This is a genomic window from Desulfovibrio sp. GTC20076 (genome assembly GCF_055385905.1).
This window is the reverse complement of the sequence record NZ_AP039366.1, coordinates 2,997,101-3,054,771: the sequence shown is the minus strand read 5'-3', so window position 1 is coordinate 3,054,771 and position 57,671 is coordinate 2,997,101. Positions and strand designations below refer to the sequence as shown.

Sequence of the window (57,671 nt, the reverse complement as noted above, 5' to 3'; positions counted from 1 at the left end):
GGTGTAGCCCTTGGTCCCAAGGCCGCGGCCCGTTGCAAGCGTCTCATGCCCGATGCGGAAATCACCCTGGTGGATGAAAACGTTTTCATTTCTTACGGCGGCTGCGGCATACCCTACTACGTCTCCGGCGAAATCCAGAATCTGGACGACCTGCGCTCCACTCCCTATCATACGGTGCGCGATGCCGATTTTTTCCGCGACATGAAGGGCATCACTGTCCGCACCCAGACCCGCGCCACTGCCATTGACCGGACGGCCAAAACCCTTGCCGTCAAAAACGTGGTTACCGGGCAGGAAGAAAAGCTGCCCTATGACAAGCTGGTACTCGCCACGGGTGCGACCCCGCGCGTGCCGCCCGTGGAAGGCAAGGACCTTGAAAATGTCCTCTCCCTCACCCGGCTGGAAGCCGCCGGAGCCATCCGCACAGCCTGCCAGGAAGGCAAAATCACCGAGGCCGTCATTGTGGGCGGCGGCTTTATCGGCCTTGAGGCCGCCGTGGCCCTGGCCGACATGTGGGGCGTCAAGTGCAGCGTGGTGGAAATGGTCGACCAGATACTGCCCGGCGTACTTTCGCATCCCGTGGCCCGCATGGCCGCCCACGACTGCGTGACCCATAACGTGAATGTCTACACCGGAGAAAAAGTCCTGCGCCTTGAAGGCAAGGACGGCAAGGTCTGCAAGGTCGTCACCGACAAACGCGAACTGGAAGCCCAGCTGGTGGTCTTTGCGGCGGGCTTCATCCCCAACGGGCAGCTTGCCGGGGATGCCGGGCTTGACGTGGCCCCCTTCGGCGCCATTGTGGTGGACCGGCACATGCGTACTTCTGACCCTGCCATCTATGCGGGCGGCGACTGCGTTGCCATCAAGAACATCATTACCGGCAAGCTGGGCTACCTGCCGCTGGGCAGCATGGCCAACCGCCAGGGGCGCGTCATCGGCACCAACCTTGCGGGCGGCGATGCCACATTCCCCGGCTATGTCGGCTCCTGGGCCGTGAAGCTCTTTGATCTTTCCTTCTGCGGCGTGGGCCTCACCGTTGAACGCGCCCGCGCAGAAGGTTTTGACGCCTTCAGCGTAAGTGTGGAGCAGTTTGACCACGCCCATTTTTATCCCGAAAAGGCCATGATGACGCTGGAACTTGTGGTAGACAAAGCCACAAGCCGCGTGCTCGGCATGCAGGGCGCCTGCGCTGACGGCGACTCCCTCAAGGCCCGCGTGGATGCCGTGGCTGCCGCGCTGCAGTACTCGCAACCCACGGTGGAAGATATTTCCAACCTTGAGGTGGCCTACGCCCCGCCCTTTGCCTCGGCTATGGATGTGGTCAACGTGGTGGGCAACGTGGCCGACAACGTGCTGGCCGGACGCTTTACCCCGGTGACCGCCGACCAGTTTATGGACATGTGGAAAAACCGCGAAAAAAATAACATGTTTTTCATTGATGCGCGCCCCGCTGCCGCCGGACGCGCCGTGCAGGAAAAACACCCGGACTGGCACGCCATACCGCTTGAAGAAGTGGCTGCCCGCATCAGCGAGGTTCCCAGGGACCGCCCCGTTGCCATCATCTGCAATACGGGCCTGCGCGCATACGACGGCCTGCTTGTGCTGGCCCGCCACGGCATCACCGATGTGGTCAATTCCACCGGCGGCATGCAGGCGGCCATCAAGATGGGCCTGTCGGTCTAGGGCAACTCAAGCTTGAAACTGCCCTGACGGCTGCGCGGGCAGGAGCAAGCGCAATCTGTTTGCGCGGTCAAACGCCGTAACGGGCGTGTACTACACGTTGAAAATATCTGTTCTCAAAATCGAAATACCCTGAAAAACAGATACACAAAAACCGCCGCCGGGTAACCCGGCGGCGGTTTTTCTTGGCTTTCACAATGCAGGGCGGGCAGACCGCGGCGTTTATTCCTGCGTAAAGCGGTGCAGGCGAACGGCCAGCGGCTGCATGCTGCTTCTGTTCATGGCTGCAACCACAAAGGCATAGTCCCTGGCCTGTCCGACAGGCGGGCAGGGACCGCGATAGTGGCGCGTCAGGCCACCTTCAGGTATAACGCCCGAACTGTCATTATCCCACAGGCCGCCGCCAAGGAAAAGCTCCTGGGCGTCGCCGGTGTATTCCACCAGGCGCACATCAAAATAATCCGTACCGTTGGGAGCCTGGAGCACCGTTATTTCAGGCGAAATACGCGAGCAGCGGTGAACGTCGCGCAGGTTTACCGTAAGGGTCATGCCGCTGGGTGCGGCTTCCGGCTCCTTGGTGGAGCAGGCGGGCAACAGCAGGGCCGCGCACAGCGCGGGCATCAGGACGCGCACGGCTTTGCCGAGAATATCAAAACGCATCAGAGCCTCCAAATGACAATTGCTTTATGCGGCTTTTGGAAGCATAACCAATAGTCATGGCGAATACAACAACCACTGGGAGTCGTTTTATGTCTATTCTTGCCGACAGTGTTACCGGCTACCTCGAACACGCATCGTGGATACGCCGCATGTTTGAAGCCGGAGGACATCTCAAGGCGCGTTACGGCGCGGACAAGGTGTATGATTTCAGCCTGGGCAACCCCGACCTGCCCGCCCCGCCCGCTGTGGCCGAAGGTTTGCGCGCCTTTGCCGCGCACGCTCACGAACCGTTTGCTTTCGGCTACATGCCCAACGGCGGCTTTGCCTGGGCCCGGGAAAAACTGGCTGACTACCTGAGCCGCGAGCAGGGCGTAGCCCTGACGGCTGAAGACGTGATTCTGGGCTGCGGCGCGGCTGGCGTACTCAACGCCTTTTTGCGCGCCGTGCTCAATCCCGGCGAAGAAATGCTGGCTTTTGCTCCCTATTTTGTGGAGTACGGCTTTTACGTGTCCAACCACGGTGGCGTCTTCAAGGCCGTGCAAAGCAAAAAAGACACCTTTGCGCCCGATCTGGACGCGCTGGAAGCCGCCATCAACGAAAAAACCCGCGTAGTGCTCATCAACTCGCCCCACAACCCCACGGGCGTAGTCTACAGGCGCAAGGAAATATCGGCCATTGCCGACCTGCTGCTCAACAAGAGCCAGGAATACGGCAAACCGATCTGGCTGGTGGCTGACGAGCCTTACCGCTTTCTGGCCTATGACGGCGTGGAAGTTCCCTCGGTGCTGCCTCTCTATCCTTATGCCATTGCCATCAGCTCTTTTTCAAAAAGCCTTTCCCTGCCGGGTGAACGCCTGGGCTATGCCGCTGTTTCGCCCAAGCTGCCCGCAGAAGAGAAAAAGCTGCTCATGGCCGCCCTTACCCTCACCACCCGAATTCTGGGCTTTGTCAATCCACCCGTGGTTGGTCAGCACATCATGGCCGCGGCCCTGGGCAGCCAGGTGGACCTTGAGGTCTACGCGGCCCGCCGCAAGGCCATGGCCGAGGTGCTTGAGCAGGCAGGCTACGAATTCCAGATGCCTTCGGGAGCCTTTTACTTCTTCCCCAAGGCTCCCGGCGGCGACGACGTGGCCTTTGTAAACGCCCTGCTTGAAGAGCGTGTGCTCGCCGTACCCGGCACCGGCTTCGGCTGCCCGGGCCATTTCCGCCTGGCCTTCTGCGTGGACGAAAGCGTTATCCGCAATGCGGCCGAAGGCTTTGCCAAAGCCCGCGCCACAGTAAAATAATATTGGCGCAAACACCTGTTCCGGCGACAGTGCCGCGCCCTGCTCGGCAAAGGCGTGGCACTGCCTGCCCGACCCGCATACCGGCCGGCACGCGCATACGCACCGCAAGTGCGTGAACCGTCCGCCCCTCACTGAAAGACCAATGAAAACGCCGTGCCAGACGCGCCGGGGCCGGATACAGCAACCGAACCGATGGAGCCTTTATGCCACACAGCATGCAAAACAGCGTATCCCGCCGTTTTCTCTGCGCCTTTGCCCTGCTCACCCTCGTCATGCTTGCGGCATTGCCCGCAGCCGCCCGGGATATAAGCGTGCAGGACGCGGCCGACCTGCTACAGAATCCGCCGCAGGGCCTGATTATTGTAGACGTGCGCACACCCGCCGAATTCCGTGAGGGACATCTGCCCGGCGCGGTGAACATAGATTACTTTGGCGGGCCGTTTGAAGCGCAGATTGCCAACCTGCCCAAGGATGCCCCGGTGCTGCTTTACTGCCGCACCGGCAATCGCTCCGCCGGAGCTTACAAAAGCATGCAAAAGGCGGGGATCGGGAATATTCTGCACATGAACGAAGGCATCAGCATCTGGCAACAGCGCGGACTGCCAGTAGAAAAATAGCTTTCACCAATCTGGCACGCTCTCTGCATTATTGGGGCGGGGAGGAATGTTTTTCCTCCACCGCCCCTATTTTTATGGAGGCCAGCGTGAATTCGTCACTTTATATAGGCGCTACGGGCATGAAGGGCTTGGCGGAGGGCATGAATGTCACCACCAACAACCTCGCCAACGTCAGCACCATCGGCTACAAGCAGCAAGGCATTCTCTTTTCCGATATTTTTTATGCCGAACAGGGCGGTATGGGAAACTGGTGGAATGCGCAGGATAACTCGCGCGTGGCGCTCGGCCAGGTGGGCATGGGCCTTCAGGTCGAATCTGTCCGCACGCTTTTCGGCCAGGGTGCGCTTGAATCCAGCAATACCGTCACAGACATGGCCATCAGTGGTAAAGGCTTTTTTCAGGTGACGGACGGCGTGGACCTCTACTATACCCGCGCCGGAGACTTTCGCCCCGACCGGGAAGGGGTTTTGCGTACGCCCTCGGGCCTGGCCCTCAACGGCTACAAATACAATGCCGACGGAAGCAAGGGCGGCCTGCAGCAGATCACCATAGACAAGTTTGCCACCATGCCCTCAAAAAGCACCACGTCTGTGGATATGCGCTTCAATCTAGGCCTGGAAACGCCGAACAGCACCGATGCGGCCAATCCCTACTTCAGCCTGCTGAACACCTACGACGCCAATGCTTCTCCGCCCCTTTCCAATCTGGCATACGGCTATGCCCAGAGCATCACCCTGTATGGCGAAAACGGCAACCAGCAACAGGCGACCATATACTTTGACGCCGCCCCCAGCGACCGCCCCGGCAGTGTGGTGCAATACCTCATATCCACAGGCAACACGCCGAGGGATGAAAACGGGCTTGCGCCCGGCACAGGCGCGCTGATGACCGGAACCCTCACTTTTGACGCCAAGGGGCAGCTGACCGACATGACGGCCTTTACCCCGTCTGCAGAAGGCAGCAAAGACCTGGCAGACTGGGCCCCCTCTGCCCTGTCGGATGGCGGCCTGCCGCAGATGACGGTCAACGGCGTAGCCACAACGGTGAACCTTGGCATCAGCGCCGCCGGGGGCTGGCAGAACGCACCGGCCAATGCGGCTGCCGTAGGCGCCAGCCAGAATGCCCTGGGCGGCATGGGGCAGGACGCCACCGTGGCCGTTGACGCCACAACCAACTACAAGGGATCGTCGCCCGTCACGCGGCGCAATAACCAGAACGGCTATCCCGAAGGTTTTTTGAGCAATATCAGCATTTCTGCCAACGGAGATGTGGTGGGGCTTTTTTCCAACAACCAGAGCATGGACCTGTGGCAGATCCCCGTATGCCGCTTTACAAGCGAAGACGGCCTGCGGCGCGAAGGGCACAACATGTTCAGCGCCACCGCGGATGCCGGACAGATGGACATGGGTGAGGCCGGAACCGAAAACTACGGCACCATACGCGCGTACAACATTGAAAATTCCAATGTGGATGTAGCCACGGAAATGGCCAACATGATCATTACCCAGCGCGGCTTCCAGTCCAACAGCAAAGTGGTCACCACTGCCGACCAGATGCTGCAGAAGGCCGTGGAACTGAAGCGCTAGGCCGCGCCGCCGGCATAACAGCACACTGTGCCGCCCGTGCCCTGAAAAACAGGATATTCCTTTATCTGAAGCCCAAAGGGGCGCGCAGCCGTGCTACGGCAGCGCGCCCCTTTCCGTGTACCGGACGTGCATTATGCAGAAGCCAGCCTAAAAAACTCCTCGGGCTGCAAAATCACCACCGCATTGCCCTCAAAGGGACCAAAAAGCCCTTCCTCTTCCTGCTGCTTCAGTACCTTGTACAAAGAAACGCGGTGTACCCCAAGCAGGCTTGCCATCTCCTGCCGCGAAATACCCAGGTTCGCCGTAAGGGGGTGACTGTCCGGCTCAAGATGCTGCGCCATAAACTTGCAGACCCGCACGAGCAGGTTATCCACGTACAGGGAAGAAGCCTGGTTGGACAGTATCCGCAGCTTGCGCGACATGGAGAGCAGCAGGTTGGACACAAGGTCAGGCCGCTCCCGGCTGATCACATCAAAGCTCTCTTTTGAAAAACCGTAAACCACGCAATCCGTGGCACACGTGAAAAAACTCTCCAAAGGCATGGGATCCAGAAAGGGCGTTTCGCCGAAAATGCAGCCCTCGTGAATGTACCAGAGAATTTTCTCCATACCTTCAAGGCTTTGATGCGTCAGCCTGACGCGACCTTTCTCTAAAAAATAAAGACGGTTGCGAAACTGCACTTCATGTCCCTTTGCCCAGGCAAAACGTCTGGCAAGATACAGTACCGACCGCCAGGGGGCGTTCATGCCCTTCATTTCTTTAAAGGCCCAGTTGCGACTGCCCTTGACGCCCTCGGCAACCATCTGTTTTTCCACGAAGTTACCTCCCAAAAGCAGCGGCCTTCATACAGCCCGCGCCATCCCGAAAAATTTATTGTGAAAAATGTTGCATACGGAACACGCCCCCAGACACCCTGCCGCTACCCTGATTCTGCAACACACAAAATTTTTATCCACATGGAGAAAAGGCGAACTGCCATTTCGCCTTTTGAAACATCAAGGAGGATACATCATGGGTCATCCGACAATTTACCCCACAGGAGTCACCCTGTTCAAGCCAGAAAAGTGCTGGGGAGGATTCACCATTTTTCAGGCTCAGGAAGTCGGTGCTGTTCTTATGGACATGAATGGCCGCGAGGTCAACGTCTGGAAAGGTGTTCACGGCATGCCAAACAAGATGCTTCCCGGCGGATATCTTGTTACCAGTCGTGGCCGCCGCAGTGGCAAATACAGTGTGCAGGACGGTCTTGACATTGTCCAGACCGACTGGGACGGCAATATTGTCTGGAAATTCGACCGCAACGAATTTATCGAAGATCCCGGCACCGAAGGCCGCTGGATGGCGCGCTATCATCACGACTTTCAGCGCGAAGGCAACCCTGTGGGTTATTTCACGCCCGGCATGGAGCCAAAGGCGCTGGAAGGCAATACCCTGGTGCTCTGCCACCGCAACGTCCGCAATACTGCCATCAGCGACAAGCTCCTGCTGGACGACCTTATTCTTGAAGTCGACTGGAACGGCGAAATCCTCTGGGAGTGGTGCTGCAACGAACACTTTGAAGAAATGGGCTTCAGGGAAGGCCCAAAAAACACCCTTGTGCGCAACCCCAACTACCGGCCCACGCAACCCGAAGGTATGGGCGACTGGATACATATCAACTCAATGTCCGCCCTTGGTCCCAACAAGTGGTACGATGCGGGTGACGAGCGCTTTCACCCCGACAACATCATTGTGGACGGGCGCGAGGCCAACATCATCTTCATCATCAGCAAAAAGACCGGCAAGATCACCTGGAAACTCGGACCGGACTACGACAGCTCGCCGGAACTCAGGGCCATCGGCTGGATCATCGGCCAGCACCATGCCCACATGATCCCCCGCGGACTGCCCGGCGAAGGCAACATCCTTATTTTTGACAACGGCGGATGGGGCGGCTACGACGTGCCCAATCCCGGCGCTCCCACTGGTGTCAAGGCAGCCCTGCGCGACCATTCGCGCGTGCTGGAAATAGACCCCGTGAGCCTCAAGATTGTCTGGCAGTATACGCCCAAAGAGGCGGGCTTTCTTGAGCCGATGGACAGCAACCGTTTCTACAGCCCCTTTATCAGTGGCATGCAGCGCCTGCCCAACGGCAATACCCTCATCACGGAGGGTTCGGACGGTCGCGTTTTCGAGGTCACGCCCGACCATGAAATCGTGTGGGAATTTATCTCGCCGTACTGGGGCAAGCATGTGCCTATGAACATGACCTACCGCGCCTACCGCGTGCCGTATGAATGGGTCCCCCAGGTGGAAAAACCCGTGGAGAGCGCCATTGCGCCCCTGGACGTGGCCACCTTCCGCGTACCCGGCGCAGCCGCGGCCGGAGACCGCGACAAAGAGGTCACCGTGGAAGGCTGCCAGCCCTATGAGGGCAGCAATGCCCTGTGTGTGGCCTCGGTGGAAGACCCCTCCGGCAACTGACCCTCCCTCCACATCCCGCCCCGGTTTGCCGGCCGGGGCGGGGCAAAGTCCGGATACCCCACGAGGACGCCATGCTTGTTAAAACTTCCGACCTTACACCGGCCATGCTGGCAAAATGGGCATTCAGCCTCATACTGCCGCTTGCCGTCTACTTCGTCATGCCCCGCAGCGAAGCCTTCACCGATCCCATGGCGGCATTTCTGGCCGTCACCCTGTGGGCTGTCATCGCCTGGGCTGTGGACAGCATGAACGAAGTGGCCGTAGGCATTGCCCTGCCCATACTGTACACCCTTTTTTGCGGCGTAAGCCAGAAGGTCGTTTACGGCCCGTGGCTTTCCGAAGTACCCATCATTGTCATAGGCGGATTCACGCTCGGCAAGATCATTCAGGAAACAGGCCTCGGCAAGCGCATCGCCCTCACCTGCGTCAAGCTGACAGGCGGCAGCTTTGCCGGAGCCTTGGCAGGCATGACACTGGCGGCAGCCATCATCTCTCCACTGGTTCCTTCCATCATGGGCAAGGCAGCCATCATCTGCGCGGTGGCCCTGTCCCTTTGCGATGCGCTGGACTTCAAGCCCAAAAGCCGCGAGGCCACGGCCGTGGTGCTGGCTGCCTGCCTGGCTGTCGGTTCCACAAAGCTTGCCTACCTCACGGGCGCGGGGGACCTTGTCATGGGCATGGGTCTTGTGGACAAGGTGATGGGAACCCAGACCACATGGATGGAATACGCCAGGTTCAACTTTATTCCGGCCATGCTGTACACGCTCATGTCTCTGAGCCTGGTGCTGCTCGTGCTGCGTACCAACGTCGACAAGGAAAGCCTCTGCCGGGCCGTGCGTGAAAAACATGCGGAACTTGGTGTAATGAGCGATGAGCAGCGCCGCGCCCTGGTGTTGCTGTGCGGCACGCTGGTGCTGCTTTCCACCGACACCCTGCACCATCTGAGCGCCGGAACCGTGCTTGTGCTCGTGACGGCCATATCTTTTTTGCCGGGCGTAAGCCTCATGAACGGCAAGCGCATAAGTGCCATCAATTTCGCGCCGCTCTTCTTCATCATGGGTTGCATGGCCATCGGCAGCACCGGGGGCTTCCTCAAGGTCACCCAATGGCTGGCGGGCCTTGTTCTGCCCCTGTTCAGCGAAACAGGAACAACCCTCGCCACCATCTGCTCGTATGTGGTGGGCGTGGCCATGAACTTTCTGCTTACGCCCCTGGCGGCTACCTCTACCCTTTCGGCCCCCATTACCGAGCTTGGCGTGCAGATGGGCATTGATCCCCGGCTGCTCTATTTCTCCTTCCAGTACGGCCTGGACAACCTGCTCTTCCCCTATGAATACGCGCTGTACCTCTATTTTTACAGCAGCGGCTATATCCGGTTCAAGGACATGCTTGTGGTCATGGCCCTGCGCATGATCCTGGCAGGCATTTTTGTGGCCGTCATCGCCATGCCCTACTGGCGCATGCTCGGCTAGACGGCGGGCAACACATTCTGTCAACAGACATATGGGGATTCTTCCGATGAAAAAACTGACAGGTTTTCTGCTGGCCGCCACTATACTGATGGGTGCGGCCACTCCGGGGCAGGCTGTGGAATTCAAGGTCAGAGGCAGCTGGCAATATGCCTTTGACTACATCCAGGGCGGCAGCTTTATGGGCAAAAACCGGCAGGGACAGCGCGAAATCGGGCAGCAGTGGGCTGCCGTACACCAAAAGAGAGACAATTTCGAGGCCATCCAGCGCCTACACCTGCAATTGCACGCTGTGGCATCTGAAAATCTTTCCGGCACGGTATTTTTTGAAATCGGCGAGCAGCGCTGGGGCATGGCCGCCCAGGGCGGCGCCCTCGGGGCTGACGGCGGCAACATGGTCAAGATCAAGCAGTCCTATCTTGACTGGCGCGTACCCGGCACCGGACTGAAGCTGCGCATGGGCCTGCAAGGCATGAAACTGCCCGGCTTCGCCATGGACAGCCCGGTGCTGCATGACGACCTCGCCGCGCTCAGCGCCGCATGGACCTTCAGCCCCAAGGTGACGGCAAGCGCTGCATGGATGCGCCTGCTTAACGACAACTGGCAGGGCGACGCCAGCCGGCCGGCAAACTTTATTGACAACTTCGACCTTGTTGCCCTTACCGTGCCGGTCACCCTTGACGGCCTGAAATTCACACCCTGGGCCATGGCCGGAGGCATGGGACCCAACAGCCTTATGCCCGCCACCGTTACGGGCATGCCCGGCGGCAGCAAAAAATTCACGCTCAACAATCCCATGGCAAGCACCCAGGGCATTGACGGCCTGCAACTGCGCGACGGCCTGTACCCGGCCGCATTCAGCACAAGGCGCACCGGCCCGTCCATCTGGGATGACGAGTACAGCACCCTCTACTGGGGAGGCATCACCGGAGACTGGACCGCCCTTGACCCCTTCCGCGTGCGCGCCGACTTTGTTTACGGCGGCGTCAAACGGCAGCATGAATACCTCAACCGCCAGGGCTGGTACGGCATGCTTGTTATGGAATACGCCACGGACTGGGGCCTGCCCGGCATCTACGGCTGGTATTTCAGCGGCGATGACGATAACCCCCATAACGGCTCGGAACGCCTGCCCTATATTGCCACCACCAACAATCTGCACAACTCCCTTTCCACCTTCGGCTACAGGGGCAATCCGTCCATGGGCGGAGCCAAGGGGGTGCTCGGCACCAACCCGAGCGGCACCTGGGGCATTGGCGCACGCGTCAAGGATCTGAGCTTTCTTGAAAACCTCCGTCATACCCTGCGCCTGAACTATTTCGGCGGAACAAACAGCCCGGAAATGGCAAAATACATCACCGGCCGCAAGGCAGAGGACGGGGCCGGCCGTCAGATCTACCGCAACAATACGGATTTCAACTCCTTCGGCACCTATCTGACCACCGAAGACAAAGGCATGGAAATCAACCTGGACAGCACGTTCAAGGTTACGGAAAATCTAAATTTCTTTGTCAATCTTGGCTACATACACCTTTGGCTCGATAAAGACGTGTGGGGCCGGTATCAGAACACCTCCGGCGACAGCCTCAATGTTGCCGATGCCTGGAAAGCGTCACTCACGGTCGTTTACTCCTTTTAGACAAACCGCCGGTTGCCGCGGGCAGCCGCGGGGCACCACCCGAAGCTCACACGGGTCGCCTGCTTGTGCAGCAGGCGACCCGTATTTCTTGCAGCCCGGCGGCTTCTTTTCCGCCCATGCACGTGCTCTGTTACAACGTCCGCGGAATAAAAATATCTCATAATAAATGCCATACGCAATTACATATACATTCCATTGCTGAAAGCCATGAAACCTTTTCTCCGGCACAGGTGGCCCATGTGCTGTCAAAATTAACCTTCACATGCTGTACAGGGCATGCGGAGCGCCATGCAGCCCGTGTGGCGGCTTCACATCAGCATTGCTCTTGGCTCTGTCATGCGTTATGCTGCGCCATATTTTTATCCGCAAAGATACCGTCTGCCGCGCCTCCCGCAGGCAGGCAATACGGAAACCGCAGGAACGGAGAGCCGGACAATGAATGCCGTAACAGCAGAAGCCAGCATTCCCGCAGCCACGCACGCTCCCGCCCCGGGCATCGGTCGGGACGGGGCAGACGCGCTCCTGTACGGTGTTGTGGGCTGGCCGCTGACGCAGAGCCTTTCTCCCCTGCTGCACAATACCGGCTTCAAGACTCTCGGCCTGCCCGATCTTTATCTGCGGTGGGAAGTACCGCCGCAGCGGCTGGCCGCATTTGTGGACAGCGTGCGCCTGCTCAACATCCGCGGCTGCTCCGTTACCATTCCGCACAAAGTTGCCCTGCTGCCCCTGCTGGATGAGGTCAGCCCTCTGGCCCGGCGTGTGGGCGCGGTCAACACCATCTACTGGCGTGGCGGTCTGCTTTACGGCGACAATACTGATGTCGCGGGGTTTATGGCCCCGCTGGCGCAGGAAGCGCTTGGCGGCGCGAATGTGCTTGTTCTGGGCGCAGGCGGCGCGGCCCGGGCCGTGGCGGCCGGCCTGACTGCCCTTGAGCCGGGCAGCAGGCCCGAAAATATTTATGTGGCTACACCCTCCGACCGTTCGCACCTGCCCCTGGCCGAAGAATTCGGCCTGAAGCCGCTGGACTGGAGCCGCCGCCACGATGTGCCGGCGCTTCTGGTCGTCAATACCACTCCCCTGGGCATGCGGGGCAAGGCCGAAGGCGAAAGCCCCTATTCATTTGAGACCACAGGTAAAAACCTGGGGCCACATGCTGCCGGGGCAACGGCCATTGCCTATGATATTGTATATAACCCGTTGAAAACACGCTTCTTGCAGGAGGCCGCCCGGGCGGGCAGACGCTGCCTGACGGGGCTGGACATGTTTTTCGGTCAGGGAGATGCCCAGTTCCGCCTGTGGACGGGCCAGCCCCTGCCCCTGAACGCGCGGCACGCGCTGGAGACCGCGCTGGCCGCAAGCTAGGGCATGGCGCCTCTAAGAGTACGGGGTCTCAACAGATTGCAGACGCCGCCACAGCGCTGAGCAGTACAAGTGCACTACGGTGCGCCGTTACCGCAATGCCTGCGGGCAACGGCCGAAGCTGCGCCACTCCTTCATGGCGGGCACCTGCGCACGCGACGCAACCGGGCCTGGGCGCAATGCAGCCTGGTTACGCCGCCGTTTCGCACAAAAGCCCTCTTGCGGCAACCCTCGCCGTTGCAACAACTGTCCGCCCGAACTCCCGGTGGACGCAAACGAGGTTCATATGCGCATACTGGTCCTGCATGGGGTCAACCTGAACATGTTCGGCAGGCGAGACCCGGCCCACTACGGCAGCGCCACCCTGGCCCAGATAGATGACGCCCTGGCGACTCTGGGCAAGGAACTTGGCGCTACGGTGGAAAGTTTTCAGACCAATCACGAAGGCGTCATGGTGGAGCGCATCCACAAGGCTGCGGATGAGGACGTACAGGCCGTCGTCGTCAATGCCGGAGCCTGGACGCATTACAGCCATGCCATTGCCGATGCCCTCGCCATACTGGAAATCCCCGTGGTCGAGGTGCACATGTCCAACGTGCATGCGCGAGAAAATTTCAGGCACCATTCCGTGCTGTCGTCCGTCTGCACAGGCAGCATCTGCGGCTTCGGGCCGTCGAGCTATCTTCTCGGGCTGCGTGCCGCGCTTGATGCGGCGGAGGCCTGCGCAGCCGGAAAGGTGCGAATCTGAAAGGTTCCACTGCCCTGGAACTAGCTTTTTGCGGTGTTCTGCGTTACTCCCTGAGACATTCTTGACTTGTCCAGGGTTCCCCCCAACAGCCTCTAACCAGAGAGTTCACATGAACGACGCCATCAATCTGAGCCGGATGCGCGACGCCGCCTTTACGGCGGAAGTGGAGGCGCTAAGCGGCCAAAATGTTTCAACCTGCTACCAGTGCGGCAACTGTACAGCCGGCTGCCCGGCAGGCTTAGTCTATGACCGGCAGGTCAGCCAGATCATGCGCGCCGTACAGCTTGGCCTCAGGGATGAAGTGCTGAATTCGCGCTCTATCTGGATGTGCCTTTCCTGCTCTACCTGTAGCCTTCGCTGTCCCAACAACATCGACGTTGCGGGCATAATGGAAACACTGCGCCACATGGCCCGCAAAGAAGGCCGCGTGACCGTGCCCAAGGTGGAAAAGTTCTGGTTTTCCTTCCTTGATACGGTGCGGGCCTTTGGCCGCACCTATGAAATCGGCACCATGGCCCTGTATATGATGCGCTCCATGCGCGTGTTCACTGACGTGGACCTCGCCCCGGAAGCTCTCAAAAAAGGCAAGCTGGGCCTCAAACCCCACGTTCTGCCCCAGGGAGCAGCCCCGGTTTCGCGCATTTTCCAGCGCTATAAAGAACGCGCCAAGCGCGAGGGGGTACGCCCATGAATTTTGCCTACTACCCCGGCTGCTCGGCCCGAGGCTCTTCCAAGGACTACGAAATGTCCACCCAGGCCGTGTGCAAGGCGCTGGACATGAACCTTGTGGATATTCCGGACTGGAACTGCTGTGGCTCCACCCCGGCCCACGCCGTGGATACCGAGCTTTCCGCGGCCCTGTGCGTGCGCAACCTCGACATTGCCGCCCAGCAGCAGGCCGAACTGCTGCTCACGCCCTGCCCGAGCTGCCTTTCCAATCTCAAGCTGGCCGCCAGACGTATGGAAGACCCCGCGTTTCGCCAACGTGTGGACGAACTGCTCGACGGCCCCTCGGCCAAGACCTTTCCGCCCGTGACCTCGGTCATGCAGGGCATTGCCGAAGCCTATGATATGGAAACCATCGCCGCCCGGGTGCGCAAAAACCTCAAGGGTCTCAGGCTGGCCGCCTATTACGGCTGCCTCATGAGCCGCCCCGCAGAGATCATGAACTTCGGCGATCCGGAAAATCCCACACTTATGGAAAGCATGCTCGCCGCCTGCGGCGCTGAAATGGTGGACTTTCCCCTCAAAACAGCCTGCTGTGGCGCGTCGTTCGGCATTCCCGAACGCGTGATGACGGCCCGCAATTCCGGGCGCATCCTCGACCTTGCCACGCAGCTTGGCGTGGATGCCGTCATCGTGGCCTGCCCGCTCTGCCAGATGAACCTTGATCTGCGCCAGCAGCAGGCATCCAAAGAAATGGGCACGGCCTTCCACCTGCCGGTGCTCTACTTCACCCAGATGATGGGCATAGCCTTTGGCCTTGACCACAAGGAACTGGGGCTTAACAAACTGCGCGTCAGCCCTGACGGCCTCATCCGCAAGCTGGACGAACTCCGGCGCAATTCCGCCGCCGCAGACAAGGCCGCTGAAGGAGGCAGGTCATGAGAATAGGCGTTTTCGTCTGCCATTGCGGCAGCAATATCGGCGGCACCGTTGACTGCGCCAAGGTGGCTGAGATTGCCCGCACCTACCCCGACGTGGTGTACGCCGACGACCCCATGTACACCTGTGCCGAACCCGGCCAGGCAGCCATTGAGGCAGCCATTCACGAGCACAAGCTTGACGGCGTTGTGGTGGCTTCCTGTTCGCCCCGCATGCACGAGCCGACCTTCCGCCGCACGGTGGAACGCGCGGGGCTCAACCGCTACATGCTCGAAATGGCGAATATTCGCGAGCATGTCTCGTGGATTGGCCGCGACAAGGAAGCCAATACCAACAAATCCGCCGAACTGGTCCTGCTGGCGGTTGAAAAGCTGCGCAACAACAAGCCGCTGCTCGCCAAAAGCTTTGACGTCAACAAGCGCGTGCTCGTCATCGGCGGCGGCGTGGCGGGCATTCAGGCCGCCCTTGACTGCGCCGACGGCGGCGTGCCCGTGGTGCTTGTGGAGCGTGATGCCACCATCGGCGGCAAAATGGCCAAGCTGGACAAGACCTTTCCCACGGTGGACTGCTCGGCCTGCATTCTCGGCCCCAAGATGGTCGACGTGGCCCAGCACTCCAACATCACGCTGTATGCTTATTCCGAGGTGGAAGACATCTCGGGCTATGTGGGCAACTTTACGGTGAAAATCCGCAAAAGGGCCACCTATGTGGACTGGAGCCTCTGCACCGGCTGCGGAGCCTGCACAGAAAAATGCCCCAGCAAAAAAACGCCTGACGCCTTTAACGAAGAGATCAGCAACACCACGGCCATCACCATTGCCTTTCCGCAGGCCATCCCCAAAAAGGCCGTCATCAACGCCGGGCACTGCCGCCAGTTCATCAAGGGCAAGTGCGGCGTATGCGCCAAAATATGCCCCACCGGGGCCATCAAGTATGACATGGAAGACGAGATCATAACCGAAGAGGTTGGCAGCATCGTGGCCGCCACCGGCTATGACCTCATGGACTGGACCGTGTACCAGGAATATGGCGGCGGCGCTTACCCCGACGTTATCACGTCCCTGCAGTACGAGCGGCTGCTCAATGCCTCCGGTCCCACTGCCGGGCATATCAAACGCCCCTCGGACGGCAAGGAACCAAAAAACATCGTTTTCGTGCAGTGTGTCGGCTCGCGCGACAAATCCATCGGGCGGCCCTACTGCTCCGGCTTCTGCTGCATGTATACGGCCAAGCAGGCCATCCTGACCAAGGACCACATCCCCGACTCCCAGTCCTATGTCTTCTATATGGACATCCGCGCCGCAGGCAAGATGTACGACGAGTTTACCCGCCGCACCATGGAAGAATACGGTACGGAATACATCCGCGGGCGCGTCTCGCAGATATACCCCGACGGTCAGGGCCAGCTCGTGGTTATGGGCGTAGACACGCTTATGGGGCAGGCCATTGAAATCAAGGCCGACCTTGTGGTTCTGGCTGTAGGCATCGAGGCCAGCAAGGGCGCACCTCAGCTGGCTGAAAAGCTGCGTATTTCATACGACAGCTACGGCTTTTTTATGGAAAGCCACGTCAAGCTCAAGCCTGTAGAAACCAATACCGCCGGTGTGTATCTGGCGGGCGTGTGCCAGGGGACCAAGGATATTCCCGCTTCCGTGGCCCAGGGTTCGGCTGCGGCCGCCAAGGTGCTGGCCCTCTTTGCCAAGGACAAGCTGGAAAGCGACCCGCAGATCGCCCAGGTGGACATGCGCCGCTGCGTCAACTGCGGCAAGTGCATCCAGTGCTGCCCCTTCGGAGCCATCAAGGAAGTGGAAGTCCGGGGCGAAGGTAAGGCCCAGGTTATTGAAACCGTGTGCCAGGGCTGCGGGCTTTGCACGGCCACCTGCCCCCAGGGGGCCATCCAGCTTTCACACGCCACAGACAACCAGATTCTTGCGGAGGTTAACGCGCTATGCCAGCTTTAGAAGGCAAAGAACTGCGGATTGTGGGTTTTCTCTGCAACTGGTGCTCCTATGGCGGCGCCGACACAGCCGGTGTGGCCCGCGCCACCCAGCCCACAGATCTGCGTATCATCCGCGTGCCCTGCTCGGGCCGCATAGACCCGCTGTTTATCGTCAAGGCCCTGCTGAACGGGGCGGACGGCGTGCTGGTTTCCGGCTGCCACCCCCGCGACTGCCACTATGCGGCAGGCAACTTCTATGCCCGCCGCCGTCTTGAAGTGCTCAAGCAGTTTCTGCCCGTGCTTGGCATTGACGACCGCCGCTTTGAATACACCTGGGTTTCGGCATCCGAAGGCCAGCGCTGGCAGCAGGTGGTCACGGTCTTCACCGACCGCATCCACAAGCTCGGCCCCGCGCCCCGCCTGGAAGATCCCGAGCCGCTGCTCAAGATCGCCGACATGGCGCTTACCTCCCTGCGGCCCTTGGGCACAGGGCAAAACGCCGCCCTTGGCGAACTCAAGGAAGCCATCAAGGCCAAACTGCCCGAGCTGGACTTTGTCATCGGCTGGGGCGAAGGCTACGATGCCGCCCATACCGTGCCCATCTTCATGAAAACTCCCGAAGATGTGGACAAGCTCGTGTGGGGTCCGCTCAACGTCAACAACCCGGCCGTCTACCTGCCATCATTCAAGGGCAAAAAAGTGGGCATTGTGGTCAAGGGCTGTGACTCGCGCTCTGTGGTGGAGCTGCTGCAGGAAAAGCTTATCCGCCGTGAAGACGTGACCATTTTCGCCATGCCCTGTGAGGGCACGCTGGATATGGCCCGCGTTACCCAGGAGCTTGGGCGCTACACCAGTATCGACAAGGTGGAATATGACGAGGCCGGGGTTACCATTACGGCCGACGGCAAGCCCCACCGCTTCTGCATGACCGACTACGCCCAGGGCAAGTGCTACGGCTGCACCACCCCCTCGGCCGTTCTTGCAGATACACGACTGGGTACACCTGCAAAGGTGGAAGCCGGCCCCCACACCCCGCCCGAACTGGCCCTGCTCGATTCCATGACGCTTGAAGAGCGCATGGCCTTCTGGCGCGGCCAGATGGAGCGCTGCCTGCGCTGCTACGCCTGCCGCAATGCCTGCCCCATGTGCGTCTGCCGCGACTTCTGCGTTTCAGACAGCCGCGACCCGCACTGGATGACGCAGGAAGACAGCGTGAAGGAAAAACTGTTCTTCCAGACCATACACGCCATGCACCTTGCCGGGCGCTGCACGGGCTGCGGCGAATGCCAGCGGGCCTGCCCCGTGGGCATTCCCATTCTGGCCCTGCGCCAGCAGATCGGCCGTGCTGTGGGCCAGCTCTTTGACGGCTACAAGGCGGGCCTCAATGCCGAAGCTGTGCCGCCGCTGCTGGGCTATGAAGTGGAAGAAAAGAACATCCATGAGAGGGACTGGAAATGAGCATGACCCGCTTTGTAACCCCCGACGGCCTGCCTGCCTTTCTGGCCTTTCTCTCGCAACAGGGTAACCGCGTGCTTGTTCCCGTGGAAAAGCCCGCGGCCAAACACTCCGTGGTCTTTGAAGCCTGGGAAGACGGCAAGCCCTTTACCCTTGCAAAAGCCACCGTGCCTGCCAAGGAGGCCGTGCTGCCCCAGTGTGAAACCCTGGTAAGCTACAAAAAAAGCAAAGACCCGGAAAATCCGGCCCGCATCTCCATACAGGTGGACGACACGCCGCAGGCCGAAGCCACCGTGGTTTTTGCCACCCGCCCCTGCGATGCGCGCGGCTACGCCATCCTTGACCGGCCCTACCTTAACGGTCCCTTTGCCGACCCCTATTACAGGGCCAGACGCGATGCTCTTACGGTCATCAGCCTTACCTGCAATTCGGGCTGCAATACCTGCTTCTGCCACTGGGTTGGCGGCGGCCCCACCTCGCCCGAAGGTTCGGACATTCTCATGACCGAAATCGAGGGCGGCTATGTGCTCCAGGCCATCACGCCCAAGGGCGAAGCGCTGCTTTCCGCCTCTTCGCTTGAAGACGGCGGCGACCGCTTCGGCAAGGTGGAGGAAGTACGCAAGGCGGCCTGGGCCAGCCTTGTGCCTGCCCCCAACATCAAAGAGGCCCCGCAAAAGCTGGCGGCCATGTTCACGGATGTGGAGTTCTGGCAAAACCAGACTGACCGCTGCCTGTCTTGCGGCGCCTGCACCTACTTCTGCCCCACCTGCTATTGCTTCAATATCACGGATGAAGGCGAAGGGCTGAGCGAAAAAGGCGGACGCCGCCTGCGCAGCTGGGACAACTGCATGTCATCCCTGTTCACGCGCGAGGCCAGCGGGCATAACCCCCGCACCACCAAGGCCCTGCGCATGCGCAACCGTGTTTCGCACAAGTACTCCACCTATCCTGAAAACTGGGGTTCGTTCTCCTGCAGCGGCTGTGGCCGGTGCATCAGCAACTGCCCCGTCTGTCTGGACATCCGCGCCATTGTGCTGGCAGCGCTGGAAGCCAAGCAAGACAAAGCCGAGTAGGAGCAGACATGGCAACCAAAAAAAATACCGCCCAGGCCAAGGGCGGCTCCAAGGCGGCCGCCCCCGCAGCCGCAGCCAAGGCCGCTGAAGTCCGGACCGAACAAAACGCTCCGGCTGCAGCCGCTGCCAAAACCGCACCCAAGGCTCCGGCCAAGGGCGGCATGCTGCGTGAAATAACGGCCCGTCCGCAACCCACGGGCAACCCCTATCTGCCTATGACCGCCACCGTGGCTGAAGTTATTCAGGAAACCGGCAATATCCGCACCCTGCGCGTGGTGCTGGACGATACCGAAACCATGAAGAATTTCGTTCACGAACCGGGGCAGGTGGGGCAACTTTCTGTTTTCGGCGCGGGCGAATCCACCTTTGTTATCAACTCGCCGCCGTCACAGAAAGACTATCTGCAATTCTCGGTCATGCAGGCCGGAGAAGTGACCGCAGCCATCCACCGCCTGTCGCCCGGCGACAAGGTCGGTGTACGTGCACCGCTGGGTAACTTCTTTCCCTACAACGACTGGAAGGGCAAAGACGTCTTCTTTGTGGGTGGCGGCATCGGCATGGCCCCCATCCGCACCATCATGCTGCACGTGCTGGAAAACAGGAAAGACTACGGCAAGGTGAGCCTGCTTTACGGCGCGCGCACCCCACGCGACATGGCCTTCAGCTACGAAGCAGAAGAATGGCTGCGCCGCGATGACCTGGACTGCACACTCTGCATCGATGCGCCCTTTGAGGGTTGGGAACACAAAGTGGGCCTCATCCCTAACGTGCTCACCGAACTGAACCCCGACCCCAAAAACTGCGTGGCCGTGCTCTGCGGGCCGCCCATCATGATCAAGTTTACCGTGCAGGCGCTGGAAAAGCTGAACTTCGCCCCGGAAAACATCGTGACCACACTGGAAAAGCGCATGAAATGCGGCATCGGCATCTGCGGACGCTGCAATATCGGCGGGCGCTACGTCTGTGTGGACGGCCCGGTGTTTACCTGGAAAGAACTTCAGGAACTGCCGCCGGAACTGTAGTTTCCTGCCAGTAATCCTTTTTTAATAATTCATTGCGAGAGAGGCCCCTTTTTGAAAAAAGGGGCCTCTCTCGCGCTCTCTCCACCAAAAACTTTTATAGGGCAATTTCACCCTGACATTACAGGGTAGCTGCACAGACCACCAGCGACCACGAACCTCGGCAACGTGTCGGCTTCGGTTCATTATAGCCCCCGCCAACAGCTTGCCCCCTGACCGGGAAACAGTACAGACATACCTTCGTTGCCTGCTGAACCCAAACCCAACGCCACACAAAGCCTACGGTTGAGGGGATTGCTCCGGATGCTTCGTGCCCGCCGGTATAGGCAGTAGCCGATCAAAGCTGATATCGCGGATGGCATTGCGCGGCGCGCAGGGAAATCACCCGAGCGAAGCGAGGGAAGCTCCCGAAGCAAAAGACGCGCAGCCCTCGCAAATACACGATAATTGAAAATCTGAAGGGGGGTGCTTCGGGGGGATGCAAGGGGGCCGAGAAGGGGGCGAAGCCCCATAACCGGCCCCGCCTTGCCGCACGCCGCGCAGGCGGCCAATAGAACAAAAGCTGAAAACCTCCCGTCCCGCAGGGCGAAAAACTCCCTTTCGAAGGGCAAGCTCATTCCTCGCATCGCCTGCCGCGCAGGCGGCCCAAGCAAAGCCAATTGGTAACACTCTTCCACACTTGCCGCACGCCGCGCAAACGCCTGACGCCAATAAAAGCATTGCGCCATACAATAACCGCTCTGGTATGAAGCCTCAGGCTATATGATAGCTCAGCCCGATGCCTGCAAGCCCGTGAATATCAAAAAGAAAGAAAATGACTGGCAACTTTTGCTGAAACATGTTCTCATACTAAAAAAGTATGTAACAGCCCCGCACGGACAAATGGAGAATACATGTTTCAGCACCGCCCTCAAAATCCCCGGTTCTCGCGCGCCCGTCATACCGGCAGGCCAGCCCCCAGAGCAATGGCAACCCAAACAGCAGCCCTGCCCACCCACAGCCGGTTGCAGGTCTTTTATTTCGCCCTCGGCATCTGCCTGCTTGCCGCCGCCTGTGTGCTCATGGCGGCTCCGGCCAAGGCCGGTCCTTTCGGCGGTCTTTTCAGCCGTGAAACAACAGTGGAAATACAGAATGAAGCCGTAAGTCTGCCCCTCGCCCAGATCAAAGAAAAGGCGTCTTTTTACAAAGTCAGCGTAGACGGAACCGACGTTGTTTTCTTTACCCTGCGTGACTCCGCAGGCAGGGTGCGGCTGGCACTGGACGCCTGTGACGCCTGCTGGCAGGCTGGCAAAGGCTATAAGCAGGCAGGGGACACAATGGTCTGCCAGAAATGCGGCATGGTCTTTCCCACCGAGCGCATCGGCATGCGCAAGGGCGGCTGCAATCCTCACCCTGTAAGTTTTACGGTTTCGGGAGATGCCGTTGTTATCCCGGCAGCGGAGCTGCGGGACGGCGTCAGATTTTTCAGGAGCCTGTAGCCTATGAACATCGTCACCATCCCCCTGCGCTGCCTGCGGCAGAAATGGGGGCGCTCCGCCGCCCTGCTCTCGGTTTTTCTTCTTGGCGTGGCTGCCATTACGGCACTCAACAATGTTTCTTCTTCCGTAGCCGAAGGCTTTGAAAAAAAGCTCAGCGCCTACGGGGCCAATATCGCCATCACGCCCAAGCGTGAAAGCCTGCAGATATCCTATGGCGGCATCCCGCTGGGCAACGCGCTGGTAGACAGCGGACACATCCCCCTGGCCGGAACACTGCGCGCCATCGCGGACATCCCTCTCAAGGACAGGATATCCGTTGTGGCCCCAAAGCTCGCCGGGCTGACCTCGTTTGCCGCACGGGCCGATGCCCCCGCCGCCCTTGTACCGCTTGTGGGCGTGGACTTTTCCAGCGAGCTTGATCTCAAGCAGTTCTGGCGCGTACAGGGGGCCATCCCCGGTATCGGGAACATGCATGCCCCGGATCCGCTCATGCGCCGCATGGAGCAAGAACACGCCCGCCACACAGCCACAACGGGCGCCGACGCAAAGCCTGCGGGCGTCATGACCGCAATGGCGGGCACCCCGCCTGAAGGGCATGGCATGTCCAGCCACGAAGAACACGCCGCAGACAGCCAGCCTCCCGCAGGAGCAGGCGGAACATTTTCTGCTGAACACCGCTTGCTGGCCGGGGCGTCTCTTGCACGGCGCCTGAACCTTGCCCCGGGGCAGACCGTTCTGCTCAGCGGCGAGCCTTTTCTGGTTGAGGGGGTGCTTCAGCCCACAGGCAGCGATGATGACAGCGTGCTTTTTGCGCCCATCGGCATGGCACAGCAGCTTTTCAATGCGCCCGATGCCGCCAGCTTTATCGAGGTGGCCGCGCTCTGCTCCGGTTGCCCCATTGAAGACATCGTGAGCGAACTGGAAGCCGCCCTGCCGGGGCAGGACATCCGCGCTCTGCGGCAGGTGGTGGCGCAGCGCATGTATTCCATATCCTTTGCCCAGAACATGGCCCTTGTGGTCACAGTGGTCATTCTTTTTTCCGCCTGTGTGATGGTGGTCATGTCCATGCTTGTTTCCGTCAACGAGCGGCGCAAAGAAATCGGCCTGCTCCGCGCTGTGGGTTTTTCTCGCCAGGCGGTCTTTTTTATTTTCGCGGCTGAAGCCCTCGTCATCGGTTTTCTGGCAGGCGCCTTCGGCTATACAGCCGGATATCTGGCAGGGGGCAAGGTTCTGGCCGCCATGCAGATTGAAGCCGCCGCCTATCCGGCCTTTTCCCTGACCGCCATGTTCGGCTACGGCCTGCTTGCCGGAAGCCTGGCGGTGCTTGCCGCCGCCTTTCCCGCCTGCAAGGCCGCCCGCGCCAATCCGGCGGCAGCGCTTACTTCGCTGTAGCCGCACAAGAGGATGAGTACATGCTTGAAGCAATTGACATAGTCAAATCATATAGCGCAGGCGGCGTGTCTGCCCCGGTGCTGCGCGGCGTGAACCTGCACATTGAGCAGGGAGAATTTGTAGCAGTCACAGGCCGTTCAGGTTCGGGTAAATCCACCCTGCTCAACGTGCTTTCCACCCTGACAGAGCCTGACAGCGGACAGGTGCTTTTTGAGGGGGCCGATTTGCGCGCCATGCGCGAAAAACAGCGTGACCATTTGCGTAACAGTGCCTTTGCCATGATTTTTCAGGCGCATCACCTTATGCCCTATCTTACGGTGATGGAAAATGTGCTGCTGCCCGGGGCCAACACCTTTCGCGGCATACCGGAAGAACTGCGTCGCAGGGCATCTGCCTGCCTGGAGCGGGTGGGGCTGGAACACAAAAAAGACAGCCTGCCCTCATCCCTTTCCGGTGGCGAACAGCAGCGTGTAGCCATTGCCCGCGGCCTTGCCGCCGCACCGCGTGTGCTTTTTGCCGACGAGCCTACCGGCAGCCTGGACATGGCTACCGGCGATGCCATCATGCAACTTTTGCAGGAGCTGAACAGCGAAGGCCTGACCATCGTCATGGTCACCCATAACCCGGACTATGCCGCGCTGGCCGGCCGCAGTGTGCACATGCTGGAAGGCAGTATGGGGCAGGCCCCCACACCGGCATTGGCAGTTGACAGACGCGCCCCTGTAGGTAATGGAAGAACTAGTCTTTCACCAAGGGAGTTTTCATGAAGAAAGTTCTTGTTCTCTGTTGCCTGCTGCTTGGCCTGCCTCTGGCGGCCCAGGCCGACAACGAAAAGATCGCCCCTGATGCCTTCATTTGTGCCGAGCTTGTGACCATCCCCATGACGGACGGCGGCCAGCCTCCCATTTTTGAGGCGTTGCAGGTCGATGGCTACGCCAGTGCCGGACTGGGCGATACCGTGGCCCACCCTGAAATTCTGGCTCCCATCCTTACGGAAGTGTATACCTATTGCCAGGCCAAACCCACCGACAAGGTGGCCGACGTATGGGCCAAGGTCCGCAAGGCACAGCCCACGCCCGGCAAGGGAACCTGGCAGGCGGATAAAACTACCTGCAAGGACTACAATGACGACCCTGACAACGGCAGCGGCTTTGTCATCTGGCTGGACGGGTACAACAGGGGCAAAAACAAAACCCAGGCCTCCATTCTGGAAAATGACGATACCCTCAAGGCATTTCTGGACGCCTGCGCCAAGCAGCCCGATGCCCTGATGCTGGACGTGCTGGCAAAAAGCGCCAAGTAGCCTCCGGCACACCGGAAACAGCGACAGTCCGCTTTCTCTCGGGAAAGCGGACTGTTTTTATCTGGCCGCCGGATGCCGGAGCCGCCGCAACTTCATGCCGCACCCTCGTACTGCTCCCGGCACAGTTGCAAGATGCGCAGCCCTGTCCAGCATGTATCGGGCTGTCAGTACGGACGCGAGTGGGCCTTGTGCAGCTGAAAGTCTTTCAGATACTGCGCGGCCACGTCTTCCGAGGTGATGAACAGCACATTCTCCGCATTTTTCTTGTCCACACCCTTGCGCAGGTTGTAGCTGCCTGTCTGCACTGTTTTTCCGTCATATATCATAACCTTGTTGTGCATGGTCTTGTGGTCACTATCCATATAAACGGCCGCTCCGGCATCCTTGAGCTGTCCTGCCAGATAGGGATTTTTGTCCTTGTTGCCCCCCTTGGCGTCAAGCACAGCCTCCACCTTTACGCCGCGTCCGGCGGCCCTGGTCAGGGCCTTGGCTATGCCAGGCTCAGAAAAATAGTAGGACAGGATGTGAATGGATTTTTCAGCCCTGTTAATATGATCGATGACCGCTTCCCGGATGCCTCCGTTCGGGGCAAAGTACGCCTTGGCCTCTGTCTGCGCGGCCCGGGCCGGACCTGCTGAGAACGCCAGAGCCAGAACAAGGGCAAGCAGCGGCAGGATTGATGTTTTTAACTTCATGAGACCTCCTGAAACAAATATCCAAACAGTTTTTCAACACCAGCGGCCAGAGGAGCAGAGGACGCCAGGCAACCGTATATGCCGTCCAGTAGACCCGGCAGACAAGACCGCTTTGACGCATGCTTCTCTTGCCTTCCCTGTAATGAGGTAGAACAAAATCGGTGGCCTTTCAAACCGGCATACGAGATGCAGGCCCATGCTGCCAGCCCGCCAAAACGGAATCTGGCTGCGGCGCTGGGCAAGTCGCTACGGCAGCGCGGCACGGGAATGCACTATCCGTCAACAGGCGAGAGGTGCAGCGTCTCCGTGGCTACACGCTCCAGAAACATCTGATCATGTTCAACCAGTACCATGCTCGGCTGATATTCCAGGATCAGGTTTTCTATCTGCACCCGTGAAATCACATCGATATAGTTCAGCGGCTCATCCCAAAGATACAAATGTGCCTCTTCGCAAAGACTTGCTGCAAGAAGCGCTTTCTTTTTCTGACCGGCGCTGAACCCGCTCATATCTGTACTAAACTGGCTTCGTTCAAAACCGAAGCGGTGCAGCACCGCCCGGAACAGGCTTTCATCAATACCCCGTTTACGGGTGAAGTCTTTCAGGCTCCCGGCCAGAAAGGAGGCATCCTGCGGGACGTAGGAGATGCGCAAACCGCCGGGAAGATACATGGTTCCCTGAAATTCCGTCAATTTCCGGGCCAAAAGCTTCAGCAACGTGGATTTTCCACTGCCGTTCCTACCGGACAGCGCCAAACGCTCTCCGCTCATGATGCTAAACGAAATCTTCCGCAGCACAGGCACATCGCCATAGCTGAAAGACAGGCTCCGGCACTCTGCAAGGCGCCTGCTGTGAAACGTCTGGAGCCGCATGGACAGTGGAGCATCATTCTCCAGGTTACGCAAAAGCTGTTTTTTTTCATCCGCAGCCTTACTGCGCCGGGATTCCACGGTTTTGGCCCGCTGCATCATCTTGGCCGCTTTGTGTCCAATAAACCCACGGTCCACCGGCCCATTGCCGAATTTGCCTTTTTCGGCCGCTCGCGACCAGTCGGCACTGCGCCTGGCACTTTCCTCCAGCCGTGCTATCTCTTTTTTGAGCCTGCTGTTGTTCGCCAGTTCCTGTTGATCCCGCCGTTCGCGATCAGTCTGCCACGAACTGAAGTTGCCGCGCTGTAGCTCTATTCCTGCACGGTTAATGGACAATACATGGTCAATGCAGCCGTCCAGAAGAACCCGGTCGTGCGAAACCAGGATAAAGCCTTTCTTGGCCTGCAAGTACGTTCCAACTATCCGGCGCGCCTTGATATCCAGATGACTGGTGGGCTCGTCAATAAGCAGAAAATTATTTCCTCGCAAAAACAGCGACGCCAGCAGAAGCTTGGTGGCTTCACCACCGCTTAGCGTCCGAAACGACCGTGTAAGTGCTTCAAGAGAAAGCTCCAGCAACGAGGCCTCTCGCTCCAGACGCCACTCCTCCAGGCCTGCACAGATGTTTCGAGCCACATCCAGACCGCTCTGTTCCGTATTTTTCACGGCAAAAGGAAAATAATCCATCTCCACCGGCGTATGAATAGAGCCGCGATGCGGGTATTCACCACACAGTAGCTTCAAAAACGTGGTTTTACCGCGTCCGTTTCTGCCGATCAGGCCAAGCTTCCAGCCCGTATCAAGCTGTAGTGATACGCTGTCAAAAACCTGCAATCCTCCGGGGTGGGCAAAATCAAGACTGGAAATACTGATCAAAGCCATACAGGAAACCTCCTGGGCGTCTGGCCTCCGTATTCACGAAGTGCGCATAAAAAAAGACTGCTGGAAATTTCCTTTCCGCAGTCTCCAAATGCACGTCTACATCCCATAAAGAATGGAGAACGCCAGAGGCAAACCCAGGTAAAGCGAAATTCCCGCATGCCGAAGAACCATCGGGGGCATCCATCCCCCGTGCTCTGCACGGCAAAACATCACAGCATGTTTTAGCGGGAATTCTTCATCTGGCCTGATCCTGTTGAGGTTTTAAAAAAGTGTTAGCAGTCGGTTATGTAGTGTCATTCACCGTTCGCGTCAAGCCGCCCCTGAGACTCGCCCACGAGTGGGCATTTTAACTGTGAAATGCATATTTCAAAGTTATTACAAATATCATTTTTAGATCAACAGGGCTTCCGCAGTATGCATCGCGAGCCTTACGCCACATGGTAATTAAAAATTCTTGGGGGGATGCAGAAGGGCCGCCTCGCAGGCGGCCCAATAAAAACACACGAGAACATTTGTAAGACAAACGGCTTTAGATATCCCTGTAGCGTCCGCCGTTGGCTGCGGAGCTGACCAGATGCGCATAGCGCCGCAGCACGGAATACGGGCTGCGTTTTTCCACCGGCTTGTGGACCGCGCGACGGCGCTCCAGTTCGGCTGCGTCCACCATCAGGTCAAGCTTGCGGCCGGGAATGTCGATATGGATCATATCGCCCTCCTGCACAAGGCCGATAATGCCACCGTCCGCCGCTTCGGGCGAAATATGCCCGATGGCCGCGCCGTTTGTTCCGCCTGAAAAACGACCGTCGGTCAGCAGGGCCACGTCTTTGCCGAGGCCCATGCCCGTGATGGCCGAAGTCGGCGAAAGCATTTCACGCATGCCGGGACCGCCTCTCGGCCCTTCGTAGCGGATAACCACGCCATCGCCAGGCTTGATCTTGCCGTCCAGAATGGCAGCCATGGCTTCTTCTTCAGATTCAAAAACCCGCGCCCGCACATCGCGGCACATCATTTCCGGGGCCACGGCGGACTGCTTGACCACAGCGCCGCCGGGGGCGAGGCTGCCGCGCAGTATGGCTATGCCGCCCTGTCGGGAATAGGGATTGTCCACGCTACGGATGACGTCTCCGTCCAGCACACGGGCGTTCATATCGCTCAGGTTTTCGCCCACGGTACGCCCGGTAACGGTCATACAGTCCTTGTTGATCAGGTTCAGCTTGTCCAGTTCGGTCATGACAGCGGGAATGCCGCCGGCATTGTCGAGGTCGACCATGTAGTGATGGCCCGCAGGGGAAAGCTTGCACAGGTTGGGGCTTTTGCGGCTCACCTCGTCAAAGATGTCCAGACCGAGATCAAGCCCGGCCTCGCCAAACACTGCGGGCAGGTGCAGCACCGTGTTGGTGGAGCAGCCCAGGGCCATGTCCACGGCAACGGCATTGGCTACCGCCTTGGGGGTCACGATGTCCAGCGGACGGATATTGCGCTTGAGCAGGTCCATAACGCGCATGCCCGCCGTCTTTGCCAGGCGGATGCGCGCCCCGCTTACGGCGGGGATGGTGCCGTTGCCGGGCAGGGCCACGCCTATGGTTTCTGCCAGACAATTCATGGAGTTGGCGGTAAACATGCCCGCACATGCGCCACAGCCGGGGCAGGCGCGCTCGGCCATGTATTCCAGTTCTTCTTCACTCATGACGCCGCTGCGCACCTTGCCCACGGCCTCAAAGACCGTGATAAGGTCGCCGCGCTCGCGCGGGCCGATATTGCCGGGCAGCATGGGACCGCCGGAAACCATGACCGAAGGGATATTCAGGCGCATCATGGCCATCAGCATACCGGGCACGCATTTATCGCAGTTGGGTATGAAAACCAGGGCGTCAAAAGCGTGACCGCGCGCCATAATTTCTACAGAATCAGCAATAAATTCGCGCGAGGGCAGTGAAAAACGCATGCCTTCATGATTCATGGCCAGGCCGTCGCAAACGGCAATGGCCGGGAACTGCAAGGGAGTGCCGCCAGCCATGCGCACCCCGGCTTTTACCGCGTCGGCCAGAGCATTAAGATGTAGATGGCCCGGCACAACCTCGCTGGCTGCGTTGACCACACCTACCAGCGGGCGGTCCATTTCTTCCCTGGTCAAGCCGAGTGCATAAAGCAGGGAACGGTGAGGGGCTTTTTCAAGGCCGGACTTCATTTTTTTGCTGCGGCTCTCATCCATGGCGGCATCCTTACGTTATAATAGCGGGTTTTCCCGCAGCCATGCACGGCGCGGGCAACTTTTTCATGGTACGGCAAAAGACTGTGTGCGTAAATACACGCCCGACAAGGCCGGGCGGCAGAACTCTTGCCCAGCGGCAACACGTCGGGAGTTTTTTTTCGCTGAAAGCCCATGCGCTCTTGAGAGCCGAAGGGAAGTGAGCTAGTTTCCGTGCATGCAAAGCTCCACTCCCACTCTGGCGCGCCGCTACATCTTCAAGCTTCTGGCCAATATCGCCACCGTGCCCGTTTATCTGGTCATGGAGGCTATACTGCCGCGCGCCCTGGGACCGCAGATGTACGGCAACTACAGCTTTGCCACCAACCTGTTCCAGCAGTTCACCGGCTTTCTGGATATGGGGACCTCCACCTGCTTTTACAACGCCCTGTCGCGCAGGCAGAACGAAACCGGGCTGGCGGCCTTTTACGCCCGGGTGACTGTACTTGTGATGGGCATAATTCTGCTGGCGGCCCTGGCCTTGCAGGCCCCCATTCTGGGCGACCTGCTCATGCCTGACGTCCCTTTGTGGCTGGCTCCTCTGGCGGCTCTGTGGGCTTTTCTTACCTGGTGGGGCCGGGTGCTGCGCTCAATGAACGATGCCGTGGGGGCCACCGTGGCGTCAGAAATGGTGCGCACCGTTGTCTCGCTCTTTATGGTGGCCCTGCTGGGCCTCATGTTCTGGCAGGACTGGCTGAACATACACACGCTTTTTGCCCAGCAGTATCTCATGCTCGGCCTTATGGCCCTCGGCTACTGGCTGGTAACGCGCCGCCACTGGCGCAGCCGCGAAGTAGCCGTGCGCTTCAGCCTGCCCGCAGGGCAGGGCAAGGCGTACAGCCGCGAATTTTTTACCTACAGCCACCCGCTTTTTATACAGGCGCTGCTTTCCTTCTTGCTGCTCACGGCCGAACGCTGGCTTTTGCAGTGGTTTGACGGCAGCGTACAGCAGGGCTTTTTTGCGTTGTCGCAAAAAGTCAGCATGGCCTGCTTTCTGTTCGTTTCAGCCATGACGCCCCTGATCATGCGCGAGCTGTCCATCGCCTGGGGACATAATGACCGCGAGGCCATGGGACGCCTGCTTACGCGCTTTGCCCCCCTGCTCTATGTGGTTGCGGCCTATTTTTCCTGCTTTACGCTTATGGAAGGCTCGGCGCTGGTAGATTTTTTCGGCGGTGCGGAGTTTGCCGCCGCCACCCTGCCCGTGCAGATCATGGCCCTGTATCCCCTGCACCAGGCTTACGGCCAGCTGGCGGGATCGGTCTTTCATGCCACCGGGCGCACCCGTGTGCTGCGTAACATGGCGGCCCTTGAATGCGTTTACGGCTTCACCGCCGCATGGTTTCTGCTGGCCCCGCCGGAGTATATGGGCCTGAACCTCGGCGCAGTGGGCCTGGCCATAAAAACCGTGGCGGTGCAGATCATTACCGTCAACGTCTACCTGTGGCTGGCATCGCGCTTTCTGCCCCTGAGTTTCTGGCGCAACCTGGCCCACCAGGTATGGAGCCTGGCCGTGCTGCTGGGGCTGGCCTGGCTTTGCCGTGAAGGTACACTCATGGCCGGCCTGGGCGATGTGGACACGTTCTCGCGCTTCTTCATATCCGGTGTGCTGTACAGCGTGGGCACGGTGCTGCTCTGCCTGAGCCTGCCCGCAGTACTTGGGCTATCGCGGCAGGACCTGCGTGAACTTGTGGCCCGCTTTAAAAAATCCCGGCAAAAATCCGCCTGAGCATCCTGAAATTTTTCATGCTGTCGGGCAGCCCCTGCGGCCAGTCTGCGGCAGACAGTTGCAGAATGCCGCTTCAAAAACCCGCTGTGCGGACAATGGAGCGGATTAACTTTGAAAAAGTATATTCTCAAAGAGTAAAACACTCCTGTTACGGCGCTTAACAGCGCAGATAAATGGTACTCACACCTGCACAGCGAAGACCTGCTCGCGCAGCCTTCAGGGCAATTTCAAAGTACAGGCACTCTGGTTTTACACGGCAAAAGGCCCCGCTGCATGCAGCGGAGCCTTTTGCGTTATACTTGGTGGAGCGCGGCTTCAGCCGTGCCCGCCCGTCCCGGTTCGTGCCGGTCTTTGTACGGCCCCGGGCAGGGCCTGGTCGGACAGTACAAAGAATACGGTTACGCGCCCGAGCGCAAACCCGCGATGAGTTTTTCAAGGTCACGGGCCTGCCGGGCCAGGTCCGCAATGGCAGCCGTGCACTGGCTCATGGCCTGATCTGTGGCGGCGGCAATGTCGCTGATAGAGTTGATGGCCCGGTTGATTTCCTCGGAGGTGGCGGACTGCTCCTCTGCCGCCGTGGCAATGGAGTGCACCTGGTCGCCGGCGTTTTCCACCATATGGACAACCTGGGCAATGGCTTCGCCCGAGCGATGGGCCAGGTCCGTGGCTTCGCCCACGCGCCTGCCCGCTTCTTCCATCTGGCTTACGGCCGCCGTTGTACCCTGCTGGATGCCGCCGATGGCCTGGCGCACCTCGGTAGTGGCCTGAGCCGTTTTTTCGGCCAGCTTGCGCACCTCGTCGGCAACCACGGCAAAGCCGCGTCCGGCTTCACCGGCGCGGGCAGCCTCAATGGCGGCATTGAGTGCCAGAAGGTTTGTCTGGTCGGCGATGTCGGAAATAACGCCCATGACGGTTCCAATGCCCTGCGCCTGGCGGCCGAGATCACTCATGATACCTGTCATGCGCGAAGCCTCTTCGTGGATGGACTGTACGGCAGCGGTCACCTGCGTGACCAGGTGTGCGCCGCTCTGCGCTTCCTGCTTGGCGGTATTGGCGCTTTGCGAGGTAGCTGCGGCATTTTTTGCCACTTCCATAATGGTTGCGTTCATTTCTTCAACCGCGGTGGCCGTCTGGTAAACGCGGGTGCTCTGCTCGCGCGCGCCCTGGCTGGAATAGTCGATCTGCTCTGAAAGACGCCGCGACGCCCCGGCCATTTCCTCCACCAGATGCGACGCTTCGGCAGCGGCTCTGGCTATGGTCTCGTTCTGCGCTTCGATGCGGCTTTTCTGATTGTATATCTCGGTCAGATCATTCCAGAAGGCAATGGACCCAAGAAGCGCACCGTCAAGATTGTAGAACGGCGTGGTGTGCACGGCGACGCGCAGCTTGCGGCCTGAGGGGGTCGTGTGGTCAAACTCCAGCGACAGACTTTTGCGCTCCATAATGGCCCGGTCTGACAGTGTTTCCCGCCCGGCATCATCGTAAAAAAACAAACCGGAACGCTGCCCGGTCCAGGAATCGCGCGGACCGGTTTTTTCGAGCAGGCGGCATATTTCGTCATTGACCCAGATCATGTTGAAATCCGGTCCCACAATACCGCAAGGAGTGGGAATACCGTCCAGCACGCCCTGAGAAAAGCCGAGACGCTGCTTGAGTTCTTCGACCATATCACGCAGATGACCGGCAAAAGCAGCCATTTCGGCCCTGAAACGGCCCTGCATTTCGGCCTTGAGGTCGCCGGAAGCCACTTTTTCGGTAAAACTGCTCAGCGCGCGCAGCGGCCTGAACACAAAATGCTGGTTGATATAGGTCAGCAACCCGGCCAGCAACGCGATGGCAGCCAGCCCTACCCCGCACAGAACCAGGCTCTGTTCCGTGGCGGGAGCCGCCAGTTCGGCGTCATAGGCGCTCATGCACACAAGCCAGCCCGTGGCCGGAATGGCCGCTACCGTCATGAATTTCTTTTCGCCTTCCCACGGGTACTCGATAACGCCCTTCTGGGCCTTCATGGCCCTGGCGATAAAATCTTCGCCCGAAAGGTCTTTCAACAGCAGCTTTTTGTTGGTGCCGTGGGCGATCAGCCGCCCCCTGGTATCCAGCGCAAAGCCGTAGCCACGCTGGCCCAGGCGTATGGGATCGATGGTCTTGGCGGTAAAGTCACTCCAGCGCGGGCATACGGACACAGCGCCGAGCAGGCTGCCGTCAGGGGCGTACACAGCCTTGGTCACCACATATACCAGCATAGTGGGGTCCGTGGTGGCCCCCATGACGCTGCCGCTGAAAGCCAGATCCTTACCGCTGAAAATGGCCTTGCTGTAGTCGCGGTCAAACCGGTCCCCGCCGGTCATGTCGGTCAGGGCGGCATTCAGCCCCGCCACAATGCGCCCCTTGACGTCAAAAACAAAAAAAGACCAGTACGAGGGAAAAGATTTCACATAGGTGTGCAACATCTGCTGCACTTCCTCCGCGGCCCGGGGCGAACCCGCGAGGGCCTCCCGCACGTGCTCCTGCCCCGCAAGAATGGTCGCCACGTCCACAGACTGCTCAATATAGTTCTGGGCAGACTGCGCCACAAGACGGGCCGTCTGGTCCAGGGCCTCGCTCTGGACTCCCGAAACCATACGGTACGAAGACAAGGAAACATATGCGACCAGAACCGCGATAATGATGAAAACGGATGCCGTTATGGAAACTGTGCATATGGTGTTGATGCGTATCTGTCGCATTATGCGCCCCCTGACGCTGAGGTGAACAAAGTCTTAGCCATGTATGACAGGCCCGGCTTGTTGACAACCATTTTTATTATGCAAAAACATATAATTCATGCCATTTCAGATACAGAACATCAGGCAAACGGCATTGCACAAGGCCATGCCGCTGGTCTCACATCCGGTATCCACCGGAAACCTGCACAGTATGAAACGAGGTAATGACTAGAATCGTTGCCCGCGGAAAAAACATTAGTACCTGTACCAAAATTCTCTAAGCCGCCTGCCCCGACCGCCCCGGATGAGGATTTTTTATGGCATTACGCGCCGTTTCATGATTATATGGGCTGGCTGGCAGAGACGGCCCAAGGGCAGCCCGTGAAGGCATTTAAACAGGAGGGTGGCATGAGTACACATGTAACGTGGGCACTGGTGGGCTTTGGCATCGCCCTGCTTTTTACCTGGGTGCACCATATGCTCAAAAAGCGGGGCTTCAAATTTTTTTGGTACCACCCGCTCTTCACAGGCCTGTTCCTGCTCTTCATCCTCTATCTGCTGGAACGCATCTTCGCTGATCTTTCGGATATTGAGGTACAGGAAAGCTGGAATATGCTGACCTATCTCGGCATTCCCCTGGCTGCTGCTGCCATATTCTTTCTGTACCGCAGCATCAAGGGCAAAAAGCGCGAATAGCCGCCCAAGGCGGCACACGACCATATATTTCACACGCCGGGCAATCGGCGGAATGGGAAACGCGGGTTTTATCCCGCGTTTCCTGCATTCCGGCATAGCGTTTGCAACAATATACATGACAACCATGACAGATCCGGGCAAGCGGCGAGGACGCCGCGCAGCACTGGCACGCGGCCCAATCCGTGGCAGCGACGGCAAGCAACCCGAAGCCCCTTACCATGTTTCGATCCTTGAACAAAAATAGCCGTCCCAACGAAAACATCCCCCCACAAAAAATCTCTCCCCCCATGCAGGCAAGAGTGCAGCCGCACCCTGTTTCACCTGGGTAGAATATATTCTACTTTTTAGTAGAAACTTATATATGCTTTTATATAAGCATATTATGCTACTTTTTTGCTTTTTTTATAAACATCTCCACATTTTTTTAGCCATATTTCTACATTATTGTATATTTTTACGACAGCCATACCAAAGGTTCATTAATGTAAACACTTAATAATTTTAGCTGGTTGTATAACCATACAATGAAAAACGCCTTCGTTTTCTTCTCCTACGCTCAAAAATTACAACCGGAAAAAATTAATAAAGTAAAATATAAGGTTATAGATACTAATTCAACATTTCACAAACAAGGCCGACCTGTCCATCAAAACACTTTCTTATATTTCGGAATAAAAAAAACTGCTGAATGTCAACTTTCGACCTTTCTGTAGAATTTTATCAGGCCAATTTGCCCCACGCTAGCTTTTTTACAAACCATGATGTAAATATATCTATCATTTCAGTCAGATCCCCGCTGTGGAACTTTTCTTGCTTAAGGAGCCTGCATGGGGCAAGCCCCTTCAATCCTGCACGTAAACCACCGGGAGGCTTTCATGAAGTTGTTCAAGTTGGTGACCGCCTGCGCCTTGTCGCTTTTTGTGGGACAGGCGGCCCTTGCGGCAGAAAAGCCCATCAAAATCGGCTTCCCCATCCCCCTTACGGGCGAAATCCCCAAGGTGGGCGAAGGCTCCAAGTTTGCGGCCGAAATGCTGAAAGAAGAAATCAACGCCAAGGGCGGACTCAAGGTGGGCGATAAATATTACCCCCTCGAATTCATTTATGAAGACAACGAATCCAAGCCCGAATCCGCGGTCAATGTCACCCTCAAGCTCATCGCGCGCGACAAGGTGCACGCCATTGTAGGCCCGCAGTCCTCACGTCAGGCCGTGCCTGCCGGGGGCGTCGCCAATGATGAAGAAGTCCCCCTGATCACCCCCTGGTCCACCAATCCCGACGCCACCAACGGCCGCCCCTGGGTTTTCCGCGGCGCGTTCCTTGATCCTTTCCAGGCGCCGGTGGCTGTAGACTTTGCCACCAAGCAGTTCAACGCCAAAAAAGCCGCCGTGCTTTTTGAAGTCTCCAACGATTACTCCAAGGGCCTTGCCGACAATTTTAAAGAGGCTTTTGAAAAAACACACGGTAAAGGCTCTGTAGTAGCCATGGAATCCCACGGTCCCAAGGACCAGGATTTTTCCGCCCAGTTGACCAAGATCATCGCAGCCAAGCCCGACTTTATCTTTGTGCCCGAAAATTACAGCTTTGCGGCCCTGATCGTGCCGCAGGCCCGCGACCTTGGCTATAAGGGACCTTTCATGGGCTCTGATGCCTGGGGTTCGGCAGAGTTGTTCAACCTTTGCGGCAAAGACTGCGTGGGACAGTATTTCTCCACCCACTATACGGCCGAAGGCGCAACGGGAAAAACGCGTGAATTCATCGACAAGTACAAGGCCAAGTACGGCTATGTGCCTGACGATGTGGCCGCCCTTACCTGGGACTCCATCAACATCGTTCTTCAGGCCATACAAAATGCCGGCAAGGTTGATCCGGACCTCAAAAAGCAGCGCAAGATCATCCGCGACAACATGGCTGCCATTGAAAACTTTGACGGCATCACCGGCAGCATGAAATTTGACGACAACGGCGACCCCATAAAGTGCGCGGTTATCGTCAAGGTAACTGACAGCGGCAGCTTCGCCTTTGTGGAGTCCGTCTGTCCCAAATAGCCAGACCTGCTGACAAGCCTGGGATGGCAGGCCGTGAGCGCCCGCGGGGGGCGGGCGCTCGCGGCACACACTGCCCGAGGGCCTCTACGGCACGGAAAGCGCGTACAGGCCAAGGCCTGTCCCCCTGCGCATCCGTAAGGCCGTACCCGGCCCCAACCGCTCATACCGAATCGGGTGCCCTATGGATTTCTTTTTGCAGCAGATGCTTAATGCCCTGCAATGGGGCAGTTTTTATGCGCTGATAGCCTTGGGCTATACCCTGGTGTACGGGGTGTTGCGCCTTATCAACTTCGCGCATGGCGATATTTTTATGGTAGGCGCGTACATCGCCTTTTTTGTTTCCACCTGGCTTATTTCCACAGACGGCATGGGCCTGCCCCAGCAGGCCGTATTGTGGCTGACCATTCCCCTGACCATGATACTTACCGCCTTTGTGGGCGTGACCATTGAGCGCGTGGCCTACCGCCCTCTGCGCCGCAAGGGTGCCCACCGCCTGTACGTGGTCATTACGGCCCTTATGTGCGGCCTTATTCTTGAAAACGGCAACCTGGCCCTGCTTGGAGCCACCAAACGCAAACTGCCAGAACTGGTAGACAAAACAGTCTATTCCTTCGGCCCTCTCGTGGTCACCAACCTGAAGCTCTGGGTTATTGTGGCCGCGATTCTCGTTTTTCTTGTTTTGCAAACCATCGTTACGCGCACCAAGGTGGGCATGGCCATGCGTGCCGTCTCCTGGGACCGTTTCGCCCTGCCGCTCATGGGCATCCCCCTGGACAGCGTCATTGTGGTCACCTTTATTCTCGGCTCCGGCATAGCGGGGCTTGGCGGCATGCTTTTCGCCATGTGCTACCCCACCCTTGAACCATACATGGGGGCCATGATCGGCTGGAAAGCCTTTATCGCCGCCGTGGTGGGCGGCATAGGCGACATACGCGGGGCCTTTGTGGGCGGCTTTTTGCTGGCCTTTGTGGAAATTATGGTGGTGGCATTTCTGCCTTCAACCTATATGGATCTATTTTCTTTCACCATTTTACTGCTCATTCTGTGGATGCGGCCCACAGGCATTTTCGGAACCCCCCAAACGACCAAAATATAGCCGGAGTCAGAGATGCTGCTCACCATTGTGCAAATAATACTCGCAATCTTCGCCCTGCTCTGCTTCGGTTATGCCATCAAACGTGTTGTCGTCTGCAAAAAAACCGACTGTCTGCTTTTTATGGTCGTGGGTGTGCTGCTCATCTGTGCGGAGCAGTTTTCGTGGATAGACGGTTACTGGCTGTCCGTGCTCAAGTTTATGGGCATCAACATTGTTTTTGCCGCCAGCCTCAACCTGGTTAACGGCTACATGGGCGAATTTTCTTGCGGGCATGCTGGTTTCATGTGTGTAGGAGCCTATGTGGGGGGGCTTATCTCCATCATCCTGTTCACCAGCAACAAGCTTGTGGGCGCGCCCCTGCTGCCGCCGGAACTGGCCCCCCTGCTTTTTCCGCTGGTCATTCTTGTGGCGGGCGGCGTGGCGGCCATATTCGGCCTGCTGGTAGCCCTGCCTTCGTTCAAGACGCGTGACGACTACCTTGCCATCATTACCATCGCGGCCAACTATATTATCATCGCCCTTATCATCAATATTGATGTGGTCGGCGGGCCGCGCGGCCTTTCCGGCATGCGCGGCGTGGTGCGCGCCATGGAAGGCGTGGCCGATCTGCCGTGGATGATGGTGTGGGTGGTACTGCTTGTGATGGCGTCCATCATGATGCTTTACCGGCTTGTGAACAGCACACTTGGCAAGGGGATTCCGGCCGTATGCCAGAATGAGGTTGCCGCAGAAATCATGAGTGTGAACACAAAAAAGGTAAAACTTGTGGCCTTTATGGTGTCCGCAGGCATAGCGGGCATGGCCGGCGCTGTTTACGCGCACATGTTCAGTTCCATCTACGCCAACAGCTTCGGCATCATGAAATCCACCGAAGCAATGGTTATGGTTTATCTGGGCGGCATGGGTTCCCTTTCCGGCTCGGTGCTGGCGGCCATATTTTTTACCCTGCTTATCGAGATACTGCGCTTCGCCCTGCCTGCCCTGAGCGACCTCCTGCATCATCTGCCCTTTGTTCCCGACAGCTTCATGATCAGTCAGGAATGGAAATGGGTGCTTATTCCCCTCATCCTTATCCTGCTCATGCAGTTTCGCCCTGAAGGACTGCTGGGCAACCGCGAGCTTACCCAGGTCTTTCCCCGGCTGAAAAAACTGCTTGCCCCGGCTCGCGTGGAATAGGCCGTGCGGCGTTACGCTTGTGCGGCCAGGTATTCAATGACTGACAACGTACTGGGGGCGAACCTTGGCACTGCTTGAAATGAAAGACGTAACACAGCGCTTCGGCGGTCTTATCGCGCTGTCATGCTTCAACATACAGATCGAGGACCACAGCCTCACGGGGCTTATCGGTCCCAACGGCGCGGGAAAAACCACGGTATTCAACCTGGCTTCACATTTTTACCACGCTACCGAGGGCGAAATCACCTTTGACGGCCACAAGTACCGGCCCAAGCTTGCGCCCCATGAAGTGACCACGCTGGGCATGGCGCGCACCTTTCAGAACATCCGCCTGTGGCCCGGCATGACGGTGCTGGACAATATCTGCGTGTCGCAATACAGCCGCCTGGGCTACGGCCTGCTGGACGCATGGTTCAACACGGGCCGCTACGGGCGCGAAGAAAAGCGCATCAAGAAAAAGGCAGCGGAAATTCTGGAAATTATGGAGCTGGGGCATGTGGCAGAGGAACTGCCCAAAAACCTTCCCTACGGCCTGCAACGCCGTGTGGAACTGGCCCGCGCCCTTTCCACCGATCCCAAGCTGCTCTTGCTGGACGAGCCGGCGGCAGGGCTCAACTCGTCTGATGTGGACGGCCTGATCAAGCATATCGGCTGGATTTACGACCAGTTCAAAATCGCCATATGGATGATCGAGCACCAGATGAAGGTGGTCATGTCGCTTTGCCGGCATATTACCGTGGTGGAATTCGGCCAGACCATCGCCAGCGGCACGCCGCAGGAAATCCAGAACAATCCCGATGTCATCAAGGCCTATCTGGGCGACGAGAACGTGTAGGGGGCATCATGCTGCTTGAAGTGGAAAATCTCTATGCGGGCTACGGCAAGATAGAAGCCTTGCACGGTATCTCCTTTCATGTGAACGAGGGCGAAATAGTCACCCTCATCGGGGCCAACGGGGCGGGAAAATCCACCACGCTCAAGGCGGTCATGCGTCTGCCCCCGCCGGAATCCCCCTCGGTGTTCAGCGGCGACATCCGCTTCAAGGGAGAGTCCATACTCAAAACTGAGCCGCACAACGTGGTGGCGCGCCTCAAAATGGACCTTGTACCCGAGGGCAGGCATATTTTCGGTAACCTCACCGTGCGTGAAAACCTCAAACTTGCCACCTGGACCCGCAAGGACGGCGGCGTAGAAAAAGACATGGACAGGGTTTTTGATCTTTTTCCCCGTCTTAAAGAGCGCATACACCAGCGCAGCGACACGCTTTCCGGCGGCGAGCAGCAGATGCTGGCCGTGGGCCGGGCGCTGATGACAAGCTGCTCCGTCATCCTGCTGGACGAGCCGTCCATGGGGCTTTCGCCCCTGCTCATGTACGACATGTTCCGCACCTTCAAAAAGCTCAACAGCGAAGGACTCACCGTCATTGTGGTAGAGCAGAACGCCCGCCTGGCCCTGCAGGTGGCTGACCGTGGCTATGTACTGGATACCGGGGGCATTGTGGCCCAGGGAACCGCCGCGGAACTGGCGGATACGCCGGAAATAAAGGCCGCCTACCTGGGCGCATAGCTGTTTCGCACCAACGGTAAAGGCGCCTCCGCCTTGTTGAGGCACATCAGCGGGCGACCAAAACCGGAACTGCCGGAAAAGCAAAAGAACCGTTACAGCGCACCTGCGCAGATTCCATAAAAAGCATGATTCTCCGGCATGGCCTGTCGTCACACCGGGAGATCATGCTTTTTCCGCCCCCGACCGGGGTGTGGGCAGGGGCCATGCCTTGCGGGGCCTGTGCCCATATGTGCCGGGCGGCGGCATGACGCCCCGTGTGGTTCCGGCCTGTAAAAGTCCGGGCATGGCGCTTTTCGTATACAGAAAGAACGTAAAGGAGTATGCTGGCTCCACCGGGCCCCCCGGAAAACCGGAGAAACCAAGGAGAACGCATGAGCCAAGAGCAATCCGCCAATCCCGCCCTGGGCCAGCTTACCCAGTGGTTTCGCCAGCGCCATACCCAGGTCATGCAGGCCGAAGCGCAGGCCCTGCAATATCTTGACGCCAATGATACCCCCGGCCATAATGCCGCCATGCGCCAAAAGGCCGAACTGCTGGCATCAATGGCCGACGATGCCAAACCCATGCTGGAGTTTCTGCCCGGCGAGTTGCGCTTCAACGTGGCCCTGGCGCTGGAAAATTTTTCAGCCGGCGCACGCACGGCCCTGCGGCTTGGCTCCATCTTTTATATGGGCGCGCTGCTTTACCCGGATGATCACCGCAAAGGTGAGCCGGACAACCTGATCCTGTGTATCGAACGCATGGAAAAGGAAGGCGCGGACTTCCGCCAGAGCTAGCGCCGCGCCCGCGACACACGCTGCGCAAAAATAACGCGAGCGGCATGGCATTAATGTGCTTGCCAACGCTTTTTACGAGCTTATCTACCAATAACGGGCCGCCGTGCGGCGTGCCTGTTCCGCCCCGCAAGGGGCATGGCACCGCCCGGCATGAGGCCGCGCGGCATCAGTAATCTCAAGGAGAATCTCATGACGCGCACCCTGAATCTGCCCGATATTCCGGCCCTGCTCAAACTATCCCTGCTGCCCCTGCTGGCCGCCATTGTCCTTATGGCATCTCCGGCACAGGCCATGCCCGGCATGGGCGGAGGAGCCGGTATGGGCGACAAGTTCGACCAGATGGATACCAACAAGGACGGCAAGGTCAGCCGTGAAGAGTTCAAGGCGCTTTTCCCCAACATGCGCGATGAAGCCTTTGTTGCCATTGACCAGGATGGCGACGGCTTTATCTCCATTGATGAATGGAACGCCTTTATGAAAGACCACTCTTCCGGCATGCGTCCCAACCGTGGCATGGGCGGTGGTCCCATGGGTGCGCCCGGTGATCCGATGATGCCCAACCCGGGCAACCCTGATCTGCCGCTGGTTACGCCGCCCAATGGCAACTAAACGCTCCGGTCCGGCACTTTCCGCGCCCCGGCCTCCCGCAGGGAATGCCGGGGCCGCTTCCGTCTCCGGCCCTGACAGCCTGCATCGGCAGCCTCTTTTTGTCCCTATGAGCGTGGAAGAAATGCACGCCCTCGGCTGGGACTGTCTGGATGTGCTCTTTGTCACCGGCGATGCCTATGTGGACCATTCCTCTTTTGGCAGCGTACTGCTGGCCCGCTGGCTCATCCACCACGGCTTTCGCGCCGGCATTGTGGCCCAGCCCCGCTGGGACAAGCCGGATGACCTGCTGGTTATGGGCAGGCCGCGCCTGTTCGCCGGAATCAGCGCGGGCGCGCTGGACTCCCTGCTGGCTCACTACACCGCCTTTCGCAAAAAGCGGCATGACGATGCCTATACCCCGGGCGGCAAAGCCGGAGCGCGGCCCAACCGGGCCTGTCTCGTTTATGCCAACCTGGCCCGCAGGGCTTTTCCGGGCCTGCCGCTGGCCCTTGGCGGCATAGAGGCCAGCCTGCGCCGGGTGAGCCACTATGATTTCTGGACAGACTCCCTGCGCAAACCCATACTTATGGATGCCAAGGCTGACCTGCTTATCTGGGGCATGGGTGAATACGCCACGCTTGAATATGCCCGGCGGCTTCATAAAGCTGAAGATACGCGCGGCATCCCCGGCACAGCCTGGCTCGACAGGCTCGAGCAGACGCCGGAAGGCCCCCGGCCAGCCGGCCTGCCGCCGGAGCTGGCCCAAACCCCGGCCGTGCCACTGCCGTCCCATGAAGACATCCTGGCCGATCCCGTACAACTGCTTGTCATGACCCAGGCCCTGGAGCGCCAGGTACACAGGCTGGACGCCTGGGCTTTTCAGCCCGTGGGCGACCGCGCCCTTGTGCTGGCCCGCCCCGCGCCCCCCCTGACAACAGAAGAAATGGATGCACTGTACGAAATTCCCTTTACCCGGCGGCCCCACCCAAGTTACCGCGAACCCATACCAGCGGCAGAAATGATGCGCACCAGCATTACCAGCCACAGGGGCTGCGGCGGTGGCTGCTCTTTCTGCTCACTGGCCCTGCACCAGGGGCGCCGCATCAGCTCGCGTTCCGAAGACTCCATTCTGGCCGAAGCCCGCAGGCTCGGACAGGAAAACATGGAGCGCGGCAAGGGGCCGGTAGCCATATCAGACGTAGGCGGTCCCACAGCCAACATGTGGCAGGGCTACTGCGCCCTGGACCGCATGCATGAGCGCGGGTCCGCAAACCGCACGAATCCCGCGCCGGCCCAACCCCGTTCACAGGCCGGGGCGGAGGAGCGCAATACAAGCCGCTGCCGCCGCACGAGCTGCTGTTATCCCACAATCTGCAAGTTTTTCACCACGCCGCAGGGCAAACATGTGGGTCTGCTGCGCAGTGTGGCCGCCCTGCCCGAAGTCAAACAGGCCCGTATTGCCAGCGGTGTCCGGGCCGACCTGGCCTTGCGTGATGCCGCCGCCCTGGCTGCCTATACGGGCGAATTCACGGGCGGGCAGCTCAAGGTGGCCCCAGAGCATTGCGCCCCCGGCGTATTGAGCCTCATGCGCAAGCCGCCGCTGGAAGTTTTTGAAGCCTTTCTGGCAAGCTTTATTCGCCAGAGCAAGGCGGCAGGCCGCGAACAGTATGTTGTCCCCTACCTTCTCAGCGGTTTTCCCGGCTGCACGGATAACGATATGCGCACTCTCGCGAACTGGCTGCGTGAGCGCAACTGGAATCCCCGCCAGACCCAGTGCTTTATCCCCACGCCCGGAACCATAGCCACTGCCATGTTTTATTGCGGTAAAAATGAAGCCGGAGAAGACATTTACGTAGCCCGCACCGATGCCCAGCGCCTGCGGCAGCACGGCATCCTCATGCCTGGACGCAGCAGCGCCGAGGGCAGAAGGCAGGGCAGGCCAAACAGACCAGACAGGCAGGGCAAAAAAGCTGCTGCGGAAAAGGACGCTACAGCGGGCAAACGTACTGCCCCGGGGCGGGAGCACGGCGAAAAACGCCACAACGGCAACAAGACGGAACACACGGCGGGCAGCGGCCGCAGCCGGGGAACAAACCGGCCCGACCACCCCGCAAGGCCAGACCGTTCCAGGCGCACGGCAGAGCAACATCCGCCTCGCGAAGCAGAACGCGCAAGAGATGGAAAAACCGGCCGGGGCAGTGACCGCGGCCCCAAAACAGCAGAACTTCCCGTCCCCGGACGCCGAGCCTGAACACAGGAGAACAGTCATGCCCAACATGCTTGAAGACAGGCTCACCCGGCTGGAAGAGCTGACATTTTTTCAGGAAGAACGCATCGAAAAACTGGACGCCGCCCTCACGGCGCAGCAGACGCAGCTTGATGCAGTGGAAAGGGAGCTGGCCGATGCCCGCCTTGTTATCCGCTCCCTGCGTGACAAGCTGGCCCAACAGCCGGAAAATACATTGCCGCCCCATTTTATGCCGGAGCGCTGGTAAGAACGACTGCCAGGAAAAAACATGATAAGAGCCGCCACGCCACAGGACGAAGCCGCCATACGGCAATGCGCCCGTCTGGCCTATGAGGGCTATACCCCGCTCATGGGCCGCGAGCCTGCCCCCATGACGGCCGACTTCGCCGCGCAGATCGCGGCCGGACTGACGCATGTCTATCTGGGAGAAGACAACAGGGTACAGGGCTATATTGTTTTCTATCCCCAGGGCGACCACATGTTGCTGGAAAGCGTGGCCGTGCTGCCCCAAGCCGCAGGCCGGGGCATGGGCAAGGCGCTTATTGCCTTCTGCGAGAATGAAGCCCGGCGGCTTGGCCTCGATGCGGTGCGCCTGTACACCAACGAAAAGATGACTGCCAATCTCTCCATCTACCTCCGCCTGGGCTATACGGAAACCGGCCGCCGCATTGAAGATGGCTTTAAACGGGTCTTCTTTGAAAAGCTCCTGGTCTAGATGTAAAGTGTCAACACGCTGTTCACCCTTCCCTCACTCGGTTTGCTGTTGTCTGGTAACTCCAGCTTTACCGATTTGGGGAGGGTGAACAACCTATTGGAACATTACATCTAGAGCAGATCAACTTTGGAAAGCTTCACATCTCAAGGTTGTCGCTCTGCCGCAAAGTGCAGTTTCCGACAGAATCCACGCCGCGTTACGATGCGCTGTACTCCCGTGCAGCGTTACCGCATGTAATTTTTTTCAAAAGTACCGTGCGCTAAACGGATAAGGCCGGTTTCGGCACGCTCTGCCCGGCCGGGCCGGTAAACTGGCACGATGCTATGGCGGCTCTCTGGCAAGCGCCCGCCACACAGCCCCCCCAGGCAAAGGCACTGAGAGCATTGCCAATAACAGCTCAAAAAATCCCGCCCCTCGGTTGAGAGGCGGGATTTTTCATATACTGTTCACTGCGGCTCAGAGCATATCACGCTGAGCTGTCTGACGACGGTGCACCCGAATTTTTTGACCTGCTTCCCAACCCGCCTCGCGGCAGGGGGAAGGTCCGGCATACCGGGCGGGCTTCGCCCTGCGGTTGCGGTCTTTTATAATAAACCGCTGGCAGCTGCTCTAGAAACCAAAGCCGTCGGAGTTGGCGCCGGAAGCACCAAAGCCGAAATCGTCAGGTACGGCGCTTTCTTCCACGGCTTCAGCAACGGCCTCGTCGCCGGAAGCGGCAAGAGCGGCTCCGGCGCCGCCAGCCATAACCATGCCCTTGAGGCCGTCCTTGATGGCGTCTTTGATATTCACAAGCAGGTCGTCATGATTGATGGCAACCTTGCCCTGGAATTCAGCCACCTGGCGGCGCAGGCCGCCCATATCAGCATTCATGGCCTTGATCTTGGCTTCCAGCTCATCCACTTTTTTGGACAGGGCCTCGGCGCGGGCTTCGGCAGGCTCAAGAACGCGCACGCGCTCTTCAAGAGCGGTGGCAGCCGCGGTCTGCGCGGCCAGACTGTCATATGTTTCGCCAAGGTAATCAACAACATGGTCAACCATAGCCTTGGTATGACCATCCATGGCGGGCAGAGAAACATTATCACCAAGCAGGCTTCTGCCGTTATTCACAAAAGCGTCCCAGGACTGTCCTTCTTTCCATTCCAGTTCTGCAAACTTGGGATAGCAGCGGGCCAGCCAGGTGGCGGCAAAAGGCCCCACGGCCCTGGCGCAGGTATCACAGACGATGGTACGCCCGGCCACAAAGCCGGCAATTTCCTTCACGTCCACGCCTTCCTTACCCACCACGAGGGCAAGCACGGACTCCACAGGAAAAACTTTGCGAGATGTATCGGACATGGCGGCCTCCTCCTCGGAGATCGTAATTTTATTCAATAAAACTTTAATGCCAACAGTGCACACTCTGTCGGCGTTCCCGGCGGCTGACCGCCGGGAACGCCGCGCCAACTAGCTTCTGCCGTACATGCGGGCGTACAGCAGGGCCGCCGTGCGGTAGACAAAGTGCCCGAGTTTGGACCAGGGCAGATAGGCAAAGAGCATCCACACAAAAACTAGGTGCAGGTAGTACACCAGGAAGGCGGGCACAATGGTGTCCGCCAGGCGGAAGCACTGTGCCAGCACACCGGTAACTGCCACCAGCCAGATGATGCCCAGCAGGTACCAGTCGTACCAGTTGGATCCCTGGAACCTGGGGTTCAGGCGCAGACGGCGCACCGTAAGAAAGCCCAGACCCAGCAGCAGCATGAGCGCGCCGATGTTGGCAAGAATTTTTACCGGGAAGGTCAACGGCATGGGCGTTTCAAAATGGATGATGGGTATCACCTTGCCGCCCCAGTGGGCGAAAGCCACTATGGCGGTTACGCAGGCCAGGATCACAAAGCTCCACACCAGCAGAAAGTGTCCGTACTTACGGCTGGGGGTATCCTTGCCCGTGGCGGGGCCGGTTTCGCAGTCATCGAACTTGCGGTGCGTGATGACTTCATCCCACAGCACGTCCCACAAATGCCATATCCAACATTTTGTTTTGCCGATGACGGTCGTTGTGCCTTCAGGCCTGAAGAGCGCCCACAGTTTCATGACGCCGCGCGCCAGAATGAAGAGTGCGCCAAAGAACGTCAGTATGAAGATGGGGTCGATGGTATAATCGCCGTAGAATATCTGACCGAACACAATACGGCCATCGGCAGCGCGGGGGAACCACTGGCCACCGTTGAAGCCGGCGCGGATCCACCACACCACAAGCCATATGACAGCAGGAATGCCGAAGAGAATGGGCAGGCCCGAAGGTTTGCTCATCCACTTGCCCACTACCGTGGGTTCGGTCAGGTCCTTGTAAATGACGTTACGCGCCGCGCCCATAAGATCAGCGGGTTTGGCTCCGCGCGGGCACAGGTCAGAGCAGTTGCCGCAGTTGTGGCAAAGCCACAGGTCGATATCTCCACGCAGTTTGTCCTTGAGGCCCCAGGAGGCCCACACCATTTCCTTGCGCGGATAAGGCGCATTGGCAGGAGACAGTGGGCATGCCACCGAGCATGTGGCGCACTGGTAACACTTCTTGAGGGAATCGCCCCCCGCCTCTTCCAGCGCCCTGACAAACTCCAGATCAGGTTTGATGGTAATTTGTGCCATTGCTGCCTTCCTCCTACATGCCCTTGAACGGGTTGGGGCCCATGGCCACGATGCGATCCACAAAGCCGTCAATTATGACGGGAACCTTGTCGTACTCGTCAATGGCCACTTCAAGCAGTTCCACACGCTCAGGTTCCACGCCCAGACGGTTGAGCGTCTCGGCGATATTTTCCTTACGCTTGGCGCAGATTTCCGAACCTTTCACAAAGTGGCACTGGTAGTCATCGCCATACTTGCAGCCCAGCAGCATCACGCCGTCATAGCCTTTGCTCATGGCGTCAGACACCCAGATGGCGTTGACCGAACCAAGGCAGCGCACAGGAATGATGCGGCAATAGGGGCTCCAGGGCTTGTGGCGCTCACCGGCCATATCAAGGGCAGGATAGGCGTCGTTTTCGCAGGCCAGAATGAGCACACGGGGGCCTTCTTTCTTGAAGTCCTTGGGCACCTGCACTTCACGGATCATGGAGCCGATCTGGTCAATATTGTAGTTGGCGAAGGAGATGACGCGCTCGGGGCATGCGCCGAAACAGGTACCGCAGCGGCGGCAGCGCGTGGGATTGAGCCGGGGAGTTCCCTTTTCGTCGTCGTCCAGAGCGCCGAAGGGGCATTCTTCCGTGCAGCGTTTGCACTGGGTGCAGCGCACCATATTGAACAGGGGGTAGGAAAGGTCCCCCGAACGCGGATGCACAGACACACCGTGGCTGGATGCCTCGATGCACTGCACGGCCTTGAGCACCGCGCCCTTGGCGTCTTCTTCGCAGGCGTCCATGGTCAGGGGCTGACGCACGCAGCCAGCCGCATACACGCCGGTGCGGCGCGTTTCGTAGGGGAAGCAGATATAGTTTGAGTCGGCAAAGCCGTCAAACAGCTGCAAGTCCGGAAAGTCCGGCCCCTGGCGGTAGTCAAAGTGGATGGTCACGTCCTTGGCCGTAGTGGGCACAAGGCCCGTGGGCAGAACAACCATGTCCACATCAAGGTCAAAGTCCATGCCGAGCAGGGTGTTTTTGCACTCCACAACCATGTGGCCGCCCGCTTCGCGGATGTCGGTCACATCGGCCTTTGTCATCATGACGCCCAGGCGCTCCTGCATTTTTTTGTAGAAGCGTTCGAGAATGCCGGGAACGGTCATATCCTTGTACAGGATAAAGGCCTGGCAGGCATCATTGGTCTTCTCACAGACCGTGTTGGCAAGGCGCAGCATACCCACGCTGTTGACAGCGTTGGAGTAGGACAGGTGCCGAAGGCTTTCGAGGTCTTCTTTCACAAAAACCTCTTCCCCTTCCTCCGTATCGGCAGCAGCGGCCTCGGCGGGCTTTTCATCTCCGGCGGCCGCATTTTCCCCGGCAGCCTGGGCCACGGCCTGCTCGGCCATCGTGGTATCAAGCACAAAGGCGATGCGGTTGGCCTTCACCTGGTCGGCCACCAGCATTTTACCGAACGTGGCGGCATCCACCACCATGGGGCTTTTGCCAAGACCCATGGGAGCCAGGTATTTCTGGTCAAGGGCAACCCAGCCCGTAGCCAGCACCACCGCGCCCACTTCCACTTCCACAGGGCCGGAAGCCGTAGCAATAACGGCCTTGAATTCGCCGGGCTGGCCTTCCAGCTTTTCCATGCGGGAATTCATGTAGACCTTGATCTTGGGATTGCCCGTAACTTCACTGACCTTGGCCGCAAGATTTGTGGGCTGCTTGTCCGTCCAGGGAGAAACCAGGGGAGAAGCCATGGGAATATTGTTGGCAGCGCCGCCGAGCCTTTCGGCTTTTTCTATCAGCACCACTTCATAACCCGTGGCCGCAGCTTCCAGGGCCGCCGTAAGGCCGGTCCAGCCGCCGCCGATCACCAGAATGCGCTGCACACCCGTTACCGAAGCGGCTTCGGGGGCTTCGCTCTTCTGCAGTTTCACCACGCCCATATTCACGTAGTCGTGGGCCATGAGGGTCAGCAGTTCGGGCGCGCTGGCAGAATCAACGGGCGTTCTGTCCGGATTCTTGTAGGCCTGCACGCACTGCTCACGCAGGTTCACATGTTCCACCTGCACGGGTAGACGGTACAGTTCGCCGTCCACACGCGGGGAAGCGCCGCACAGCAGCACGCCGTCCAGGCCCTGGGCCTCGATATCGGCCCGAATTTCATCCACGGCCAATGCCAGCACGGGAACTACCTTGACCACGGCAGTGAGATCTCCCCACTTTGCCGAGGTCTGCGCGGCAAGCGCCTCTACATCGAGGCCGCCGCCAATGTTCTGCTGGTCAAAATAGACGCCAATCTTACCGGACATGCCGCCTACCTCCCTTTCACCGTTTGTACCGCCTTCAGGGCGGCGGCTGTACCGGACTGAGCCGAGCGCATCACATCCAGGGGCATGCGCGCGCAACCGGCGGCAAAGATACCGGCTTCCTCGCCGCCCGCCACAAAGCCTTCTTCGTCAAGAGGCAGAGGCAGAGGCGCGTCTTCGCCGGCCAAAGAGGGCTGCATGCCCGTGGCCAGCACCACAAGGTCATAATCAAGGGTGAGCTTTTCGCCGCTTACGGCGTCTTCTGCCGTCAGGCGCACCTTGTCGCCCTCGGCCTGCACCACATCGGCGACCTTGCCCTTGACAAAATGCACGTTGGGCATGGCCTTGACTTTTTCAAGTACTTTCACGTAGCGGCCAGGAGCGCGCATATCAATATAATATACTGTAATCTGCGTATCGGGATTCTGCTCGGCAATGTACTGGCACTGCTTGAGCGTGGCCATACAGCAGATGTATGAACAGTAGTTCAGATGATTCTGATCACGCGAACCGGCGCACTGGACAAAAGCCACGCGGTGAGGCCTGCGGCCGTCCGTGGGGCGCGTGATGCGTCCGGCAGTGGGACCACAGGGCGAGGCGAGACGCTCCATCTGCATGTTGGAAATGCAGTTTTTCACGTTGCCTGCACCAAGGTTGCTCAACCGGGTGACATCATATGGCTTCCAGCCGGTGGCAATAACCACGGCACCCACGCCCAGTTCGATTTCGCGGGGGGCCTCGGTCACATCCAGAAACTGGTTGCCCGCCACACGGGCCTTGTCGGCCTTGGAAAGTGTCTGCTTATCCAGAGTGTAGCGGCTGGGGAAGGCAAAAGGCATGGCCTTGTACAAGCCCTTGCGCTTTGACAGCCCAAAATCGAATTCACTGGGGCTTTCGCCGTCAAGGCTGGAAGCCAGCAGGCTGAAATCCACGTTATGGGGCGCCGTGTGGCGCGGCTGGATGCGCACCTTGACGGTATAGTCACCCTTGACCCCGCTGAAGCCCACAACTTCGGCCTGGGTAAAGAACTTCACACGCGGATTTTTCCTGATGCGCTGGAACTGGATTTCCAAGCCGCAGGAGGGGGGACAGAGTTTGGGAAAATATTTATTGAGCTGAGCCACGCGGCCCCCAAGCCAGGGCGACTTTTCGACGATATAGACATCGTGACCCAGTTCCGCCGCTTCAATGGCGGCTGTAAGGCCTGCAAAGCCGCCGCCCACGACGAGAATGGCATTGGACATCCTGGATATCCTCCTGCGTTGTTGCATAGCGGCTGAAGAAGTGACAACGCCCCTCGCCGCGGAAAAAAGGAGTGGCCGCATCCGGCCAAACCTTACGGGCATCGGCTCGCGCCAACTGCCGACGGCCGGCCACAGTTTCCGAATGTGGCGGCCCGGAACCGTACCCGGTTGCCCTAAGACTTTGCCTCACCATCATAGCCGGAGTTTTTCCGGCGGCGGCGAACCGCCTGACGGGGACATACAAACCGCATGCTGAGCATCTGCGCGGCGGGCAAGGCGCATTCCGCGCCCTTTCGCCTGTTGCACCCACTGGCCGTAGCAGAGCGTACAGCCAAGGGGGGCGGCCTTGCGGCCGCCCCTTTTGTGCTACATGCCGCCGACTAGTCGGGGATGATCTGGTAGTAAGGCTTCTTGAAGATCTTGGTCTCGCCGGTGGCGGGATCGTACTTGGAGTTCACGAAGCACTTCCACTTGGTGTCGTCCAGGGCCATGAAGTCCGCGCGATAGTAGAAGCCGGGGTAACGGGATTCTTCGCGGAAGGAGATGTGCTGCATGTGCAGACGCACCGTCCACAGGCGATGATAGTTTTCCCAGCAGCGCAGAAGTTCGTGCAGGTCACGGGAGGCCAGCTTGAGGGAGTCTTCTTCCATCATGGCAAGCAGGTTGAAGCCCGTGTCGAGCAGAGCCTTGGAGGTGGTGTAGTAGGTGCTCACGCCGCCGCCGTATTCGTCGGTGCACTTCACAAGACGCATCATGAAGTTCTTGGGCGTGATGTAGTTGGGGTTCACCACAGGGTCGGTGGAGGCGTCCTTGCCGGCCATGAAGTTGTAGTACGGACGGTAGATGAGCTTCTTCAGTTCATCGGCGGTTTCCTTGAACTCGGGCTTGAAGTCCTTGTGGTCAAGGCACCAGCGCACCATCTGCTTGCCGGCGATACGGCCTTCAGCATGCGAACCGGAAGAGAACTTGTGGCCGGAAGCGCCCACGCCGTCGGCGCAGGTAAACAGGCCCTCAACGGTGGTCATGCGGTTGTAGACCTTGCCGTTGGCCGCACGCACCTTATAGTCTTCAGGCACCCATTCTTCGTCGGGACCGGACACCCAGATGCCGCAGCAACCGGAGTGGGAACCGAGCAGATAGGGTTCGGTGGGCATGATTTCGGAACCGCGCTCTTCAGGGGCGGTATTGGTGCAGGCCCACAGGTTGGCCTGGCCAACGCACATGTCGAGGAAGTCTTCCCAGGCTTCGGACTCAAGTTCCTTCTGCTGTTCTTCGTTCAACGTGGCGAAGGTGGTCTGCAGGGCGGTCTTGGTGTCCATATAGATGGGGCCGCGGCCTTCGCGCATTTCGCGAAGCATCATGTGGTTACGCAGGCAGGTCGGGATGACATGGCCCTTGGCGTAGCCGCGGTCTTCGTAGGGCTTCAGCATGGCACGGTTGGTCACGCAGTAGTCTTCGCCCTTGCTGTTGGTGGCTTTGGCCTTGAAGAGCAGGAACCACGCGCCCACGGGGCCGTAACCGTCCTTGAAGCGGGCGGGCACGAAGCGGTTTTCCATCATGGTCATTTCAGCGCCGACCTGGGCACACATGGTGTAGGTGGAGCCGGCGTTCCATACGGGATACCAGGCGCGACCCATGCCTTCACCGGTGGAACGGGGGCGGTACACGTTCACCGCGCCGCCGGCGGCCACCATGATGGTGTTGGCTTTGAAGATGTGCACTTCGTTGGCGCGCAGGTTAAAGCCCACGGCGCCCGCGATGCGGTTGGGAGTATTTTTGTCGAGCAGCAGCTTCACGATAAAGATGCGCTCCATGATGCGGTCTTCACCCAGGGCATTCTTGGCAGCTTCGGCCACGATGCACTTGTAGGATTCACCGTTGATCATGATCTGCCAACGGCCGGAACGCACGGGGGCGTCGCCCTTGCGCAGGCTTTTGCCGGCGGCCTTGGCGGCGGCGCCGTTCATGTTGTGGCCGTCTTCACCCTTGATCCAGCAGGGCAGGCCCCAGTCTTCAAACAGGTGCACGGAGTCGTCAACGTGGCGGCCGCAGTCGAAGATAAGGTCTTCGCGCACGAGGCCCATAAGGTCGGTGCGGACCATGCGCACGTAGTCGTCGGCGCTGTTTTCACCCAGATAGGTGTTGATGGCGGAAAGGCCCTGGGCCACGGCGCCGGAGCGCTCGAGGGAAGCCTTGTCGCAAAGCAGAATTTTCAGGCCGTGCTTTTCGCCCCAGCGGACAGCTTCAAAAGCGGTGCCGCAGGATCCCATGCCGCCGCCCACGATGAGCAGGTCAACCGCATGTTCTTTAACTTCGGGTTCGGCAATGGCTACGCCCTTTATCGCTTCCTTTACGGGAATCATAGGCATAATGGTATCTCCTTATCGCACTAGCGGTTGCAAAGACCTAACGGCCGTGTTCCATGCAAGTAAGAACCTTGTCGGCTTCCAGCATTTCAAACTTCTTGCCGAGAGCTTCCTTGGGGGTAACCAGGGCCTTTTCGGTGAACAGAAGTTCGTCTTCGATGTTGCCGCCTTCGGGGAAACCTTCAAAAGGCTTGATGGAACCTTCCGGAGTGGTGCGAATGGGGAACTTGAAACGCTTTACATTGCCGTTACGGAACTGAACCGTCCACATAATGGAGTCTGCCGACCGCATGGGGATACAGGTTCCGCCCATGGGAGCGAAGTCAGCGTAGGGGCGGGCCGTAATGGCGCCCTGGGGGCAGATCTTCACGCAGGAATAGCATTCCCAGCAGGCGTCGGGTTCCTGGTTGTAGGCCTTCATTTCCTCGGGATCGAGGATCATGAGGTCGTTGGGGCAAATGTACATGCAAGCCGTCTTTTCGCCACCCTTGCAGCCGTCACATTTGGACGGATCGACATAAGTCGGCATACGTATCCTCCAACTCAGTAAAAGTGTTTGAAAAACCCGCCGGGTTCGGCGTGGCGCGACGGGAAAGACCGACACGCCGGGGTTAGCCGAGCGCCTTCGCTTAAACGTTTGGGCGAATGGCTTGCGCAATTAGTAACAAGCACTTGGCGTCCGAGTCAAGCCCCCTCTGCAAAATTTCGTGGAAACATTACATCGTCGAACAGGCTTTTCCAATAAAATTCAGCTAGATAAGGTTCTTGTGAAAAAAGTTCTAATCCCCTATTCAAACCTTCCCCAAACAGAGTCCTCGCGAGCATACCCTTGCAAGAGAAGTCATTTCAAGCTAACACGTTTGCGCAGAGAAAGAAAGACTGTGGCGCAGATTTGCTGCGTATTTGCAGCAAACCCCTGCAATTCCACACAACGAAAAGGGATTTAATCACCCCCTCCCTCCTATTTTCCCACAGGAAAGAGCATGACTGACCATTCGAACGACCCGCGCGGCCCGCGGCCCCCCCGGGACAACCGCGAAAAACGTGACTTCCGGGGCCAGGGCGAGGCACGTCCGCGCCGCCCCTTGCGCGAAACCGTTTGCGAAATTGACCGCGACATTTTACGCCTCCTGCTGCGGCGCCATAATATCCTGACGCGCATGCGCGGCGACAAGCCACGCATGGACGCCGCCGAGGAAAAAATACTGCGTGAATCGTGGGAGGCCGCAGTGGCCCGTATCAGTCGCGACGCCCGCCTCTCGGGCCATTTTTTTTCTCTTATGCAGGAAGTGGAATTTCAACCCCGCCCTGTAAGCGAGCGGCAGGAAAGGCCCGATGGCGAAGGGCATGAGGGTGGCTCCGCCGACGTCGGCCAGTCCCTGGCCGACAGCCCCCGCGAAGGCACCGACAAGCGTATGGCGTTCAACCTGGCCCCGCCGGCCAAGGCCGTGCGCCTGCGCATGCAGGCTCCTCTGGCCTGCCGCGCCACACGCGCGTGGCTCATGCTGGCCGCCGCCACAGGGCAGCCCCTGCGGCTCAGCCCAAGCCTCATGAACGACCCCGTTGTGGACTGTGTAAAAATGCTCAACCAGGCCGGAGCGGCCCTCACCCGCGAGGACGAAGGCGTCACCGCAAGACCCGCTGTTCCCCTGGGCGCACCCGACAAGGTGCTTTATGTGGGCGACAGCGCGTGGAACTTTTTTCTACTGCTGGGACACTATCTGGGACGCCCATCACGGGCGAAATTCGCGGGCGAGTCCGGCCTGAAACTGGCCGACCTTTCCTCCGTCCGCCACTTTCTGCCCACTATGGGCGCGCGCCTTGTGCATGTGGTCCCCAAGAGCGATGGCCTGCCTGCGCGGCTTGAAAGCTCCGGCATCCTCCCCGACGCTGTAACCATGCCTGCAGATACGCCCGCCGAACTGGCCGAAGGCATTCTGCTGGCAGCGCCCGGCTATGAACACAGCCTGGCCATGGATATCAGCGGCCACCCGGCCCAAAAAACCATACTGGCCCGTACTCTGCCCATCCTGCGGGCAGCCGGAGCAGATGTGGCCGTGGACGGCGGCGTTGTACGCATCCATCCGACAAAGCTGAATATTCCCGCGCAACCACAACTGCCCGTTGAACCGGAACTGGCGCTCTTTCTGCTGGCCTTGCCCCTGGTGCTGGGCGGCGAAACACGCCTTGCCGGGCAGTGGCCCCAGTGGCCCGCAGCCGAAGCCGGATGGCGCATCCTGCGCGACCTGGGCCTTGACCTGCAGCAGCAGAATGGCAAGGAAGGCGAAGAACTCAACGCGCAAAATACGGCTCCGCTCAAGGCATTCAGCATATCTGCCCTGCCTGCGGACCTGCCCGCGGACTGGTCGCCTCTGGTTGTGGGTCTGGCCGCGTGCGCTGCCCTGCGCGGCGGGCAGACAGTGCTGCCGCCGTTGCCCCAAGGTACGGACATGCACGAGGTAGGAAGCTTCCTGCACTCCGTGGACCTCGAACAGGACGAAAGCGGCAGATTGTGCAAAACAGCACAACCTGAAACCAAGACCGCGTGGAACGCCCCCACGCCCGCATGGGCTATGGCCCTTGCTTTGGCAGCTTGTGCAAAACAGCACCAGAAGCTCGGCAACCCCGGCGTCATGACCGGCCTGTACCCGGCCTTCTGGGCCTTGTATAACGCCCTGCCCGAGCCGCCGCAGCGCCGCGCCGCAGCAACCCCTCCGGCGGCCCCATCCCGCAGGCGCATTATTACCACTGCTGTGGCCGTGCCGCCGGAAATGAAGGAAGAAGACTACTAGGGCAGTGCCGAAGACAATTTACTTTGAAATGCTCTGTGGGGAGGGACCCCACAGAGCATTTTTACGGTGAAGAGCTTTGTGGGGGAGGGACCCTTTTGCAAAAGGGTCCCTCCCCCACATCCTAAAACCTTTATTCCTGCTTCAATCTGTTACAGGAATTCTCCTGACCTGAAACGAAAATCCCAAAAGCAGCGCCTCCAGACATCACCCTGGCTTCAAATAAAAAGACTCCATGCAACACCCAAAGGCCCCGGCAAGAGGGCCATGCGTGAACCGCACCCATGCGCGTCCAATTCTTGTGCCAGTGCCGCAGTATTGCTATAAAAATATCGCCGTCAAAGCCGGAAGCCGAAACAATGGAGACTGGCATGACTCTGGAAAAAATGAGCACATTCATAGGGATTGTTATAGAACGTGCATGGCCCCTGTGCCTTATTGCTATGCTCAACTGGTGGTGGGTGATGCATGGCTCCAGCCCCTATGCAGTCTTCACCTTCCTGTACGGCTTTGCAGGCTGTCTGGTCTTTCTGAGGGGTTTTGGCCTTGCCACCTCCTTGCCTATATACTGCCTGGCCTTTGCGGCCTTTCTTAGCGCAGACCCTTCACGCAATGAAATAACACAGTTGCAAACCATGCTGAACCTTGAGTATTCGGCCCGTATCTACCTACGACTGCTCGTCACAGCCTTCAAGTCCGCGCTGATGGCCCTGCCCTTTTCCCTGTTCTTTTTTGACCGCATGAACGGCTACACCGCTTTGCTGAAGATTCCCCTCTGTGTCTTTTTTCTGGTGCTTGTCCTCGAACCCACCTTTTTAATTCTGATGCTCGCCATATTTGGCATGTGAGGCGAAGCCTACTGAAGGGCGAAAGAAAGTCCACCCTTCAGCAGATCAGCTACGGAAGCACCAGGGGCTTATCAGCGGTTTCGTATCGTTGTGCTTTTGCAGAATTTCGTAGGGAACCTCCGCTTCAAGATGTAAGCCAAAGGGCTTCAGGTCATGCGTTTTCGCGGCATGCCGCTCCACCACGTCGGACACGCTTTCAGCGTACATGCGCTCTTGCAGCGGCGCGTCCAGCGACACGGGCAAGGGCTGTGCCAGCGGGTCTTTTTTCGTCCCGTACATTCTGTCTGCCAATGACTGCTGCGCTCGTTCTCCTGGCCCGCCACAGGTGTGCCGTGCCTGGCCCCGAAAGGATGCCTGATGCCCAAGTGTCCGTTACTTTTGCCGGTAGTTGCCGCCATATACCCTCCTTATTTACGCGATTGCGATTTGGGGAGAGAGCATGCTCACGCGCAATATCCTGTAAGACTGGACTGGTTCAGTCATGCCCAACGCCCGGCTGGCGAGGATTTTATAGAAACAAAGGAGCCGTTTGGGGCAACCTTGAAAAAATAAACACTGTAAAATCGCTGCATTGTAAATATTTCTACCTGTGCAAAAAAGACAAACGTCTTTTTATTCAAGATTCTTACATCAGATCAACACCTTTCGCGGATTTCCGGCCCAAACGCCGCAAGCCCGGCATGTCTTTGGACATACCGGGCTTGCGGCGTTTG

The 57,671-nt window shown here is 58.8% G+C and carries 46 protein-coding genes (1 of these 46 cut by a window edge); 33 read left to right on the top strand and 13 right to left on the bottom strand.

The window, feature by feature from the left end; translation table 11 throughout:
• Window positions 1–1,683 carry the 3' portion of an FAD-dependent oxidoreductase gene (locus ACZ495_RS13345; protein ID WP_072311094.1) on the top strand. It extends 27 nt beyond the left edge of the window, so only the last 1,683 of its 1,710 coding nucleotides appear in the window; the start codon falls outside the window, past its left edge; it ends in the stop codon at window positions 1,681–1,683.
• Window positions 1,684–1,902: 219 nt separating this feature from the next.
• Here ACZ495_RS13345 and ACZ495_RS13340 read toward each other — a convergent pair whose 3' ends face one another.
• Entirely contained in the window at window positions 1,903–2,340 is a 438-nt protein-coding gene (locus ACZ495_RS13340; RefSeq protein ID WP_015939093.1) for a YbhB/YbcL family Raf kinase inhibitor-like protein, read from the bottom strand.
• Between the two features lie 89 nt (window positions 2,341–2,429).
• On the opposite strand from ACZ495_RS13340, the gene ACZ495_RS13335 reads away from it, so the two are divergent.
• From ACZ495_RS13335 to ACZ495_RS13325, 3 genes are all read left to right on the top strand, one after another.
• Window positions 2,430–3,626 (top strand): pyridoxal phosphate-dependent aminotransferase, encoded by a 1,197-nt coding sequence (locus ACZ495_RS13335; protein ID WP_394027077.1) that lies wholly within the window; start codon window positions 2,430–2,432, stop codon window positions 3,624–3,626.
• Window positions 3,627–3,829: 203 nt separating this feature from the next.
• Window positions 3,830–4,243, top strand: a complete 414-nt coding sequence (locus tag ACZ495_RS13330) for a rhodanese-like domain-containing protein (RefSeq protein ID WP_015939095.1) — start codon at window positions 3,830–3,832, stop codon at window positions 4,241–4,243.
• 86 nt (window positions 4,244–4,329) lie between these two features.
• Window positions 4,330–5,829: a flagellar hook protein FlgE gene (locus ACZ495_RS13325; RefSeq protein WP_015939096.1), complete on the top strand. Its 1,500-nt coding sequence runs from the start codon at window positions 4,330–4,332 to the stop codon at window positions 5,827–5,829.
• Between the two features lie 131 nt (window positions 5,830–5,960).
• On the opposite strand, the gene ACZ495_RS13320 is transcribed toward ACZ495_RS13325, so the two are convergent.
• Window positions 5,961–6,644, bottom strand: a complete 684-nt coding sequence (locus ACZ495_RS13320; RefSeq protein WP_150083057.1) for a Crp/Fnr family transcriptional regulator — start codon at window positions 6,642–6,644, stop codon at window positions 5,961–5,963.
• A 196-nt stretch (window positions 6,645–6,840) separates the two neighbouring features.
• On the opposite strand from ACZ495_RS13320, the gene ACZ495_RS13315 reads away from it, so the two are divergent.
• The 15 genes from ACZ495_RS13315 (at window position 6,841) to ACZ495_RS13245 (ending at window position 24,771) form a co-directional block, all read left to right on the top strand.
• Window positions 6,841–8,292: an aryl-sulfate sulfotransferase gene (locus tag ACZ495_RS13315; RefSeq protein ID WP_464262403.1), complete on the top strand. Its 1,452-nt coding sequence runs from the start codon at window positions 6,841–6,843 to the stop codon at window positions 8,290–8,292.
• A gap of 71 nt (window positions 8,293–8,363) precedes the next feature.
• Window positions 8,364–9,764, top strand: a complete 1,401-nt coding sequence (locus tag ACZ495_RS13310; protein WP_464262402.1) for an SLC13 family permease — start codon at window positions 8,364–8,366, stop codon at window positions 9,762–9,764.
• 46 nt (window positions 9,765–9,810) lie between these two features.
• Complete coding sequence (locus ACZ495_RS13305; protein ID WP_464262401.1) at window positions 9,811–11,400, top strand: outer membrane homotrimeric porin; 1,590 nt, start codon at window positions 9,811–9,813, stop codon at window positions 11,398–11,400.
• A gap of 435 nt (window positions 11,401–11,835) precedes the next feature.
• The gene (locus tag ACZ495_RS13300; protein WP_394027069.1) at window positions 11,836–12,762 is read left to right on the top strand and encodes a shikimate dehydrogenase family protein; all 927 of its coding nucleotides are present in this window, start codon (window positions 11,836–11,838) and stop codon (window positions 12,760–12,762) included.
• 283 nt (window positions 12,763–13,045) lie between these two features.
• Window positions 13,046–13,507 carry a type II 3-dehydroquinate dehydratase gene (gene aroQ / locus ACZ495_RS13295; RefSeq protein ID WP_015939102.1) on the top strand — a complete coding sequence of 154 codons (462 nt, stop codon included), beginning with the start codon at window positions 13,046–13,048 and terminating at the stop codon, window positions 13,505–13,507.
• 109 nt (window positions 13,508–13,616) lie between these two features.
• The gene (locus ACZ495_RS13290) at window positions 13,617–14,198 is read left to right on the top strand and encodes a 4Fe-4S dicluster domain-containing protein (RefSeq protein ID WP_015939103.1); all 582 of its coding nucleotides are present in this window, start codon (window positions 13,617–13,619) and stop codon (window positions 14,196–14,198) included.
• Window positions 14,195–15,115 carry a CoB--CoM heterodisulfide reductase iron-sulfur subunit B family protein gene (locus ACZ495_RS13285; RefSeq protein ID WP_464262400.1) on the top strand — a complete coding sequence of 307 codons (921 nt, stop codon included), beginning with the start codon at window positions 14,195–14,197 and terminating at the stop codon, window positions 15,113–15,115. The genes ACZ495_RS13290 and ACZ495_RS13285 overlap by 4 nt, the downstream gene beginning before the upstream one ends.
• The gene (locus ACZ495_RS13280) at window positions 15,112–17,073 is read left to right on the top strand and encodes a CoB--CoM heterodisulfide reductase iron-sulfur subunit A family protein (protein ID WP_015939105.1); all 1,962 of its coding nucleotides are present in this window, start codon (window positions 15,112–15,114) and stop codon (window positions 17,071–17,073) included. Before ACZ495_RS13285 ends, ACZ495_RS13280 begins: the two co-directional genes overlap by 4 nt.
• Entirely contained in the window at window positions 17,061–18,509 is a 1,449-nt protein-coding gene (locus tag ACZ495_RS13275; RefSeq protein ID WP_015939106.1) for a hydrogenase iron-sulfur subunit, read from the top strand. Before ACZ495_RS13280 ends, ACZ495_RS13275 begins: the two co-directional genes overlap by 13 nt.
• On the top strand, window positions 18,506–19,579 hold the full coding sequence (locus tag ACZ495_RS13270; RefSeq protein WP_407843967.1) for a 4Fe-4S dicluster domain-containing protein: 1,074 nt from the start codon (window positions 18,506–18,508) through the stop codon (window positions 19,577–19,579). The genes ACZ495_RS13275 and ACZ495_RS13270 overlap by 4 nt, the downstream gene beginning before the upstream one ends.
• A 161-nt stretch (window positions 19,580–19,740) precedes the next feature.
• Window positions 19,741–20,601, top strand: a complete 861-nt coding sequence (locus ACZ495_RS13265) for an FAD/NAD(P)-binding protein (protein WP_015939108.1) — start codon at window positions 19,741–19,743, stop codon at window positions 20,599–20,601.
• Between the two features lie 890 nt (window positions 20,602–21,491).
• A complete protein-coding gene (locus ACZ495_RS13260) occupies window positions 21,492–22,076 on the top strand; it encodes a DUF2318 domain-containing protein (RefSeq protein WP_464262399.1) in 585 nt (194 codons plus the stop codon).
• Window positions 22,077–22,079: 3 nt separating this feature from the next.
• Window positions 22,080–23,468 carry an ABC transporter permease gene (locus tag ACZ495_RS13255; protein ID WP_072311099.1) on the top strand — a complete coding sequence of 463 codons (1,389 nt, stop codon included), beginning with the start codon at window positions 22,080–22,082 and terminating at the stop codon, window positions 23,466–23,468.
• A 20-nt stretch (window positions 23,469–23,488) separates the two neighbouring features.
• A complete protein-coding gene (locus ACZ495_RS13250) occupies window positions 23,489–24,235 on the top strand; it encodes an ABC transporter ATP-binding protein (protein ID WP_015939111.1) in 747 nt (248 codons plus the stop codon).
• On the top strand, window positions 24,232–24,771 hold the full coding sequence (locus ACZ495_RS13245; protein ID WP_015939112.1) for an HdeA/HdeB family chaperone: 540 nt from the start codon (window positions 24,232–24,234) through the stop codon (window positions 24,769–24,771). The genes ACZ495_RS13250 and ACZ495_RS13245 overlap by 4 nt, the downstream gene beginning before the upstream one ends.
• A gap of 164 nt (window positions 24,772–24,935) precedes the next feature.
• On the opposite strand, the gene ACZ495_RS13240 is transcribed toward ACZ495_RS13245, so the two are convergent.
• From ACZ495_RS13240 to ilvD, 3 genes are all read right to left on the bottom strand, one after another.
• Entirely contained in the window at window positions 24,936–25,466 is a 531-nt protein-coding gene (locus ACZ495_RS13240; RefSeq protein WP_407843966.1) for a phospholipase D family nuclease, read from the bottom strand.
• Between the two features lie 272 nt (window positions 25,467–25,738).
• Window positions 25,739–27,217: a ribosomal protection-like ABC-F family protein gene (gene abc-f, locus ACZ495_RS13235; RefSeq protein WP_464262398.1), complete on the bottom strand. Its 1,479-nt coding sequence runs from the start codon at window positions 27,215–27,217 to the stop codon at window positions 25,739–25,741.
• A 529-nt stretch (window positions 27,218–27,746) separates the two neighbouring features.
• Entirely contained in the window at window positions 27,747–29,429 is a 1,683-nt protein-coding gene (ilvD, locus tag ACZ495_RS13230; RefSeq protein ID WP_015939115.1) for a dihydroxy-acid dehydratase, read from the bottom strand.
• A 214-nt stretch (window positions 29,430–29,643) separates the two neighbouring features.
• Here ilvD and ACZ495_RS13225 point away from each other — a divergent pair, with 214 nt between their 5' ends.
• Entirely contained in the window at window positions 29,644–31,194 is a 1,551-nt protein-coding gene (locus tag ACZ495_RS13225) for a lipopolysaccharide biosynthesis protein (protein ID WP_015939116.1), read from the top strand.
• 398 nt (window positions 31,195–31,592) lie between these two features.
• Here ACZ495_RS13225 and ACZ495_RS13220 read toward each other — a convergent pair whose 3' ends face one another.
• Window positions 31,593–33,920: a methyl-accepting chemotaxis protein gene (locus ACZ495_RS13220; protein ID WP_464262397.1), complete on the bottom strand. Its 2,328-nt coding sequence runs from the start codon at window positions 33,918–33,920 to the stop codon at window positions 31,593–31,595.
• Between the two features lie 387 nt (window positions 33,921–34,307).
• On the opposite strand from ACZ495_RS13220, the gene ACZ495_RS13215 reads away from it, so the two are divergent.
• From ACZ495_RS13215 to ACZ495_RS13165, 11 genes are all read left to right on the top strand, one after another.
• Complete coding sequence (locus tag ACZ495_RS13215) at window positions 34,308–34,595, top strand: hypothetical protein (protein ID WP_015939118.1); 288 nt, start codon at window positions 34,308–34,310, stop codon at window positions 34,593–34,595.
• Window positions 34,596–35,470: 875 nt separating this feature from the next.
• Window positions 35,471–36,640, top strand: a complete 1,170-nt coding sequence (locus ACZ495_RS13210) for an ABC transporter substrate-binding protein (RefSeq protein WP_150083061.1) — start codon at window positions 35,471–35,473, stop codon at window positions 36,638–36,640.
• 181 nt (window positions 36,641–36,821) lie between these two features.
• Window positions 36,822–37,736 carry a branched-chain amino acid ABC transporter permease gene (locus tag ACZ495_RS13205; protein ID WP_015939120.1) on the top strand — a complete coding sequence of 305 codons (915 nt, stop codon included), beginning with the start codon at window positions 36,822–36,824 and terminating at the stop codon, window positions 37,734–37,736.
• A gap of 120 nt (window positions 37,737–37,856) precedes the next feature.
• Entirely contained in the window at window positions 37,857–38,912 is a 1,056-nt protein-coding gene (locus ACZ495_RS13200) for a branched-chain amino acid ABC transporter permease (RefSeq protein WP_041725038.1), read from the top strand.
• Window positions 38,913–38,976: 64 nt separating this feature from the next.
• Window positions 38,977–39,747 carry an ABC transporter ATP-binding protein gene (locus ACZ495_RS13195; RefSeq protein WP_041724371.1) on the top strand — a complete coding sequence of 257 codons (771 nt, stop codon included), beginning with the start codon at window positions 38,977–38,979 and terminating at the stop codon, window positions 39,745–39,747.
• Between the two features lie 8 nt (window positions 39,748–39,755).
• Window positions 39,756–40,478: an ABC transporter ATP-binding protein gene (locus tag ACZ495_RS13190; RefSeq protein ID WP_015939123.1), complete on the top strand. Its 723-nt coding sequence runs from the start codon at window positions 39,756–39,758 to the stop codon at window positions 40,476–40,478.
• A 371-nt stretch (window positions 40,479–40,849) separates the two neighbouring features.
• Entirely contained in the window at window positions 40,850–41,254 is a 405-nt protein-coding gene (locus tag ACZ495_RS13185) for a hypothetical protein (RefSeq protein ID WP_464262396.1), read from the top strand.
• Window positions 41,255–41,443: 189 nt separating this feature from the next.
• Entirely contained in the window at window positions 41,444–41,863 is a 420-nt protein-coding gene (locus tag ACZ495_RS13180) for an EF-hand domain-containing protein (protein ID WP_015939125.1), read from the top strand.
• Window positions 41,853–44,093: a YgiQ family radical SAM protein gene (locus ACZ495_RS13175; RefSeq protein ID WP_464262395.1), complete on the top strand. Its 2,241-nt coding sequence runs from the start codon at window positions 41,853–41,855 to the stop codon at window positions 44,091–44,093. The genes ACZ495_RS13180 and ACZ495_RS13175 overlap by 11 nt, the downstream gene beginning before the upstream one ends.
• A gap of 16 nt (window positions 44,094–44,109) precedes the next feature.
• Window positions 44,110–44,337, top strand: coding sequence for a SlyX family protein (locus ACZ495_RS13170; protein WP_072311105.1), 228 nt, complete (start codon window positions 44,110–44,112; stop codon window positions 44,335–44,337).
• Between the two features lie 21 nt (window positions 44,338–44,358).
• Complete coding sequence (locus ACZ495_RS13165) at window positions 44,359–44,805, top strand: GNAT family N-acetyltransferase (protein WP_015939128.1); 447 nt, start codon at window positions 44,359–44,361, stop codon at window positions 44,803–44,805.
• Window positions 44,806–45,414: 609 nt separating this feature from the next.
• Here ACZ495_RS13165 and ACZ495_RS13160 read toward each other — a convergent pair.
• The 6 genes from ACZ495_RS13160 to aprB all read right to left on the bottom strand — a co-directional run bounded on the left by ACZ495_RS13160 (window position 45,415) and on the right by aprB (window position 53,850).
• Window positions 45,415–46,140, bottom strand: a complete 726-nt coding sequence (locus tag ACZ495_RS13160) for a hypothetical protein (protein WP_015939129.1) — start codon at window positions 46,138–46,140, stop codon at window positions 45,415–45,417.
• 108 nt (window positions 46,141–46,248) lie between these two features.
• Complete coding sequence (gene qmoC / locus ACZ495_RS13155; protein WP_015939130.1) at window positions 46,249–47,430, bottom strand: quinone-interacting membrane-bound oxidoreductase complex subunit QmoC; 1,182 nt, start codon at window positions 47,428–47,430, stop codon at window positions 46,249–46,251.
• Window positions 47,431–47,443: 13 nt separating this feature from the next.
• A complete protein-coding gene (gene qmoB / locus ACZ495_RS13150) occupies window positions 47,444–49,714 on the bottom strand; it encodes a heterodisulfide reductase subunit B (protein WP_072311106.1) in 2,271 nt (756 codons plus the stop codon).
• A gap of 5 nt (window positions 49,715–49,719) precedes the next feature.
• Window positions 49,720–51,036 carry a heterodisulfide reductase subunit A gene (gene qmoA / locus ACZ495_RS13145; protein WP_332460412.1) on the bottom strand — a complete coding sequence of 439 codons (1,317 nt, stop codon included), beginning with the start codon at window positions 51,034–51,036 and terminating at the stop codon, window positions 49,720–49,722.
• Between the two features lie 299 nt (window positions 51,037–51,335).
• Window positions 51,336–53,324, bottom strand: a complete 1,989-nt coding sequence (aprA, locus tag ACZ495_RS13140) for an adenylyl-sulfate reductase subunit alpha (RefSeq protein ID WP_015939134.1) — start codon at window positions 53,322–53,324, stop codon at window positions 51,336–51,338.
• Window positions 53,325–53,361: 37 nt separating this feature from the next.
• On the bottom strand, window positions 53,362–53,850 hold the full coding sequence (gene aprB, locus ACZ495_RS13135; protein WP_015939135.1) for an adenylyl-sulfate reductase subunit beta: 489 nt from the start codon (window positions 53,848–53,850) through the stop codon (window positions 53,362–53,364).
• 454 nt (window positions 53,851–54,304) lie between these two features.
• Here aprB and ACZ495_RS13130 point away from each other — a divergent pair, with 454 nt between their 5' ends.
• Window positions 54,305–56,113, top strand: coding sequence for a 3-phosphoshikimate 1-carboxyvinyltransferase (locus ACZ495_RS13130; RefSeq protein WP_015939136.1), 1,809 nt, complete (start codon window positions 54,305–54,307; stop codon window positions 56,111–56,113).
• A 368-nt stretch (window positions 56,114–56,481) separates the two neighbouring features.
• Window positions 56,482–56,958 carry a hypothetical protein gene (locus ACZ495_RS13125; RefSeq protein ID WP_407843961.1) on the top strand — a complete coding sequence of 159 codons (477 nt, stop codon included), beginning with the start codon at window positions 56,482–56,484 and terminating at the stop codon, window positions 56,956–56,958.
• 45 nt (window positions 56,959–57,003) lie between these two features.
• On the opposite strand, the gene ACZ495_RS13120 is transcribed toward ACZ495_RS13125, so the two are convergent.
• The gene (locus tag ACZ495_RS13120; RefSeq protein WP_464262394.1) at window positions 57,004–57,237 is read right to left on the bottom strand and encodes a hypothetical protein; all 234 of its coding nucleotides are present in this window, start codon (window positions 57,235–57,237) and stop codon (window positions 57,004–57,006) included.
• Window positions 57,238–57,671 lie beyond the last annotated feature (434 nt).

Bases quoted from the DNA above. Each gene is read 5' to 3' on its own strand.
- ACZ495_RS13340 (WP_015939093.1), bottom strand. From the start codon at position 2,340: ATGCGTTTTGATATTCTCGGCAAAGCCGTGCGCGTCCTGATGCCCGCG.
- ACZ495_RS13335 (WP_394027077.1), top strand. From the start codon at position 2,430: ATGTCTATTCTTGCCGACAGTGTTACCGGCTACCTCGAACACGCATCG.
- ACZ495_RS13330 (WP_015939095.1), top strand. From the start codon at position 3,830: ATGCCACACAGCATGCAAAACAGCGTATCCCGCCGTTTTCTCTGCGCC.
- ACZ495_RS13315 (WP_464262403.1), top strand. From the start codon at position 6,841: ATGGGTCATCCGACAATTTACCCCACAGGAGTCACCCTGTTCAAGCCA.
- ACZ495_RS13310 (WP_464262402.1), top strand. From the start codon at position 8,364: ATGCTTGTTAAAACTTCCGACCTTACACCGGCCATGCTGGCAAAATGG.
- ACZ495_RS13305 (WP_464262401.1), top strand. From the start codon at position 9,811: ATGAAAAAACTGACAGGTTTTCTGCTGGCCGCCACTATACTGATGGGT.
- ACZ495_RS13300 (WP_394027069.1), top strand. From the start codon at position 11,836: ATGAATGCCGTAACAGCAGAAGCCAGCATTCCCGCAGCCACGCACGCT.
- aroQ (WP_015939102.1), top strand. From the start codon at position 13,046: ATGCGCATACTGGTCCTGCATGGGGTCAACCTGAACATGTTCGGCAGG.
- ACZ495_RS13290 (WP_015939103.1), top strand. From the start codon at position 13,617: ATGAACGACGCCATCAATCTGAGCCGGATGCGCGACGCCGCCTTTACG.
- ACZ495_RS13285 (WP_464262400.1), top strand. From the start codon at position 14,195: ATGAATTTTGCCTACTACCCCGGCTGCTCGGCCCGAGGCTCTTCCAAG.
- ACZ495_RS13280 (WP_015939105.1), top strand. From the start codon at position 15,112: ATGAGAATAGGCGTTTTCGTCTGCCATTGCGGCAGCAATATCGGCGGC.
- ACZ495_RS13275 (WP_015939106.1), top strand. From the start codon at position 17,061: ATGCCAGCTTTAGAAGGCAAAGAACTGCGGATTGTGGGTTTTCTCTGC.
- ACZ495_RS13270 (WP_407843967.1), top strand. From the start codon at position 18,506: ATGAGCATGACCCGCTTTGTAACCCCCGACGGCCTGCCTGCCTTTCTG.
- ACZ495_RS13265 (WP_015939108.1), top strand. From the start codon at position 19,741: ATGCTGCGTGAAATAACGGCCCGTCCGCAACCCACGGGCAACCCCTAT.
- ACZ495_RS13260 (WP_464262399.1), top strand. From the start codon at position 21,492: ATGTTTCAGCACCGCCCTCAAAATCCCCGGTTCTCGCGCGCCCGTCAT.
- ACZ495_RS13255 (WP_072311099.1), top strand. From the start codon at position 22,080: ATGAACATCGTCACCATCCCCCTGCGCTGCCTGCGGCAGAAATGGGGG.
- ACZ495_RS13250 (WP_015939111.1), top strand. From the start codon at position 23,489: ATGCTTGAAGCAATTGACATAGTCAAATCATATAGCGCAGGCGGCGTG.
- ACZ495_RS13245 (WP_015939112.1), top strand. From the start codon at position 24,232: ATGAAGAAAGTTCTTGTTCTCTGTTGCCTGCTGCTTGGCCTGCCTCTG.
- ACZ495_RS13240 (WP_407843966.1), bottom strand. From the start codon at position 25,466: ATGAAGTTAAAAACATCAATCCTGCCGCTGCTTGCCCTTGTTCTGGCT.
- abc-f (WP_464262398.1), bottom strand. From the start codon at position 27,217: ATGGCTTTGATCAGTATTTCCAGTCTTGATTTTGCCCACCCCGGAGGA.
- ilvD (WP_015939115.1), bottom strand. From the start codon at position 29,429: ATGGATGAGAGCCGCAGCAAAAAAATGAAGTCCGGCCTTGAAAAAGCC.
- ACZ495_RS13225 (WP_015939116.1), top strand. From the start codon at position 29,644: ATGCAAAGCTCCACTCCCACTCTGGCGCGCCGCTACATCTTCAAGCTT.
- ACZ495_RS13220 (WP_464262397.1), bottom strand. From the start codon at position 33,920: ATGCGACAGATACGCATCAACACCATATGCACAGTTTCCATAACGGCA.
- ACZ495_RS13215 (WP_015939118.1), top strand. From the start codon at position 34,308: ATGAGTACACATGTAACGTGGGCACTGGTGGGCTTTGGCATCGCCCTG.
- ACZ495_RS13210 (WP_150083061.1), top strand. From the start codon at position 35,471: ATGAAGTTGTTCAAGTTGGTGACCGCCTGCGCCTTGTCGCTTTTTGTG.
- ACZ495_RS13205 (WP_015939120.1), top strand. From the start codon at position 36,822: ATGGATTTCTTTTTGCAGCAGATGCTTAATGCCCTGCAATGGGGCAGT.
- ACZ495_RS13200 (WP_041725038.1), top strand. From the start codon at position 37,857: ATGGTCGTGGGTGTGCTGCTCATCTGTGCGGAGCAGTTTTCGTGGATA.
- ACZ495_RS13190 (WP_015939123.1), top strand. From the start codon at position 39,756: ATGCTGCTTGAAGTGGAAAATCTCTATGCGGGCTACGGCAAGATAGAA.
- ACZ495_RS13185 (WP_464262396.1), top strand. From the start codon at position 40,850: ATGAGCCAAGAGCAATCCGCCAATCCCGCCCTGGGCCAGCTTACCCAG.
- ACZ495_RS13180 (WP_015939125.1), top strand. From the start codon at position 41,444: ATGACGCGCACCCTGAATCTGCCCGATATTCCGGCCCTGCTCAAACTA.
- ACZ495_RS13175 (WP_464262395.1), top strand. From the start codon at position 41,853: ATGGCAACTAAACGCTCCGGTCCGGCACTTTCCGCGCCCCGGCCTCCC.
- ACZ495_RS13170 (WP_072311105.1), top strand. From the start codon at position 44,110: ATGCCCAACATGCTTGAAGACAGGCTCACCCGGCTGGAAGAGCTGACA.
- ACZ495_RS13165 (WP_015939128.1), top strand. From the start codon at position 44,359: ATGATAAGAGCCGCCACGCCACAGGACGAAGCCGCCATACGGCAATGC.
- ACZ495_RS13160 (WP_015939129.1), bottom strand. From the start codon at position 46,140: ATGTCCGATACATCTCGCAAAGTTTTTCCTGTGGAGTCCGTGCTTGCC.
- qmoC (WP_015939130.1), bottom strand. From the start codon at position 47,430: ATGGCACAAATTACCATCAAACCTGATCTGGAGTTTGTCAGGGCGCTG.
- qmoB (WP_072311106.1), bottom strand. From the start codon at position 49,714: ATGTCCGGTAAGATTGGCGTCTATTTTGACCAGCAGAACATTGGCGGC.
- qmoA (WP_332460412.1), bottom strand. From the start codon at position 51,036: ATGCGGCCACTCCTTTTTTCCGCGGCGAGGGGCGTTGTCACTTCTTCA.
- aprA (WP_015939134.1), bottom strand. From the start codon at position 53,324: ATGCCTATGATTCCCGTAAAGGAAGCGATAAAGGGCGTAGCCATTGCC.
- aprB (WP_015939135.1), bottom strand. From the start codon at position 53,850: ATGCCGACTTATGTCGATCCGTCCAAATGTGACGGCTGCAAGGGTGGC.
- ACZ495_RS13130 (WP_015939136.1), top strand. From the start codon at position 54,305: ATGACTGACCATTCGAACGACCCGCGCGGCCCGCGGCCCCCCCGGGAC.
- ACZ495_RS13125 (WP_407843961.1), top strand. From the start codon at position 56,482: ATGACTCTGGAAAAAATGAGCACATTCATAGGGATTGTTATAGAACGT.
- ACZ495_RS13120 (WP_464262394.1), bottom strand. From the start codon at position 57,237: ATGTACGGGACGAAAAAAGACCCGCTGGCACAGCCCTTGCCCGTGTCG.